Annotated in this window: 27 protein-coding genes (1 of these 27 running past the window's edge); 20 read left to right on the top strand and 7 right to left on the bottom strand. The window is 72.4% G+C overall.

Translation table 11 applies throughout. From position 1 onward, the window contains the following. The 6 genes from ACFYMM_RS37030 to ACFYMM_RS37005 all read left to right on the top strand — a co-directional run. On the top strand, positions 1-8,792 hold the 3' portion of the coding sequence (locus tag ACFYMM_RS37030; protein WP_388395249.1) for an amino acid adenylation domain-containing protein. 1,204 nt of this gene lie to the left of the window's left edge; the window shows 8,792 of its 9,996 coding nt (coding positions 1,205-9,996); its start codon lies off the left edge, out of view; it ends in the stop codon at positions 8,790-8,792. Continuing rightward, the gene (locus ACFYMM_RS37025; protein WP_388395246.1) at positions 8,789-13,753 is read left to right on the top strand and encodes an amino acid adenylation domain-containing protein; all 4,965 of its coding nucleotides are present in this window, start codon (positions 8,789-8,791) and stop codon (positions 13,751-13,753) included. The genes ACFYMM_RS37030 and ACFYMM_RS37025 overlap by 4 nt, the downstream gene beginning before the upstream one ends. 2 nt (positions 13,754-13,755) lie before the next feature. Next, positions 13,756-15,066, top strand: a complete 1,311-nt coding sequence (locus ACFYMM_RS37020) for a lysine N(6)-hydroxylase/L-ornithine N(5)-oxygenase family protein (protein ID WP_388395244.1) — start codon at positions 13,756-13,758, stop codon at positions 15,064-15,066. A gap of 30 nt (positions 15,067-15,096) precedes the next feature. Then, a complete protein-coding gene (locus ACFYMM_RS37015) occupies positions 15,097-15,840 on the top strand; it encodes a thioesterase II family protein (protein WP_388395243.1) in 744 nt (247 codons plus the stop codon). 100 nt (positions 15,841-15,940) lie between these two features. Next, a complete protein-coding gene (locus ACFYMM_RS37010; RefSeq protein WP_388395242.1) occupies positions 15,941-16,876 on the top strand; it encodes an ATP-binding cassette domain-containing protein in 936 nt (311 codons plus the stop codon). Further along, positions 16,873-17,640 (top strand): ABC transporter permease, encoded by a 768-nt coding sequence (locus tag ACFYMM_RS37005; RefSeq protein WP_388395240.1) that lies wholly within the window; start codon positions 16,873-16,875, stop codon positions 17,638-17,640. Before ACFYMM_RS37010 ends, ACFYMM_RS37005 begins: the two co-directional genes overlap by 4 nt. Here ACFYMM_RS37005 and ACFYMM_RS37000 read toward each other — a convergent pair. Further along, positions 17,624-20,767: a BTAD domain-containing putative transcriptional regulator gene (locus ACFYMM_RS37000; RefSeq protein ID WP_388395238.1), complete on the bottom strand. Its 3,144-nt coding sequence runs from the start codon at positions 20,765-20,767 to the stop codon at positions 17,624-17,626. The genes ACFYMM_RS37005 and ACFYMM_RS37000 overlap by 17 nt on opposite strands. A 332-nt stretch (positions 20,768-21,099) precedes the next feature. Here ACFYMM_RS37000 and ACFYMM_RS36995 point away from each other — a divergent pair, with 332 nt between their 5' ends. From ACFYMM_RS36995 to ACFYMM_RS36960, 8 genes are all read left to right on the top strand, one after another. Continuing rightward, positions 21,100-21,411, top strand: coding sequence for a phosphopantetheine-binding protein (locus ACFYMM_RS36995; RefSeq protein ID WP_388395236.1), 312 nt, complete (start codon positions 21,100-21,102; stop codon positions 21,409-21,411). Beyond that, positions 21,408-22,658, top strand: a complete 1,251-nt coding sequence (locus ACFYMM_RS36990) for a cytochrome P450 (RefSeq protein ID WP_388395234.1) — start codon at positions 21,408-21,410, stop codon at positions 22,656-22,658. The genes ACFYMM_RS36995 and ACFYMM_RS36990 overlap by 4 nt, the downstream gene beginning before the upstream one ends. Then, a complete protein-coding gene (locus ACFYMM_RS36985) occupies positions 22,655-23,389 on the top strand; it encodes a thioesterase II family protein (RefSeq protein ID WP_388395232.1) in 735 nt (244 codons plus the stop codon). The genes ACFYMM_RS36990 and ACFYMM_RS36985 overlap by 4 nt, the downstream gene beginning before the upstream one ends. A 55-nt stretch (positions 23,390-23,444) precedes the next feature. Next, complete coding sequence (locus tag ACFYMM_RS36980; RefSeq protein ID WP_388395230.1) at positions 23,445-26,564, top strand: type I polyketide synthase; 3,120 nt, start codon at positions 23,445-23,447, stop codon at positions 26,562-26,564. Positions 26,565-26,600: 36 nt separating this feature from the next. Next, complete coding sequence (locus tag ACFYMM_RS36975; RefSeq protein WP_388395305.1) at positions 26,601-32,174, top strand: SDR family NAD(P)-dependent oxidoreductase; 5,574 nt, start codon at positions 26,601-26,603, stop codon at positions 32,172-32,174. Between the two features lie 9 nt (positions 32,175-32,183). Beyond that, positions 32,184-38,768: a type I polyketide synthase gene (locus ACFYMM_RS36970; RefSeq protein WP_388395228.1), complete on the top strand. Its 6,585-nt coding sequence runs from the start codon at positions 32,184-32,186 to the stop codon at positions 38,766-38,768. 5 nt (positions 38,769-38,773) lie between these two features. After that, the gene (locus tag ACFYMM_RS36965; protein ID WP_388395303.1) at positions 38,774-41,905 is read left to right on the top strand and encodes a type I polyketide synthase; all 3,132 of its coding nucleotides are present in this window, start codon (positions 38,774-38,776) and stop codon (positions 41,903-41,905) included. A 188-nt stretch (positions 41,906-42,093) separates the two neighbouring features. Beyond that, entirely contained in the window at positions 42,094-45,336 is a 3,243-nt protein-coding gene (locus ACFYMM_RS36960) for an amino acid adenylation domain-containing protein (RefSeq protein WP_388395225.1), read from the top strand. A gap of 91 nt (positions 45,337-45,427) precedes the next feature. Here the strand turns inward: ACFYMM_RS36960 and ACFYMM_RS36955 are convergent, their stop codons facing one another. Beyond that, positions 45,428-46,183, bottom strand: coding sequence for a thioesterase II family protein (locus tag ACFYMM_RS36955; RefSeq protein ID WP_388395222.1), 756 nt, complete (start codon positions 46,181-46,183; stop codon positions 45,428-45,430). 325 nt (positions 46,184-46,508) lie between these two features. On the opposite strand from ACFYMM_RS36955, the gene ACFYMM_RS36950 reads away from it, so the two are divergent. Continuing rightward, a complete protein-coding gene (locus ACFYMM_RS36950; RefSeq protein WP_388395219.1) occupies positions 46,509-47,711 on the top strand; it encodes a cytochrome P450 in 1,203 nt (400 codons plus the stop codon). A gap of 124 nt (positions 47,712-47,835) precedes the next feature. On the opposite strand, the gene ACFYMM_RS36945 is transcribed toward ACFYMM_RS36950, so the two are convergent. Then, the gene (locus ACFYMM_RS36945) at positions 47,836-48,498 is read right to left on the bottom strand and encodes a DUF4097 family beta strand repeat-containing protein (protein WP_388395217.1); all 663 of its coding nucleotides are present in this window, start codon (positions 48,496-48,498) and stop codon (positions 47,836-47,838) included. Positions 48,499-48,759: 261 nt separating this feature from the next. Between ACFYMM_RS36945 and ACFYMM_RS36940 the strand changes: the two genes are divergently transcribed. Beyond that, positions 48,760-49,491 carry a helix-turn-helix domain-containing protein gene (locus ACFYMM_RS36940; protein ID WP_388395214.1) on the top strand — a complete coding sequence of 244 codons (732 nt, stop codon included), beginning with the start codon at positions 48,760-48,762 and terminating at the stop codon, positions 49,489-49,491. Between the two features lie 110 nt (positions 49,492-49,601). On the opposite strand, the gene ACFYMM_RS36935 is transcribed toward ACFYMM_RS36940, so the two are convergent. The 4 genes from ACFYMM_RS36935 to ACFYMM_RS36920 all read right to left on the bottom strand — a co-directional run bounded on the left by ACFYMM_RS36935 (position 49,602) and on the right by ACFYMM_RS36920 (position 53,512). Beyond that, on the bottom strand, positions 49,602-49,841 hold the full coding sequence (locus ACFYMM_RS36935) for a ferredoxin (protein WP_388395212.1): 240 nt from the start codon (positions 49,839-49,841) through the stop codon (positions 49,602-49,604). Between the two features lie 4 nt (positions 49,842-49,845). Beyond that, positions 49,846-51,057: a cytochrome P450 gene (locus tag ACFYMM_RS36930; protein ID WP_388395209.1), complete on the bottom strand. Its 1,212-nt coding sequence runs from the start codon at positions 51,055-51,057 to the stop codon at positions 49,846-49,848. A gap of 125 nt (positions 51,058-51,182) precedes the next feature. After that, positions 51,183-52,640: an FAD-dependent monooxygenase gene (locus ACFYMM_RS36925; protein ID WP_388395301.1), complete on the bottom strand. Its 1,458-nt coding sequence runs from the start codon at positions 52,638-52,640 to the stop codon at positions 51,183-51,185. Between the two features lie 110 nt (positions 52,641-52,750). Further along, on the bottom strand, positions 52,751-53,512 hold the full coding sequence (locus tag ACFYMM_RS36920) for a thioesterase II family protein (RefSeq protein WP_388395206.1): 762 nt from the start codon (positions 53,510-53,512) through the stop codon (positions 52,751-52,753). Between the two features lie 222 nt (positions 53,513-53,734). Between ACFYMM_RS36920 and ACFYMM_RS36915 the strand changes: the two genes are divergently transcribed. From ACFYMM_RS36915 to ACFYMM_RS36900, 4 genes are all read left to right on the top strand, one after another. Further along, positions 53,735-53,953, top strand: coding sequence for a hypothetical protein (locus tag ACFYMM_RS36915; RefSeq protein ID WP_388395204.1), 219 nt, complete (start codon positions 53,735-53,737; stop codon positions 53,951-53,953). A gap of 564 nt (positions 53,954-54,517) precedes the next feature. Next, positions 54,518-55,726 (top strand): methionine adenosyltransferase, encoded by a 1,209-nt coding sequence (metK, locus tag ACFYMM_RS36910; protein ID WP_388395202.1) that lies wholly within the window; start codon positions 54,518-54,520, stop codon positions 55,724-55,726. A gap of 30 nt (positions 55,727-55,756) precedes the next feature. Then, the gene (locus ACFYMM_RS36905; protein WP_388395199.1) at positions 55,757-56,740 is read left to right on the top strand and encodes a carbohydrate kinase family protein; all 984 of its coding nucleotides are present in this window, start codon (positions 55,757-55,759) and stop codon (positions 56,738-56,740) included. Then, positions 56,728-57,671 (top strand): homocysteine S-methyltransferase family protein (locus ACFYMM_RS36900; RefSeq protein ID WP_388395197.1); only part of this gene is annotated, 944 nt, incomplete at its 3' end. The genes ACFYMM_RS36905 and ACFYMM_RS36900, both read left to right, overlap by 13 nt.

Here is a 57,671-nt window from a genome sequence, read left to right as displayed (position 1 = left end):
CGGAACTCTTCGACCACGCCACGGCCGTCGAGATCGTCGACCGGTTCGTGCGCATCCTGGAGCAGGTGGTCGCCGATCCCGGTGTGCGCCTCGCCGATGTCGGCGTGCTCGCTACGGACGAGCGGAAGTGGCTGCTGGGCACGGCGAACGACACCGTCGAGCCGACGCTGGAGCCGGGCCTGGTGGAGACGGTGGCCCGGCACGCTCAGGTGACCCCGGACGTCCTCGCCGTCATCGGCGAGGACGAGTCGCTGACCTACCGGGAGCTGGAGACGCGGGCCAACCGGCTGGCGCACTGGCTCGTCGACCGCGGTGTGCGGCTGGAGTCCGTGGTCGCCGTCTGCCTGCCCCGGTCCGTGGACCTGGTGGTCGCCCTGCTGGCCGTGCAGAAGGCCGGCGGGACGTACGTGCCCATCGATCTCGACCACCCGCGCTCCCGGATCGACTACATCCTCCAGGACGCGGCCCCGGTGCTGGTCCTCGACGCCGAGACGCTGGCCGGTGCGGAGCTGTCCGCGTACCCGGAGTCGGCGCCGACGCCGGCCGTGTCGCCGGAGAACACCGCGTACGTCATCTACACCTCGGGTTCGACGGGCAGGCCGAAGGGCGTCGCGGTCCCGCACGGGGCGCTGGCGAACTTCCTGGCCACGATGGGCCGCAGGGTGCCGCTGTCGCCCGCCGACCGGTGGCTCGCGGTGACCACGGTCTCGTTCGACATCGCGGGACTGGAGCTGTACCTGCCGCTGATCTCCGGCGCGGCCGTCGTCCTCGCCGGCAAGGACACCGTCACCGATCCGTCGGCCGTGGTGGCCGCGATACGCCGCCACCAGGTCACCGTCGCGCAGGCCACGCCCGCGTTCTGGCAGATGCTGCTCATGCACGAGCCGGCCGCCGCCGACGGCCTGCGCGTCCTGGTCGGCGGCGAGGCGCTGCCCGCCCGCCTCGCCGAGACGCTGGCCGGCCGGGCCGACGCGGTGGTCAACATGTACGGCCCGACCGAGACGACCATCTGGTCGACCATGGCGCCCGTCAAGGTGGGCGAGAGCGTCGCGATCGGGGCGCCGATCGGCAACACCCAGGTGTACGTCCTCGACTCGCGGCTGCGCCCGGTCCCGCGCGGGGTGCAGGGCGAGCTGTACATCGCCGGCGACGGACTGGCCCGGGGTTACTTCGGCCGGTCCGGGCTGACCTCGGAGCGCTTCGTGGCCTGCCCGTTCGGCCCCGCCGGCGCGCGGATGTACCGCACCGGCGACCTGGTCCGCTGGGGCCGCGACGGCCGGCTGGAGTACGTCGGCCGCACCGACTTCCAGGTCAAGGTCCGCGGCTTCCGCATCGAACTGGGTGAGATCGAGAACGTACTGGCCTCCCACTCCGGTGTGGCACAGGCCGTCGTCGTGGTGCGCGAGGACGAACAGGACGACAAGCGCATCGTCGGCTACGTGGTGCCCGAGCCGGATGCCGCCGTCACCGACGCCGACGCCCAGGTCGACGAGTGGCGCCAGGTCTACGACGACAGCTACATCGAGTCCGAGGACGAGGCCCTCGGCGAGGACTTCGAGCTGTGGAAGTCCTCGTACGACGGCGAGCCCATCCCGCTCGAACAGATGCAGGAGTGGCGCGACGCGGCGGTGGCACAGGTGCTGGAGTCCTCGCCCCGGAGGGTGCTGGAGATCGGTGTCGGCTCGGGTCTGCTGATGGCGAAGATCGTCGGCGAGGTCGAGGAGTTCTGGGGCACCGACCTGTCCGCCCCGGTCGTCGACCGGGTCCGCGCCCAGGCCGAGCAGGCCGGGTACGGCGACCGGGTCCACCTCAGCGCCCAGCCGGCCGACGACATCACCGGACTGCCCAGGGCCGCCTTCGACACCGTCCTGCTGAACTCGGTCATCCAGTACTTCCCCAGCGCCGACTACCTCGACCGGGTGCTGAGCCAGGCCCTGGAACTCGTCGCACCCGGCGGCCGGCTCATCGTCGGCGACGTCCGCAACGCCGCCACCGTGCGGATGCTGCTCACCGCGATGCAGCGAGCGGCCCACCCCCACGCGTCGTACGACGAACTGCGCACCCTGGTGGAGAAGGCACTGCTCGCCGAGCGCGAACTGGTCGTCGCCCCCGAGTGGTTCACCGACTGGGCGGCGGACCGTCCCGTCGCCGTCGACATCCGGATCAAGGCGGCGCGGGCCCACAACGAGCTGAGCCGGCACCGCTACGAGGTCGTCCTGCACAAGGAACCGGCCGACGTCCTCGACCTGTCCGCGGTGCCCACCGTGCCGTGGAGCGGACAGGTGTCCGACCTCCTCGAACTGGGCCGTCACGTGGACCAGGCGGGCCCCACCCGGGTGACCGGGATGCCGAACGCCCGGCTGGTCGAGGAGGCAGCCCTGGCCGTCACGACCGGCGTCCTCGACCCGGCGCCGCCGGCCGCCAGGCCGGCCGACCCCGAGGAACTGCGCCGGCTGGCGCTTGAGCACGGCTGGGAAGCGGTCATCACCTGGTCCGGTGAGGACGCCCGCAGCTTCGAACTGGTCCTGCTGCCTCGGCACCTGGCCGGGCGCCGGATCGTCACCGGCGGGTTCGTCCCCAGCGGTTCGGGCGGCCGGATCCGGGCGAACAACCCCGGTCTCGCCAAGGCCATCGGTCCGCTGCTCGCCGCGCTGCCCGAGTACCTGCGCGGGCGGCTGCCGGACTACATGGTGCCCACCGCGATCGTGCCGCTGTCCGAGATCCCGCTGACCCCGAACGGGAAGCTGAACCGGCGGGTGCTGCCCCCGCCGGACTACGCGCAGGTGTCGACCGGCCGGGCCCCGCGCAACCAGCGCGAGCAGATGTTCTGCGAGCTGTTCGCCGAGGTGCTCGGCCTGGCGAGTGTCGGCATCGACGACGACTACTTCGCCCTGGGCGGCGACAGCATCCGTTCCATCCAGGTCGTCGCCCGGGCCAAGACCCGCGGTGAAGAGGTCAGCGTCCGGGAGATCTTCGAGCACCGCACGGTCGCGCGGCTCGCCGAGCTGCTGGACGAGCGGGACGAGGAGACCTCGGCCCTGGCCGAGCTGCCCGGTGGCGGCACCGGCTGGGCCCCGCTGTCCCCGACGGCGGCGCACCTTCTCGCGCTCGGCGGCGACCTCGACCGGGCCTGCACCTCCAGGGTGCTCACGCTGCCCGCCGGCACCGACCGTGCGGAGCTGGTCGCGGCGGTGCGGGCGGTGCTGGACCAGCACGACGTGCTGCGGGCCCGGCTCGACCGGGCGGCGCCCGGCCTGTGGATCGAGCCGGCCGACAGCGTGGACGCCGAGGCGCTGCTGCGCGAGGCCCGTCGCGCCGAGGCCGGTGACGACCCCGTGCGCGGCGAACTCGACGCCGCCGCGGGCCGCCTGGACCCGCACACGGGTGTCATGGCGCAGTTCGTGTGGCTCACCTCGGACTCGGACGCCGACCGGCTATTGATCGTCGTGCACCGCCTGGTCATGGACCGCGTGTCGTGGCGGATCCTGCTCCCGGACCTGGTCCGCGCCTGGCAGCAGGTGCGGGACGGCAAGGCCCCAGTGCCGGCCCGGGTGGGCACCTCGTTCCGCCGGTGGGCGCACGCCCTGGCCGACGAGGCGGCCGCCCCGGACCGCAGGGCCGAACTGCCCCTGTGGCAGCGGGTCCTGCGCGACGCCGAGCCCGGACTCGGCGCACCGGAGCCGGAGCGGACGGGCGATGCCGCCCCCGCGGACACGGTGCGGGTCCAGGTGCCGGCCGACGTTACCCGGACCCTGCTGAACGTGCTGCCCGCGGCGTTCCGCGCCGATGCCGACGACGCCCTGCTCACCGGGCTGGCGCTGGCGCTGGCCCGCCGGCGCGAGGTGCGCGGCCTGCCGGCGTCCCCGGCGCTGGTCCGGCTGGAGGGACGGGACCGGCACGAGCACATGGTGCCCGGCGCCGACCTGTCGCGCACGATCGGCTCCCTCACCGCGGTCTTCCCGGCCCGGCTGGACCTGGCCGGCATCGACCTGGCGGACGCGTTCGGCGGCGGTGCGGCCGCCGGACGGGCCCTCAAGGCCGTCAAGGAGCAGCTGCGGTCGGTGCCCGACAACGGCATCGGCTACGGCCTGCTGCGCCACCTCAACCCGGAGACCGCCGCCGAGTTCGCCGCCGACCGGGAACCTCGGATCGGGTTCACCTACCACGGCGAGTCCCTCGGCGCGGACCTCCCCGAGGACCTGAGCGGCCTGGGATGGGAGCTGGACGCGGCGCACCGGGAACCGCTCGCCGGGCCGGACCGGCAGCTGCCGGTCCGGGCCGGGCTGGAGATCGACGCGACGACCACCGTCACCCCGGACGGCGACGAGCTGGCCGCCGGCTTCCGCTTCCCGGCCGGCGTCCTGTCCCGCGACGAGGTGGGCGAACTGGCCGAGCTGTGGGTCCAGGCGCTGACCGGCCTGGCCCGGCACGCCGAGACCCCCGGCGCCGGCGGGCTCACCCCGTCCGACGCGCCGCTGGTCGCGGTGCGCCAGGACGAGATCGACGGCTGGCAGTCCCGGTTCGGGCGGCTGGCCGAGGTGTGGCCGGTGACCCCGGCGCAGTCCGGGCTGCTGTTCCACGCGATGCTGGCCGGCACGGAGTTCGACGTCTACCACATGCAGTTGGTGTTCCACCTCGCCGGCGAGACCGACCCGCAGCGGATGCGTCGGGCCGGGCAGGCGCTGCTGGGTCGCTACACCAACCTGCGCGCGGCGTTCGTCAACTCGGCGGACGGCGACGTGGTGTCGGTGGTGCCGGAGGCGGTGGAACTGCCCTGGCAGCACCTGGACCTGACCGCGCTCGACGAGGCGGAGCGGGTCGAGACGTTCGAGCGGTTCCTCGTCGAGGACCGGGCCACCCACTTCGACGTGGGCACGCCGCCCCTGATCCGGCTCGCGCTGGTCGAGCTGGAGCCGGACCGCGCCGAGCTGGTGCTGACCGCCCATCACGTCCTGTTCGACGGCTGGTCCACGCCGCTGCTGATGCGGGATCTGCTGCTGCTGTACGCGTCCGACGGCGACGCGTCCGGCATGCCCCCGGCCCGGGACTTCGGCGAGTTCCTGACCTGGCGCTCCCGGCACGACCACGAGGAGTCCGCCCGTGCCTGGGCGGCCGAGCTGGAGGGGGTGGAGGAACCCACCCTGCTCGTGCCGCGCGCCACCACCCGGCACGACTCCGGTGGCGTCGGGAACCTCGACGTGGCGATCGGGGACATGAGCGGGCTGCTGCGGCGGGCCGCGGAACTCGGCGTCACGGTGAACACCCTGGTGCAGGGCGCCTGGGGCGTGATGCTCGCGAACCTCACCGGACGGTCCGACATCGTGTTCGGCGCCACCGTGGCCGGTCGTCCGGCCGCCTTCATCGACGCCGACGACATGGTCGGCCTGTTCATCAACACCATTCCCGTCCGGGTGCGGTGCGACTGGCGGAGCACGTTCGCCGAACTGCTCGCCGAGCTGCAGAACCGGCAGGTCGCGCTGCTGGACCACCACCACCACAGCCTGGTGGAGATCCAGCAGGCCACCGGGCTGAGCACCCTGTTCGACACGCTGGTGCTGTTCGAGTCCTTCCCGGTCGACCGGGAAGCCATCGTCGAGGCCAACTCCGAGGCCGGGGTCGCCATCACCGGGCTGCGGCCGTTCGCCGGCTCGCACTACCCGATCACGCTGGCCGCCGCCTCCGAACCGGAGGTGCAGTTCGCCCTCCAGTACCAGCAGGACCTGCTGGACGAGGACGCGGCCGCCGACATCGTCGGCCGGTTCGTGCGCATCCTGGAGCAGGTGGTCGCCGATCCCGGTGTGCGGGTCGGAGACCTCGACGTGCTCGGCGCGGACGAGCAGGAGTGGCTGCTGGGCACGGCGAACGACACCGTCGAGCCGACGCTGGAGCCGGGCCTGGTGGAGACGGTGACCCGGCAGGCCGAGGCCACCCCGGACGCCCTCGCCGTCATCGGCGAGGACGAGTCGCTGACCTACCGGGAGCTGGAGACACGGGCCAACCGGCTGGCGCACTGGCTGGCCGACCGCGGTGTGCGGCCGGAATCGCTGGTCGCGGTCCGCCTGCCCCGGTCCGTGGACCTGGTGGTCGCCCTGCTGGCGGTGCAGAAGGCCGGCGCCGCCTACATCCCGATCGACCCGGACCACCCCCGTTCGCGGATCGACTACATCCTTCGGGACGCGGCTCCGGTGCTGGTGCTGGACGCCGAGACGCTGGCCGGTGCGGACCGTTCCGGGTACCCGGAGTCGGCGCCGACGCCGGCCGTGTCGCCGGAGAACACCGCGTACGTCATCTACACCTCGGGATCCACCGGGAACCCGAAGGGCGTCGCGGTGCCGCGCGGGGCGCTGGCGAACTTCCTGGCCACGATGGGCCGCAGGGTGCCGCTGTCGCCCGCCGACCGGTGGCTCGCGGTGACCACGGTCTCGTTCGACATCGCGGGACTGGAGCTGTACCTGCCGCTGATCTCCGGCGCGGCCGTCGTCCTCGCCGGCAAGGACACCGTCGCCCAGCCGTCGGCCGTCATGGCGGTGCTGCGCCGCCACCAGGTGACCGTCGTCCAGGCCACCCCGGCGTTCTGGCAGATGCTGCTCATGGACGAACCCGACGGCGCCAAGGGGCTGCGGATCCTGGTCGGCGGCGAGGCCCTGCCCGCGCAGCTGGCCGACGCCCTGGCCGGGCAGGCCGCCGAAGTCCTCAACATGTACGGCCCGACCGAGACGACGATCTGGTCCACGACCGCGGCTGTCGAGCCCGGAGCCGGCCTGCCGGCGATCGGGTCGCCGATCGGCAACACCCAGGTGTACGTCCTCGACTCGCGGCTGCGCCCGGTCCCGCGCGGGGTGCAGGGCGAGCTGTACATCGCCGGCGACGGACTGGCCCGGGGCTACCAGGGGCGGCCCGAGCTGACCTCCGGACGGTTCGTGGCCTGCCCGTTCGGTCCGGCCGGTGCGCGGATGTACCGCACCGGCGACCTGGTCCGCTGGAGCAGGGAGGGCCGGCTGGAGTACGTCGGCCGGACCGACTTCCAGGTCAAGGTCCGCGGTTTCCGCATCGAGCTGGGCGAGATCGAGCACGTGCTGGCCTCGCACTCCGGTGTGGCACAGGCCGTGGTCGTGGTGCGCGAGGACCAGCAGGACGACAAGCGCATCGTCGGCTACGTGGTGCCCGAGCCGGACGCCGCGCTGGCCGAAGCCGACGCCCAGGTCGACGAGTGGCAGCAGGTCTACGACGACAGCTACACGGAGTCCAAGGACCAGGCCTGGGGTGAGGACTTCCAGCTGTGGAGGTCGACGTACGACGGTGTGCCCATCCCGCTGGAGCAGATGCGGGAGTGGCGCGACACGGCGGTGGCGCTGGCGCTGGAGTCCTCGCCCCGGAGGGTGCTGGAGATCGGTGTCGGCTCGGGTCTGCTGATGGCGAAGATCGTCGGCGAGGTCGAGGAGTTCTGGGGCACCGACCTGTCCGCGCCGGTCGTCGACCGGGTCCGCGCCCAGGCCGAGCAGGCCGGCTTCGGCGACCGGGTCCACCTCAGCGCGCAGCCGGCCGACGACATCTCCGGGCTGCCCAGGGCCGCCTTCGACGTCGTGCTGATCAACTCGGTCATCCAGTACTTCCCCGGCGTCGACTACCTGGACCGGGTGCTGAGCCAGGCCCTGGAACTCGTCGCGCCCGGCGGCCGGCTCGTCGTCGGCGACGTCCGCAACGCGACGACGCTGCGGGTGCTGCTGACCGCCGTACAGCGCATCGCCCAGCCGGGCGCGTCGCCCGACGAACTGCGCACCCTGGTGGAGAAGGCGCTGCTCGCCGAGCGCGAACTGGTCGTCGCCCCCGAGTGGTTCACCGAATGGGCGGCGGACCGGCCCGTCGGCGTCGACGTCCGGCTGAAGACCGGGACCGCGCACAACGAGCTGACCCGGCACCGCTACGAGGTCGTCCTGCACAAGGAACCGGCCGACGTACTCGACCTGGCCGCCGTGCCGGGGCTGCCGTGGGGCCGGGAGGTCTCGGACCTCGCCGACCTGCGCCGCCGCCTCGACCGCGCCGGCGACAGCCCGGTACGGGTGACCGGGATACCCAACGCCCGGCTGGTCGACGAGGTCACCGCCGCCACCACGGCCGGCGTGCTGAGTTCGGCCGCCCCGTCCGGCAGGCCCGTCGACCCGGAGGAACTGCTGCTCTGGGCACGCCGCCAGGGCCGCGAGGCGGTCCTCACCCTGTCGGGCGAGGTCGTCCACGCCTTCGACGCGGTGCTGCTGCCCGAGCGGCGGACCGTCACCGGCGCGTTCGTGCCCAGTGGCACGGCCGGGCGGACCCGGGCCAACAACCCCGGCCTGTCGCGGACGATCGGCCCGCTGCTCGCCGCGCTGCCCGAGTACCTGCGCGGGCGGCTGCCCGAGTACATGGTGCCGGCCACGGTGGTCCCGCTCTCGGAGATCCCGCTGACCCCGAACGGCAAGCTGAACCGGCGGGTGCTGCCGCCGCCGGACTACGCGCAGGTGTCGACCGGCCGGCCCCCGCGCAACCCGCGCGAGGAGACCTTCTGCGCGCTGTTCGCGGAGGTGCTCGGCCTCCAACGGGTCGGCATCGACGACGACTTCTTCGCCTTCGGCGGGCATTCGCTGCTGGCGACCCGGCTGATCAGCCGAGCCCGCGCGGAGCTGGGCATCGAGATACCTGTCAGAAAGATCTTCGACTTGCCGACACCGGCCGCGCTCGCGGCGTGGTCGGAGGAATCGGCCGCTCCACGCCGTCCTGGTCTGCGCAAGATGATCGTAGAGGAGCAAGAAGCATGATCCCGCTGTCATTTGCGCAACGTCGTATGTGGCTCCTGCAGCAGCTGGAGGAGGCCGCCGAGACCTACAACATGTCGGCGGCGTTCCGGCTGACCGGAACCCTGGACATCGGCGCCCTCCAGGCGGCGCTCGGCGACGTCATCGAGCGTCACGAGATCCTGCGCACCGTCTACCTGACGGACGCCGAGGGCGCGCCGTACCAGAAGATCCTGAAGGCGGCGGACGCGGCACCCGAGGTGCCGGTGATCGACGTGGCGCCCGACGAGGTGTCCGGCGCGATCGACGAGGCCATCTCGCACGGGTTCGACCTGGCCGCCGAGATACCGCTGCGGGCGACCATCTTCCGCTGCTCGCCCCAGGAACACGTGCTGGCCCTGGTCATCCACCACATCGCCATGGACGGCAGTTCGGGCGCGCCGCTGGCCCGGGACCTGGCCGACGCCTACACCGCCCGCCTGGGCGGCCGGGCGCCGCGCTGGGAGCCGCTGCCCGTCCAGTACAAGGACTACACGCTGTGGCAGCGCGAGGTGCTCGGGGAGCCGACGGACCCGGGCAGCCTCGCCGCCGGGCAGGTCGAGTACTGGCGCTCGGAGCTGGCCGGGGTGCCGCAGCCGCTGAGCCTGCCACTGGACCGCCCGCGGCCGGCGGAGGCTGACCCGCACGGCGACACGGTCGACCTCGTCGTGGAACCGCGGGTGGCGGCCAAGCTGGAAAAGCTGGCCACCTCGCGCGGGATGACCATGTCGATGGTCCTGCAGGCCGCGCTCGCGGTGCTGCTGCGCAAACTCGGCGGCGGGGACGACGTGACGATCGGCAGCCCGATCGCCGGCCGGACCGACGAGGCGCTCAACGACCTGGTCGGCTTCTTCGTCAACACCCTGGTGCTGCGGGTCGACCTGGCCGGCGACCCGTCGTTCACCGACCTGCTCGCGCAGGTCCGCAACAAGGCGCTGGCGGCCTACGAGCACCAGGACGTGCCGTTCGAGCTGCTGGTCGAGGCGCTCAACCCCGAACGCTCCACGGCCTACCAGCCGCTGTTCCAGGTGATGTTCGCCTGGCAGAACTACGAGAAGCGGGACCTCGAACTCCCCGGCCTGGACGTGAAGTTCGAGCAGGCCATCACCGAGACCGTGAAGTTCGACCTGTTCTTCAGCATCGCCACCGACGACACCGGTGCGCTGCGCGGCGACATCCAGTACTCGACCCAGCTGTTCGACCGGGACACCGCCGAGGCCATCGCCGCCCGGTTCGTACGGGTCCTGGAGCAGCTGGTCGCCGACCCGGGCGCCTGCGTCGGGGACGTCGACGTGGTGGGTGCCGGGGAGCGCGACTGGCTGCTGGGCGATCTGAACGACACCGCCGAGCCGGTCAAGGACGCGGAGGTCGTGCGGGCGGTCGCCCGGCACGCCGAGACCACCCCGGCGGCCCTCGCCGTGGTGTGCGGCGACGAGTCGCTGACCTACGCGGAGCTGGAGGCGCGGTCGAACCGGCTGGCGCACTGGCTCGTCGACCGTGGCGTGCGCGCGGAGTCACTGGTCGCCGTGCGCCTGCCCCGGACCGTCGACCTGGTGGTCGCGCTGCTGGCGGTGCAGAAGGCCGGCGGCGCCTACGTCCCGATCGACCCGGACCACCCGCGTTCACGGATCGACTACATCCTCGAGCACTCGGATCCGGTGCTGGTCCTCGACGCCGAGACGCTGGCCGGTGCGGAGCTGTCCGCGTACCCGGACTCGGCGCCGGCCGTGGCCGTCCAGGCCGAGAACACCGCGTACGTCATCTACACCTCCGGGTCGACCGGGAAGCCGAAGGGAGTGGCGGTCCCGCGCGGGGCGCTGGCGAACTTCCTGGCCACCATGGGCCGGCGGTTCCCGCTGTCGCCCGCCGACCGGCTGCTCGCGGTGACGACGGTCTCGTTCGACATCGCGGGGCTGGAGCTGTACCTGCCGCTGATCGCCGGCGCGTGCGTGATCCTGGCGGGCAAGGACGTCGTGGCCGAGCCGTCGGCCGTGGTCGAGGTGCTGCGCCGCCACGAGGTCACCGCGGTGCAGGCCACGCCCGCGTTCTGGCAGATGCTGGTGATGCAGGAGCCGAACGCCGCCAGGGGTCTGCGGATCCTGGTCGGCGGGGAGGCGCTGCCGGCGCGGCTCGCCGAGACGCTGGCCGACCAGGCCGTCGAGGTGTCCAACATGTACGGGCCGACCGAGACGACCATCTGGTCGACCATGGCGCCCGTCAAGGTGGGCGAGGGCGTGCCGCCGATCGGGGCGCCGATCGGCAACACCCAGGTGTACGTCCTCGACTCGCGGCTGCGCCCGGCGCCGCGTGGGGTGCAGGGCGAGCTGTACATCGCCGGCGAGGGCCTGGCCCGGGGCTACCAGGGCCGGTCGGGACTGACCTCGGAGCGGTTCGTGGCCTGCCCGTTCGGTCCGGCCGGTGCGCGGATGTACCGCACCGGCGACCTGGTCCGCTGGGGCCGCGACGGCGGGCTGGAGTACGTCGGCCGGACCGACTTCCAGGTCAAGGTCCGCGGTTTCCGCATCGAGCTGGGCGAGATCGAGCACGTGCTGGCCTCCCACTCCGGTGTGGCACAGGCCGTGGTCGTGGTGCGCGAGGACCAGCAGGACAAGCGCATCGTCGGCTACGTGGTACCGGAGCCGCGCGCCGCGGCGGCCGACGCGGGCGCCCAGGTGGACGAGTGGCGCCAGGTCTACGACGACAGCTACATCGAGTCCGAGTCCGAGGCCCTCGGCGAGGACTTCGAGCTGTGGAAGTCGACCTACGACGGTCAGCCGATCCCGCTGGAGCAGATGCGGGAGTGGCAGGACGCGGCGGTGGCACAGGTGCTGGAGTCCTCGCCCCGGAGGGTGCTGGAGATCGGTGTCGGCTCGGGTCTGCTGATGGCGAAGATCGTCGGCGAGGTCGAGGAGTTCTGGGGCACCGACCTGTCCGCCCCGGTCGTCGACCGGGTCCGAGCCCAGGCCGAGCAGGCCGGGTACGGCGACCGGGTCCGCCTCAGCGCGCAGCCGGCCGACGACATCACCGGGCTGCCCAGGGCCGCCTTCGACACCGTCCTGCTGAACTCGGTCATCCAGTACTTCCCGGACGTCGACTACCTGGACCGGGTGCTGAGCCAGGCCCTGGAACTCGTCGCGCCCGGCGGCCGGCTCGTCGTCGGCGACGTCCGCAACGCGACGACGCTGCGGCTGCTGCTGACCGCCGTACAGCGCACAGCGCAGCCGGGCGCGTCGCCCGACGAACTGCGCACCCTGGTGGAGAAGGCGCTGCTGGCCGAGCGCGAACTGGTCGTCGCCCCCGAGTGGTTCGCCGACTGGGCGCGCGAGCACACCGGCGGTGCGGTGGACATCCGGCTCAAGTCCGGGAGCGCGCACAACGAGCTGACCCGGCACCGCTACGAGGTCGTCCTGTACAAGGAGCCGGCCGACGTACTCGACCTGGCCGGCGTGCCGGCGGTCGCATGGGGCCGTGAGGTGTCCGACCTGGCCGGCCTCCAGCGCCACGTCGAGCGGGCGGGCGGCCCGGTGCGGGTGACCGGGATCTCCAACGCCCGGCTGGCCGAGGAGGCCGCGGCGGCCGTCGCCGCGGACCTGCTTCCCCAGGCGTCCCTGGCCGGCAGGCCGGTCGACCCGCAGGAGGTGCTCCAGTGGGCGGCCGAGCACGGCCGGGAGGCGGTCCTCACCCTGTCGGGCGAGGTCGTCCACGCCTTCGACGCGGTGCTGCTGCCCGAGCGGCGGACCGTCACCGGCGCGTTCGTGCCCAGCGGCGTGGCCGGGCGGACCCGGGTCAACAACCCCGGCCTGTCGCGGACGATCGGCCCGCTGCTGGCCGAGCTGACCGAGTACCTGCGCGGGCGGCTGCCGGACTACATGGTGCCCAACGCGGTGGTTCCGCTCTCCGAGATCCCGCTGACCCCGAACGGCAAGCTCAACCGGCGGGCGCTGCCGTCGGACCACGCGAGCACCACGGGCAGCCGGGAACCGCGCAACCCGCACGAGCAGGCGCTGTGCGCCATCTTCGCCGAGCTGCTCGGCCTGCCGGCCGTCGGCATCGACGACGACTTCTTCGCGCTCGGCGGCCACTCGCTGCTGGCCACCAGGCTCAGCGCCCGCATCCGCGCCCACTTCGACATCGACGTGCCGCTCCGGACGATCATCCAGTACCCCACCGTGGGCCAGCTGGCCGCGCTGATGCTCGCCAACAGCATCCCCGAGGAGCACGCCGACCCGTTCGCGGTCGTGCTGCCGCTGAACAGCGAGACGGGCAAGCCGCCGCTCTGGTTCTTCCACACGGGGGGCGGGCTGAGTTGGGCGTACTTCAGCTTCCTGCCGTTCCTGGAGGACTGGGCGGTCTACGCCCTGCAGGCGCGGGGATGCGGCGGCTCGGGAGAGCTGCCGGGGTCCATGGAGGAGATGGTCGACGACTACATCGACGAGATGCTCAAGACGCAGCCGGAGGGGCCCTTCTACCTGATCGGCTGGTCCTACGGCGGCACCCTCGGGCACGCCGTCGCGGCGGGCCTCGAACAGCGCGGGCGCGAGGTCGCCTTCCTGGCGATCCTCGACTCCGAGCCGGCGAACGAGTTCAAGATCCTGGCCGGCCGGAGCCGGTCGGACTACCGGGTGGAGCTGGAGGAGTTCTTCAGCCAGTACATGAACACCGGCAACCAGGAGCAGTTCCTCGACTCCATGGCGCGGGTGCTGGCCAACAACATGACCCTCATGTCGCAGTACGAGTCGCCGGTCTTCGGCGGCGACGTGCTGTATTTCAACGCGGAGCTGAAGCCCGAGGGGTCGTGGTCGCACCTGTGGCGGCCGTACGTCCGCGGTGCCATCGAGGTCCACGACATCCGCGCCACCCACTACGACATGTATATGCCGGAGCCGGCCGCCGAAGTCTTCGAGGTCATCAACCGCAAGCTGGCGAAGTACCTGAAGGAGGTGTAGGCATGGCTGCTCCCGAACCATCCGTCTACGACGTGGTGGGCATAGGTTTCGGGCCCTCGAACCTGTCCCTGGCCATCGCGCTGGAGGAGCTGGGCGCCGCCGAGGCCGCCCCGCTGACCGCGCGGTTCTTCGAGCGTCAGCCGGCGTTCGGCTGGCACCGCAACATGCTGCTGCCGACGGCGAAGATGCAGGTCTCCTTCCTGAAGGACCTGGTGACCTTCCGCAATCCCACCTCGCGGTACAGCTTCGTGTCGTTCCTGCACGCGGTCGACCGGCTGCCGCAGTTCGTCAACAACTCCGACTTCTTCCCGACGCGCGCGGAGTTCCACCAGTACCTGGAGTGGGTGGCGGCGAACTTCGCCGACCAGGTGTCCTACGGCAGCACGGTCACCGCGATCACACCGCTGCGCGGCTCGGACCCGGCCGGCCCGATCGACCGGTTCCGGATCGAGGTGTCCTGCCAGGCCACCGGGACGACGTCCGTGGAGGCACGCAACGTCGTCCTGGCGACCGGTCTGGCGCCGAAGATGCCGCAGGACTTCGTCCGGGACGAGCACGTGTGGCACAGCTCGGAGTTCCTGGAGAAGTTCCGGCGCCGCGACAGCGCGGAACTGGGCAGCGTGGTGGTGGTCGGGGCCGGGCAGAGCGCCGCGGAGATCGCCCGCCACTGCTACGACTACGCCCCGAACGCCACGGTCACCGCCGTGATCCCGTCGTACGGCTACAGCATCGCCGACAACACGCCGTTCGCGAACCGCGTGTTCGACCCGAACGCGGTCGACGACTACTACTTCGCCGAGGAGTTCGCGAAGGACAAGGTCTGGCAGTACCACAAGAACACCAACTACTCGGTCGTCGACGACGAGGTGATCCGCAGCCTCTACCAGCGTCAGTACGACGACGAGGTGCGGGGCACCGAGCGGCTCCGGTTCGCCGAGCTGTCGCGGGTCACCGACGTCAAGCGCAGCGGTGAGGACACCCGGATCACGATCCACTCGCTGGCGGACGACCAGTCCTACGACCTGGACGTCGACGTCGTCGTGTGTGCCACCGGGTACGAGGCGATGGCCGTCGAGGGGGTGCTCGGCGACCTCGACGGGTACTGCGCCCGCGACGACCAGGGCCGCCACCGCGTCGAGCGTGACTACCGGCTGGTCACGACCGAGGACCTGAGTGCCGGGATCTACCTGCAGGGCGGCACCGAGCACACGCACGGGCTGTCGTCCTCCCTGCTGTCGAACATGGCGACCCGCAGCGGAGAGATCGTGCGGTCGATATCCCGAAGCCGGTTCAACGAACCATCGAATGGATGATTGGGGTTGGTCGGGGTGAAGCAACCCGGCATGTCCGCGGGAGACCAGGACGGGACCACGCTGCTGTGCGTGCCGTTCGCGGGAGCGGGTCCTTCGTTCTTCCACCCGTGGCGGGAGCTGTCCGCCGGCCGGTGGCGCGTGACCTCGGTCGAGCTGCCCGGCAGGGAGCGGCGGATCCTGGAGACGCCGTACCGCAATGTCGTCGAGGCTGCCAGGAACTCGGTCGACGAGGTCGTAGCGGACCTCGGCGAGGGGGCGCGGACCGTGCTGTTCGGGCACAGCCTGGGCGCGGTGCTCGCCTATGAGCTGGTGCATCTGCTGAGCGCGCGTGGCGTAAACGTCGAGCGGCTGGTCGTCAGTGGCTCGCCGGGGCCGTGGACCCAGCGGGAGCGGCGGGCGGCGGGACTCCCGGACGAGGAGTTCCTCGCCCGGGTCGAGGAGTTCGCGGGGTTCCGGCACGAGGCTCTCGACCACCCGGAGATGCGCGAGCTGATCCTGCCCGCGCTGCAGGCCGACTGCGAGATGCACGAGAGCTACGTGCCGAGCACCGACGATCCGGTGTCGGTGCCGATCCTCTCGCTGCGGGGGGACCGCGACGGCCTGGTCACCGGGGAGGAGGCCCGGCAGTGGCAGCAGGCGACCACGGCCGGGTTCAGCTACACGGAGTTCCCGGGAGATCACATGTATCTGGTCGACAGCGGCCGCGAGGTGCTGGACGTGATCGAGGCGCACGCCACCCGCGGCACTGGTCCTCAGCCGTCGTATGCGCGCTGAATGGCCCCCTGACCAGGGGCGACGAGAAAGAGAAGCCGTGTCAGCGCCCGTGACAGGGCGGTGTCAGGCCGTTGTCCGGCCCGGTAGGAATGGTGGAGGCATGAAGAGTTCGGTGATTGCAGTCTCGGGGCTGCGGAAGACATACGGCGACAAGATCGTGCTCGACGGCATCGACTTCGATGTCGCCGCGGGATCGGTCTTCTCGATGCTCGGCCCGAACGGGGCGGGCAAGACGACGACGGTCAACGTCCTGACGACGTTGCAGAAGGCCGACGCCGGGACGGTGCAGGTCGCCGGGCACGACGTGCTGACCGACACCAAGAACGTGCGCAAGGTCATCGGTGTGACCGGTCAGTTCGCCGCAGTGGACGAGCTGCTCACCGGCCAGGAGAACCTGCAGCTGATGGCGGACCTGAAGCGGGTGCGCGATCCCCAGGTGGTCACCCGGCTGCTGGAGCGGTTCGACCTGGTCGACGCCGCCCAGAAGATGGCGGGGACCTACTCCGGCGGTATGCGCCGCAAGCTGGACCTGGCGATGACGCTGGTCGGCAACCCGCAGATCATCTTCCTGGACGAGCCGACGACGGGGCTGGACCCGCGCAGCCGGCGCACGATGTGGGGGATCGTCCGCGAGCTGGTGGCGGACGGCACCACCATCTTCCTCACCACCCAGTACCTCGAGGAAGCCGACCAGCTCGCCGACCAGATCGCCGTGCTCGACCAGGGCCGCATCGTCGCCCACGGCACGCCCGAGGAGCTCAAGCGCCAGGTCCCCGGCACCCACGTCCGGCTCCGGTTCGCCGACCACTTCGAACTCGACGCGGCGGCGCGGATCCTGGCCGGCTCCAGCCGGGACGCGCAGGAACTGATCCTGCGGGTGCCCAGCGACGGTGGGTCGCGGTCGCTGCGGGCCCTGCTGGACCGGCTCGACGAACACATGATCAACGCCGAGGAGTTCTCCGTGCACACGCCGGACCTCGACGACGTCTTCTTTGCCCTGACCGGTCACGCCAGCACGGAGGCGATCGCCAAATGAGCACCATCACGACATCCCTCGGCGACTCGGCCATCATGCTGCGTCGCAACTTCAAGCACCAGGGCCGCAACCCCTCCGCGGTGTTCCAGGCGGTCCTGCTGCCCATCGTCATCATGTGCATGTTCGTCCTGGTGTTCGGTGGCGCCTTCAACGTCGGTGGCGGCAGCTACATCAACTACGCGGTGCCCGGCCTGATCGTCATGTCCATCACCTACGGCCTGGCGCCGACCGCGGTGGCCGTCAACGGCGACATGACCAAGGGAATCATCAACCGCTTCAAGGTCATGGACGTCTCCCGCGGCGCCGTGCTGACCGGCCACGTCGTCGCCACGACGGTGCGCTGCATGCTCGCCTGCGCGGCCATCGTCGGCGTCGGCTTCGCGATGGGCTTCCGCACCCACGCGAGCTTCGCCGACTGGCTCGGCGCGATCGGTGTGATGCTGCTGATCGGCTTCGCGGCCAGCTGGCTCACGGTCGCCATGGGCCTGTCCGCGAAGACCCCCGAATCGGCGGGCATGGGCTCCGTGCCGCTGAACATCCTGCCCTTCCTGAGCAGCGCCTTCGTGCCCGCCGACTCGATGGGCACCGGCGTCAAGCAGTTCGCCGAGTACCAGCCCTTCACCCCGATGACCGAGACTCTGCGCGGACTGATGACCGGTCACACGCCCTCGACCGGACACGTGGTCGGCGCCTTCGCCTGGAGCATCGGGCTCAGCGTCCTCGGATACGTGTGGGCGGTGTCCTCCTTCAAGAAGCGAGCGTGACCGCGACCAACTCGGACCAGTCCGCTCCGGCCCCCTCCCGCTCCGCCTCGGCGAACCCCGTGTCGCCGAGGCGGAGCCGCGCCGTCTCCTCGATCCGGGCCGCGTCCGGGTGCGAGCGGTCCCGCAGCCCGCGCACCGCCGTACTCGCCGCGAGCAGCCGCGCGGCCTGCTCGTACTCCTCACGGCGCGCCGCCAGGTCCGCGACTCCGACGAGCGTCTGCGCGATCAGCGGCGCGTGCCCCGCCTCGGCCGCCGCCGCACAGGCCGCCGCCCGGAACCCGCGGGCCTCGTCGAGATCCTCGGCGAGATAGCCCAGCAGGTCGTGCGTCACCGCGCGGACGCTCGCCTGCTCCGCCTCCTCGCCCAGCATGGCCGTCGCCGCCGCGAGGTGCCCGCGCGCCTCCTCGAAGTCGCCGTTCCACCGGGCCAGTTCCGCCTTCGAGAGGGCCAGCTCGGCCAGCGCGTCCGGCCAGGCGACCCGCTCGGCGTACCGCTGCGCCTCGGCGATCGCGGCCGTGCCGGCGTCCCGGTCGCCCAGCAGCCAGTACAGCTGGGCCTGCTTCGACCGCATCCGGATGACGTCCTCGGCGGCCCCCAGCTCGGTGACGACCCCGATCGCCTGCTCGTAGTGCTCGCACGCGCCGGCGAACTCGCCGCGCACCGCTATCCGGTCCGCCAGCTCGGTCTGGGCGAACGAGATCCCGAACCGCTCGCCGAGCGCCCGGAACTCGGCGAGAGCCAGCTCCAGGTACGTGTCCGCGTCCCGCCCCTCCTGGCCGAGCACGATCCGCATCTTGCCCAGGTGCAACCGGGCCAGCGCGCGCACCCAGGGATCCTCGCTGTCCAGCAGCGGCGCGAACGCGGACAGGATCGACCCGGGCTCGCGCAGCATGCGTTCCAGCGGGCCGACCAGCTCCAGCGCCGGATGACGGTGGTGACTGCGCCGGCTGAACCGGTAGGCCTTGTGGATCCACTCGGCGGCCTGGCGCTCGTCGCCCCGCCCGGAGGTCACGAACATCACGACCAGGCCGTACACCGTGGCCCGGATGTCGTCGGACACCTCGCAGGGCCGCTCGGTGGCCGCAGTGATCAGCTCCATGCCCTCGGCCCGGTGTCCACCGAGCCACCAGTACCAGCCCGCGCCCGCCGCGAGCCGCATCGCCGCCTGGTCGTCGCCGGCCGCGAGCGCGCCACGCATCGCGGAGCCGATGTTGTCGTGCTCGGCCTCCAGCGTGGCCAGCCACTGGAGCTGGTCGGCGCGGCGAAGGCGCGGCTCGGCGGTCTCGGTCAGCTCGGTGAAGCAGGCCAGGTGCGCCCGGCGCGCCAGGTCCGATTCCCCCGCCTCCGCCAGCCGCAGCCCGGCGTACTCCTTGATCGTGCCGATCATCCGGTAGCGCGGGGCGGCGTCGTCCGACGTGCGCAGCAGCGACTTCTCGGCCAGCGAGGTGAGCAGTTCGAGCACCTGCTCCCGCTCGACGCCGTCGCCGGCGCAGACCCGCTCGGCGGCCTCCAGGCTCGCCCCGCCCGAGAACACCGAGAGCCTGCGCAGCACCATCCGCTCGGCGTCGGTGAGCAGCTCCCAGCTCCAGTCGACCACCGCGCGCAGCGTCTTGTGCCGGGGCAGCGCGGTACGGGAGCCGCTCGTCAGCAGGTGGAACCGGTCGTCGAGCCGGTGGGCGAGCTGGTCCATGGACATCGTCCGCAGCCGGGCCGCGGCCAGTTCGATCGCCAGCGGCATCCCGTCCAGCGCCCGGCACACGCGCACCATCGTCGACAACGTGGGGGCGTCTACCACCAGGTCCCGGCGCACCGCCCCGGCCCGGTCGCGCAGCAACTGGACGGCCGGCGAGGACTCCATCTCGGCGGGGCCGGCGTAGGCGGCCGGCAGGGCCAGCGGCTCGACCGGCCACAGCGCCTCACCGGTGATGCCGAGCGGCTCCCTGCTCGTCGCCAGGATCCGCAGCCGCCGACACTCCCCGAGCAGGCGGTGGGCGAACGCCGCCGCCGACTCGATCACGTGCTCGCAGTTGTCCAGGATCAGCAGCGCCTCGCGCCCGCGTATCGCCGCGACGAGCCGGTCCACCGGCTCCGCGTTCGGTGTCCCGCCCAGCAGCGTGTCCCGCAGACCCAACCCGGCGAGCGTCGACAGCGCCACGTCGTCGTCGGGACCGATGCCCGCCAGCTCCACCAGCCAGGCCCCGTCCGGCAGACCGTCGAGCAGCGTGCGCGCGGTCTCCGTGGCCAGCCTGGTCTTGCCGGAGCCGCCCGGCCCGATCAGGGTGGTGAGCCGGTGACCGGCTATGAGTTCACGGATGGTGGCGACGTCGTCGGCCTTGCCGACGAAGCTGCTCAGCTCGGCGCGCAGGTTGGTCCTGCGGGCCTCCTCGCGCTGCCCAAGCTCGCCCCGCAGCAGCGCGACATGCAGATCGGACAGCTCCGGCGACGGGTCGACGCCCAGCGCTTCGGCCAGGGCCTCCCTGGTGCGCTGGAACACCTGGAGCGCCTCGCTGCCGCGACCGGCCGCGACGAGGGCGCGCATCAGCACGGCGGCGAGCCGCTCGCGCAGCGGATGCGCGGCCACCAGGTCGGTCAGTTCGGTGACCAGCTCCGCGCCGTTGCCGAGGCCGACCTCCGCGTCGAGCCGGTCCTCCATGGCGGTCAGGTGCAACCCTTCGAGCCGGGCGAGGGCCGCGTCGAACGCCGCACTGTTCTGCAGGCCGACGTCCTGCATGGCCGGACCGCGCCACAACCCGACGGCCTCGCGCAGCAGTTGCACCCGGCGCGGATCGTCCGCGGCGCGGACCTGGCCGGCGGACAGGAGGCGTTCGAAGCGCACGGCGTCCACGTCGTCCGGCTGCACCCTCAGCCGGTAGCCGTCCGTCTGTCCCTCGACCACCCCGTCCGGCAGCACCTTGCGCAGCCGGGAAGCCAGGCGCTGCAGGGCGTTCGTCGCGTCGGCGGGCGGTAGCTCACCCCAGATCCAGTCGATCAGCGTCGCTTTCGGGACCACCTTGCCCGGCTTGAGCGCGAGGGCGATCAGCAGCCCGCGCAGCCGCGCGCCCGGCACGTCGGCAAGTGCGCCGCCGATCGTGCGAACTTCGAACGGACCAAGCATTCCGATCTGCACCCACAGATCTTGTCATGCGTGGTCGGGAGGCATCCAGCGGCTGATGCGCCGTGGGCCGCCACCGGCCAGAACGCGGTCCCGCTCGGGGAATTCTGGAATTCCACTTCAGTGCCGATGGAGCCGCCTGCCGGACATAACCGCGGTGCCTGCGAAGGCATTAGCATCCCGACTCATCGGTCCATTCTCAATCCCGCCCGACCTGCGAGCACCGCGCATCGCCAACACGAGGTGAGCGGACGAGAATCACAGGACACTCGTTTCGGCCGTTCAAAGGATCTGTCTCGCCGGCGGGACAGCTGACACCCCGGTTCGGCGGAGGAAGGAAGCTGGCAATGGCATCGTTGCCGCAGGTTCACCAGCGAGGTGGACAGGATGAGGCGTCAGAAGGACAAGCCGCGCCCTCGAGTGCGCCGGTGTCGCTCGTTCAGGAAATCTCGGCTCTGTGGGCCGAGTGCCTCGGCGGTCGCGAGGTCGGGGCGGAAGACGACTTCTTCACGCTCGGCGGTAATTCGCTGGTCGGAATCAACATCATCGAACGGGTATTGCAGGATTACGGTGTCAAGCTTTCCGTGCGCGACTTCTATCTCGCCGGGACCCCGACGCGGGTGGCCGAACTGATAGAGCAGGGGAGGGCCGGGACGTGAGGCTGACGCCGGGTCCCGCGCGCGACATCGACCTGGCCGGCGTCGACCTCTTCGACCTGGACCTCTACACCTCGGGCGATCCGCACCCGATCTGGGACGTGATGCGGGCGAAGGCCCCCCTGCACCACCAGGTCCTGCCGGACGGACGGGAGTTCTGGTCGGTGACCCGCCACGAGGACGTCTGCCGCGTACTCGGCGACCACAAGGAGTTCACCTCCGAGCGCGGTACGGTGCCCACCCACCTCGGGACCGACGACGCGGCGGCCGGCGTGCTGATGACGTCCACCGACCCGCCCCGGCACACCGAGGTCCGCCGCCCCCTCGGCTCCAAGCTCACCGCGCGGGCGGTCAGGTCCTGGGAGGACAAGATCCGCGCGACGGTCGTGCGCTTCCTGGAGCCCGCGCTCGACGGCGAGGTCTTCGACCTGGCCGAGCGGGCGCTGCTGCTCCCGGCGATGGTCACGGGCCCGCTGCTCGGGATCCCGGAGAAGGACTGGGCCGAACTCGTCCAGCTGACCGCGATGGTGACGGCCCCCTCGGACCCGCACTTCCTGGTGGGCAACGAAGCCGCGACCCTGGCCATCTCCCACCACGAACTGGTCACCTACGTCAGGGAGTGGGTCAGGACGCGGCGGGCGACGGGCGAGGAGGACGACAGCCTGCTGCACCACCTCATGAGCGTCCGCCCGGGCGGCGCGCCGCTGACCGACGAGGAGATCGCCCTCGACGGCTACAGCATTCTGCTGGGCGCCAACGTCACGACACCGCACACCGTCGCGGGCACGGTGCAGGCGCTCGTCGAACGGCCCGAGCAGTTCGAGAAGGCGCAGGCCGACCCGTCGCTGATCCCCAACCTGGTCGAGGAGGGGCTGCGCTGGTCGTCGGGCGCGTGCAACTTCATGCGGTACGCGGTGGACGACGTCGAGATCGGCGGGGGCACGATCCCGGCCCGTGGGGCGGTCGTCGCGTGGATCGGGTCGGCCAACCGGGACGCGTCCCAGTTCCCCGATCCGCACACCTTCGACATCACGCGCGCCAACGCCAAACGGCACGTCGCGTTCGGGTTCGGTCCGCACTTCTGCATCGGCGCACCGCTGGCCCGGCTGACCCTGCGCGTCTTCTTCGAAGAACTGCTCCAGCGGTTCGGATCGATCGAACTCGCCGGCGAACCGCAGCACCTGCGGTCGTACTTCATCGCCGGGATGACCCACCTCCCCATCGTCGCCCAGAAACGAAAGACGCCATGACATCGGGCCCCACCACCGCCATGTCACCGTGGTTCGTCCGGCCGTCCACCGACCACCCCGCCCGGATCTTCTGCTTCCCCTTCTCCGGGTCCGGGGCGTCGGCGTTCAGCGCCTGGCCGACCGCGCTCGACGGCATCGAGGTCTGCCCGGTGCAGTTCCCGGGCCGCGAGAACCGGCTCGGCCATCCCCACTACGGCACCTACGAGAACCTCGCCGCCGCCCTGGCCGAGTCCCTGGCACCGCTGCTCGACCGGCCGTTCGCGTTCTTCGCGCACTGCGCCGGCGCGATGGCGGCGTACGAAACCGTGCTCAGGCTCGCCGAACTCGGCCTGCCCACACCTGACTGCCTGTTCGTGTCGGGCCAGCCGGCACCCCACGACGCCTCCCGTGACCGGATGCTCACCATGACCGAGCCCGAACTGCGCGCCGAGGTCGAGTCGTTCATCCGCAGCCGGGGGATGGAGCCGCGCCCGGACATGGTCGACCTGGGCCTCATGGTGCTGCTGCGCGATCACGCGGCCGCCGCCGCCTACCGGCGGGCCGAGCCGGCGGCGGTGGACTGCCCCGTCGTCGTACTGCACTGGCGCGACGACCCCGACGTGAGCCTCGACGACCTTCAGGGCTGGCGCCGGTACGCGGACTCGGTCGAGTTCCGGGTGGTCGACGGCGGCCACTACGACTTCATGGACGCGCCGGACGAGCTGCGCACGTTGCTGACCCGCTGGTCGTGAGCGCGGTGCAGCCGCCCGAACCAGCCGTACACCGAGCAAACCGGAGGGAACCCGTATGAGTGGCGCAGCCACCGATATTGCTGTCGTCGGGATGTCGTGCCGCTTTCCCGGTGTGCACAACCCGGCCGAGTTCTGGCGCCTGCTGCTCGACGGGCAGTCCACCGCGGGAACGTTTCCCGAGCGGCGGGCGGCCGACGTGGACTTCCACCCCGCCTCCCACCCGGACGGCGCGACCCTGAACGCCGGTTCGTTCCTCGACTCCATCGACGGGTTCGACGCCGGTTTCTTCGCGGCGCAACCGGCCGAGGCGGCCGCCATGGACCCGGTGCAGCGGCTGGGCCTCGAACTGGCCTGGGAGGCCGTCGAGGACGCCCGCATCCCGGCGAGCGCGCTCGCGGGCCGCGAGATCGACGTCGTCGTCGGCGCCGCCCCCTCCGGGTACGAGGTGCTGCGCAAGCTGTCCGGCAGCGACCAGGACGACCACTACGCCGCGCTCGGCTCCAGCGGTGCGCTGATCGCCAACCGGATCTCCAGCCTCTTCGACGTCCGCGGCATGAGTTTCTGCGCGGACTCGGGCCAGTCCTCCTCCCTCGTGTCGCTGGCGCTCACGTGCGAACGCATACGCGCCGGCGCGGTCGACATGGCCATCGCCGGCGGCGTGCACCTGATCGCCGACCCGCAGGCGGGAGCGGCCCTGGCGAACCTGGGCGCCCTGGCGCCCGACGGCCGCTGCTTCCCCTTCGACGAGCGGGCCAACGGTTTCATGCGCGGGGAGGGCGGGGCGTTCGTCCTGCTGAAGCGGCTCGACCTCGCCGTCGCCGACGGCGACCACATCTACGCGGTGGTGCGCGGCTGGGGCGTCGGCAACGGTGGCGCGTCCTCGCGGATGCCGGACCCCAGCCCCACCGGGCAGGCGGCGGCCGTACTGTCCGCCCTTGAGCGCGCGGGCGTCGCGTTCGACGGCGTCGACTACGTCGAGGCCCACGGCACCGGCACGCGGCTCGGCGATCCGGCGGAACTGTCGGGGCTGCGCGAGGTGTTCCGGCGGACCGGCCGCAGCCGCCCGCTGGCGGTCGGCTCGGTGAAGGCGAACGTCGGGCACCTGGAGCCGGCCGCGGGCATCGTCGGCTTCGTGAAGGCCGCGCTCTGTCTGGACCGCGCCCAGCTGGTCCCCAACCCGAACTTCCGCTCCCCGAACCCCGCCGTCCTGGACTTCGCGGAGGACTTCGAGGTGCTGCGGGCCGCGCGGCCCTGGCCGGGCGAGCCGGGCCGGCCCCGGCGCGCCGGGGTGTCGTCGATCGGCATGGGCGGCACCAACGCGCACGTCATCCTCGAACAGGCCCCCGACGCGCGGACGGAACCCGCCGCCACCGACGGCGACTCGGGCTCCGCCGGTGTCTTCGGGGTGGTGCCGTGGGTGCTGTCGGCGCGCTCCGAGCAGGCCCTGCGGGAGCAGGCGGCGCGGCTGCGGGACCTGGTGGCCGCGGACGCGTCGCTGTCCGCGGCCGACGTGGCGCACTCGCTGGTGTCGACGCGGTCGTCGTTCGAGCACCGGGCGGTGGTGCTGGGCGGTGACCGTGCGCAGTCGCTGGCCGGTCTGGACGTGCTGGCGGCGGGCGGGACCTCGGCGCGGACGGTTCGCGGAGTGACCGCGGGGCCGGCGGGCCCGGTCGTCTTCGTCTTCCCGGGCCAGGGCTCCCAGTGGATCGGCATGGGCAGGCAGCTGTACGCGGAGTCGGAGGTTTTCGCGCGCTCGATCGACGAGTGCGCGCGGGCGCTCGAGCCGTGGGTGCCCTGGTCGCTGGTCGACACCGTGTGCGGCGGGCCGGGCGCGGCGGACCTGGACCGGGTGGAGGTCGTCCAGCCGGTGCTGTTCGCGGTGATGGTGTCGCTGGCGGCGGTGTGGCGTTCGCTCGGGGTGACACCGGACGTGGTGATCGGCCATTCCCAGGGCGAGATCGCCGCGGCCTGTGCCGCGGGCGTACTGACCCTGGCGGACGGGGCGAAGATCGTGGCCCTGCGCTCCCGCATGCTGGCCACGGTCGCCGGACAGGGCAGCATGGCCGGCGTCCTGCTGCCCGAGGCACGGGTGCGGGAGCTGCTGGCGCGGTGGGGGCAGCGGGTCGTCGTCGCCGCGGTCAACGGACCGAACTCGACGACGGTCTCGGGCGAGGCCACCGCGGTGCGGGAACTGGTCGCGGCCTGCGAGGCCGAGGGCGCCCGCGCGCGGCTGATCCCGTCCAGCGTGCCCGGCCACTCGCCGCTGATGGACCGGTTCGAGGACCTGCTTCCCGAGGAACTGGGCCGGATCACCCCCGTGCCCTCGCCGGTCGCGGTCTACTCGACGGTGACCGGCGGGCCGATCGACGCCGCCGAGCTGGCGACCCACTACTGGTTCCGCAACCTGCGGGAACCGGTCCGGTTCCAGGCCGCCATGCGGCGCATGGTCGAAGACCTGATGCGTGAGCGCGGCGGGGTGTTCGTGGAGGTCAGCCCGCATCCGCTGCTCGCGGTCGCGATCGAGGAGATCGCCGACGCGTCGGCGGCCTCGTCGGTGGTGGTGGGCACCCTGCGCAAGGAGGACGGGAGCGCGAGCAAGGTCCTGGCGTCGCTGGCCGAACTGCACGTGCGGGGTGTGCCGGTGGACTGGGCGGCCACGGTCGGCGCGGACCGTCCGCGCCGGATCGGCCTGCCGTCCTACGCCTTCCAGCGGCAGCGGTACTGGCTGACGGCGTCCGACGACACCGGCACCGCGAGCAAGGGCTCCGCGCGTGCGGGCGAGCCGGGCCCGCACCGGCCCGCTGCGGCGGAGGACCTGACCTCACCGTCCTCGGTCCTCGACCTGGTGTGCGCCGAGGCGGCGGCGGTGCTGAGCCTGAAGGACCCGGACGTGACGGGCGCCGATCTCGCGGCGAGGTCGACCGAGACCTTCAAGGCGCTGGGCTTCGACTCCTCGATGGCCGTGGCGTTGCGCAACCGGCTCGCCGCGGCGGCCGGAGTACGGCTCCCGGCCACCGTCGCGTTCAGCTACCCCACCGCGGACACGCTCGCCCTCCACCTGTTCTCCCTCCTCGGGCCACAGACGCCCGACGCCCCGGAATCGGCGCGGGATACGGGCCTGGACATCGGCAGTGATGACGATTTGTACGAATTGATCGACCGCGGCTACGTCTAGCCGCACCCGTTCTTCAAGTAACCGTTGGGGGAGGCCCTGGTGGAGGATGTCGACAAGCTCCGCTCCTACTTGCGACGCGCCGTCGGCGACGCGCGGGAGCTGCGCGAGCGGGTGCGCGAGCTGGAGGAGTCAGCCCGCGAGCCCATCGCGGTCGTGGGTGTGGGGTGTCGCTTCCCTGGCGGGGTGACGTCCCCCGAAGGGCTGTGGGAGGTCGTGGCCGACGGTGTGGACGCCATGAGCGACTTTCCGTCGGACCGTGGCTGGGACCTGGAGGGGCTGTACGACCCGGACCCCGAGGCGCACGGGAAGACGTACACGCGCGCGGGCGGGTTCCTGACCGGTCTCGCGGACTTCGACGCGCCGTTCTTCGGCATCAGCCCGCGCGAGGCGCTGGCGATGGATCCGCAGCAGCGACTGATGCTGGAGACGTCCTGGGAGGCGCTGGAGCGGGCCGGGGTCGACCCGGCCGGGCTGCGAGGGTCGGCGACCGGGGTGTTCACCGGCATATACACCGTGGACTACGGCCCGAGGCTGGGCGGCGGCGCGGCCGGTGAGGTCGAGGGCTACTCGCTGGTGGGGACGTACACCAGCGTGGCCTCGGGCCGGGTGGCGTACACGCTCGGTCTGCAGGGCCCGGCCGTGTCGACCGACACCGCGTGCTCGTCGTCGCTGGTCGCCGTCCACCAGGCCGTACGGTCCCTGCGTTCGGGGGAGTGCACCCTGGCGCTGGCCGGCGGGGTGTCGACGCTGCCGAGCCCGGGGCTGCTCGTGGACTTCGCCCGGCAGCGGGGGCTGTCGCCCGACGGACGGTGCAAGGCGTTCGCCGACGCGGCGGACGGTACCGGCTTCTCCGAGGGCGCGGGCGTGCTGGTCCTGGAGCGGCTCTCGGACGCGCTGCGCAACGGACGCCGGATCTGGGCGGTGATCCGCGGCTCGGCGATCAACCAGGACGGGGCGTCCAACGGGCTGACCGCGCCGAACGAGCTGGCGCAGCGCCGGGTCATCCGGGCGGCCCTGGCCGACGCCGGACTGCGGCCGGCCGACGTGGACGCGGTCGAGGCGCACGGGACCGGCACCACGCTGGGCGACCCCATGGAAGCGGAGGCCCTGCTGGCCACCTACGGTCAGGACCGGGAGCCGGGCAGCCCGCTGTGGCTGGGGTCGCTGAAGTCGAACATCGGCCACACCCAGGCGGCCGCGGGCGTCGGCGGCATGATCAAGATGATCATGGCGATGCGGCACGGGGTGCTGCCCAGGACGCTGCACGTGGACCGGCCCTCGACGCACGTCGACTGGTCGGCCGGGACGGTCGAGCTGCTGACCGAGGCCAGGCAGTGGGCCGACGCCCCGCAGCGGCCCCGGCGGGCCGGCGTGTCCGCCTTCGGGATCAGCGGCACCAACGCCCACCTGATCCTCGAGCAGGCACCCGTGGACACCACCCCCGCCCCGCCGCCCGCCGGCACCCCCGGGGCGGTGCCGTGGGTGCTGTCGGCGCGGTCGCCGGAGGCACTGCGGGAGCAGGCGCTGCGGCTGCGGGACAGCGTGGCCGAGGCCGCGGACCTGCCGGTCGCGGGCGTGGGCCGTTCGCTGGTCACCACGCGGTCGCTGTTCGAGCACCGCCAGGTGGTGATCGGCGCTGACCGCGACGAACTGCTCGCCGCCCTGGCCGCCGTGGCCGACGGTGACGCGAGCGGCCTCGCCGGTGTGGTCTCCGGAGTCCCCAAGCCGCCGGGCAAGACGGTGTTCGTGTTCCCGGGCCAGGGCTCGCAGTGGGCCGGAATGGGACGGGAACTGCTTGAGTCCTCCCCGGTGTTCGCGGCGCGGATGCGCGAGTGCGCCGACGCGCTGTCGCCGTATGTGGACTGGTCGCTCTTCGACGTGCTCGGGGACGCCGAGGCGCTGGAGCGGGTGGACGTCGTCCAGCCCGTGCTGTGGGCCGTGATGGTGTCGCTGGCCGAGGTGTGGCGCTCCTACGGGGTGCGGCCGGCGGCCGTCGTGGGCCACTCGCAGGGGGAGATCGCCGCCGCGTGCGTCGCCGGAGCCCTCTCGGTCCAGGACGCGGCGAAGGTGGTCGCGCTCCGGTCCAAGGCCATCCTGGGGCTGTCGGGGCGCGGGGCCATGGCGTCGGTCTCGCTGCCGATGGAGGACGTCACCGCCCGGCTGACGGACGGGCTGTCGGTCGCGGCGGTCAACGGCCCCGCCTCCGTGGTGGTGTCGGGCGACGCGGCCGAGGTGGACGCGCTGCTGGCCGCCTGTGAGGCGGACGGGGTACGGGCCCGCCGGGTGCCGGTGGACTACGCCTCGCACTCCCCGCATGTCGAGGCCGTCCGCGAGGAACTGGGCCGGCTGCTGGCGGGACTGGAGCCGCGTACCGCCGAGGTGCCGTTCTTCTCCACGGTGACGGCCGACTGGCTGGACACGACGGTGCTGGACGCCGGGTACTGGTACACGAACCTGCGCCGGACGGTCCGCTTCGAGGAGGCGACCCGGGCGCTGGCCGAGCAGGGCTTCCGGTTCTTCGTCGAGGCGTCGGCCCACCCCGTGCTGACGTTCGGTGTCGAACAGACCCTGGACAGCGCGGGCGCCGAGGCCGCCGTCGTGGGCACGCTGCGCCGCGGCGAGGGCGGCCTGGCACGGTTCCACCGGTCGGCGGCCGAGGCCTTCGTGGCGGGCGCCGAGGTGGCGTGGGAGGCGGCCTTCCCGGACTGGGACGGACGCTGGGTCGAGTTGCCCACCTACGCCTTCCAGCGGCAGCGCTACTGGCTGGACACGCCCCAGGAGACGACCACCCGGAGCACGTCGGACCACCCGCTGCTCGACGCCGTGATCGAGCTGCCCCAGGACCAGGACCAGAAGCACCGCGGCGTGGCGGCCGGCGGACGGCTGTCGCCGGAGCGCCACCCCTGGCTCGCCGACCAGATGGTCCACGGCGCCGTCCTGGTGCCCGCGACCGTGCTGCTGGACCTGGCGGTGTGGGCGGCCGACAAGGCCGGATGCGACGAAGTCGACGAACTCACCCTGGAGACACCGCTCGTGCTGTCCCGGACGGCCGATCGTGAGATCCGTGTGGTGATCGACGGCGACCGTGTCCTCAGCGTGCACTCACGGGCCGAGGGCGACGGCGAGTGGACGCGCAACGCCGTCGGCGTCGTCGGATCCGGCGCCGCGGACACCCGTGCGGAGGAAGGCCTCACCGAGTGGCCCCCCGCCGGCGCGGTCGACGTGCCCTTCGAGGACGAGTACACCAGGCTGTCCGCCCTCGGGTTCGGCAACGGACCCCTGCTGCGCGGTCTGAAGAAGGTGTGGCGCCGGGGCGACGACCTGTTCGCCGAGGTGGAACTGCCCGCGCCCGACGCAGCGGGCGGGGGCCGGTTCCGGATCCACCCGGCGCTGCTGCACGCCGCGCTGCTCCCGGCCGGACTGGGGCGGTTCGTCGACGACGCGCGGCCCGGCGGCCGGCTGCCGTACCGCTGCACGGGCCTGAGGGTGAACCGCGCCGAGCCGACCGCACTGCGCGTGCGTCTCGCGCCCGCGGGCGAGGACGCGCTGTCCGTGACCGTCGCGGACCACGAGGGAGCCCCCGTCGGCGCCGTCGCCTCGCTGACGCTCCGGCCGGCCGACGTCGAGAAGCTGACCGAGCTGAGCTTCGACCACCACGACGCGCTGTTCCGGGTGGACTGGGCGCCCCTCGCCGTCCCGTCCGGCGGGGACGCGGTCCGGTACGCGGTGCTGGGAGCACCCGACGCGTACACCGAGCCGCTGCGGCAGGGCGCCGCCGCCGTCTTCGCCGACCTCGGCGAACTCGCCGCGAGCGACGGGGAGATACCCCCGGTCGTCATCGCCGGCATCGACCCGGCGGACCCGCAGGGCGCTGCCACACCCGCCGCCGTCGAGCGGAACCTCCACCAGGTGCTGCGGTGGACGCGGGACTGGCTCGCCGACGACCGGTTCTCCCACTCACGCCTGGTCATCGTGACGCGGGCGGCGGTCCACGACGAGCAGGTCACCGACACCGACCCGGCGGCGGCCGCGGTCTGGGGATTCGTCCGCACCGCGCAGACCGAGAACCCGGGCCGGTTCACGCTCGTGGACACCGACGGCCGACCCGCTTCGTGGGCCCGTGTCCCGGCGGCGGCCGACACCGGAGAACCCCAGCTCAGGATCCGGGCCGGCCTCGTCACCACTCCGCGACTGGCCCACGCCGCCGGCGCCGCCGCCGGTCGCGGCAGCCTCGGCACGGCCCGGGGCGCCCCCGCGCTCGGCAACGGGACGGTACTGATCACGGGAGGCACCAGCGGCCTGGGCGCGATGCTGGCCCGGCACCTGGTGGAGGGGCACGGCGTGCGCCGGCTGCTGCTGACCAGCAGACGCGGCCAGGACGCCCCGGCCGCGGCCGCGCTGCGCGAGGAGCTGACCGGGGCCGGCGCCGACGTCGAGATCGCCGCCTGCGACGTCACGAGCCGTGACTCCGTCGCCGCCCTGATCGCCGCGGTGCCGTCCGAACACCCGCTGACCGCGGTGATCCACTGCGCGGGCACGCTGGACGACGGTGTCGTCGAGGCGCTGACCGAGGACCGCCTGGACGCGGTCCTCGCGCCCAAGGTGCGCGGCGCCTGGCACCTGCACGAGCTGACCCGGCAGCTGGACCTGTCCGCGTTCGTGCTGTTCTCCTCCGTCGCGAGCGTGCTCGGGACGGCGGGGCAGGCCAACTACGCGGCGGCCAACGCCTTCCTCAACGGCCTCGCCGAGTCCCGCCGGGCCGCGGGACTGCCGGCCGCCTCGCTGTGCTGGGGCCTGTGGGCCGAACGCAGCGAGATGATCGCCCACATCGGCGACGCGGACCTCGTCCGCCTGCGCCGACAGGGCGTGCAGCCGCTGTCGACGCGGGAGGGACTCGCCCTCTTCGACGCGGCGCTCGCGCTGGACCAGCCGGTACTGGTGCCCGCACGGCTGACCCTCCCCGCGCCCGGCACGCCGGACGCCCACCACCTGGGCTCGCCGCTGCTGCGCGCCCTGCCCGGAACGCCCGCCGGACCCGCCGGACCGGTGAGCCCGGGAAGTCCGGAGGCCACTGACGGCGGGCTCGCCCAGCAGCTGAGGTCACTGCCGCCGGCCGACGCGGAGGCGCTGCTGCTCGACACCGTCCGGACGCACACCGCGATCGTTCTCGGCCACGCCGACACCCAGAGGATCGGTCCCGCCGCGACCTTCAAGAAACTGGGCATCGATTCGTTCACGGCGCTCGAACTGCGCAACCGGCTGGGCGCGGTGACGGGACTGAAGCTGCCCGCCACGCTCGTCTTCGACCACCCGAACCCGGGCGCCGTCGCCCGGTTCCTGACCGAGAGCATCAGCCCCGGCCCCGGCGCCGACCCGCAGTCCCCGGCCGATCACCTGGTCAAGGAGATCGAGCAACTGGGCGCCCGGCTGGAGGACGCGTTCCTCGAACTCGCCGCGGAGGACAAGGCGAGCATCTCCACTCTCCTCGGCGAACTGCAGGGCCGAGTCCGTTCGATGGCGAACGCCGGACCATCGGCCGGCCTCGTCGACCAGATCAGTTCGGCCTCGGCGGGAGAGCTCCTCTCGCTGCTGGACAAAGAGCTCGGCTAGGGAAGAGCGATGACAAACGACAACAACGCCGAAGTTCTCGACTACCTCAAGCGGACATCGATCGAGCTGATCGAAACACGCAAGCGCCTCAAGGAACTGACGGACGCAGCCGCCGAGCCCATCGCCGTCGTGGGTGTCGCCTGCCGTTTCCCGGGAGGCGTGACGTCCCCGGAGGAGCTGTGGGAGCTGGTGCGGGCGGGCGCGGACGTCGTGTCGGACTTCCCCGACGACCGCCACTGGGACCTGGAGAACCTGTACGACCCGGACCAGGACCGGCCCGGCACCAGTTCCACGCGCTCGGGCGGATTCCTGTACGACGCGGGCGACTTCGACGCCGACTTCTTCGGGATCAGCCCGCGTGAGGCGCTCGCCGCCGACCCGCAGCAGCGGCTGCTCCTGGAGACCTCGTGGGAGTCCCTGGAACGGGCCGGCATCGATCCGCAGACCCTGCGCGGCAGCGACACCGGCGTGTTCGCCGGCCTCGCGTACTTCGGCTACGGCAACCACTTCTCCACCCCCGAGGTCATCTCGGGCTACGCGCAGACCGGTTCCCTGCTGAGCGTGGCCTCGGGCCGCGTCGCGTACACGCTGGGGCTCGAGGGCCCGACGGTGTCGACCGACACCGCCTGCTCCTCGTCGCTGGTGACGGTGCACCAGGCGGTGCAGTCGCTGCGGCAGGGCGAATGCGGCCTCGCGCTGGCCGGCGGCGTCACCGTCATGGCGATGCCGCAGGTGTTCCGGGAGTTCTCCCGGCAGCGGGGACTGGCGGCGGACGGCCGGTGCAAGGCGTTCGCGGACGCGGCGGACGGCACCGGCTTCTCCGAGGGCATCGGCATGCTGGTCCTGGAGCGGCTCTCGGACGCGCGGCGCAACGGACGCCGGATCTGGGCGGTGATCCGCGGCTCGGCGATCAACCAGGACGGGGCGTCCAACGGACTGACCGCGCCGAACGGGCCGGCCCAGCAGCGGGTGATCCGGGCAGCCCTGGCCAACGCCCAGGTGCAGGCGGGCGACGTGGACGTGGTGGAGGCGCACGGGACCGGCACCACGCTGGGCGACCCCATCGAGGCACAGGCGCTGCTGGCCACCTACGGACAGGACCGGGACCCCGGCAGCCCGCTGTGGCTCGGGTCGCTGAAGTCGAACATCGGCCACACCCAGGCGGCCGGGGGCGTCGGCGGAATCATCAAGATGATCATGGCGATGCGCCATGAGGTGCTGCCCAGGACGCTGCACGTGGACCGGCCCTCGACGCACGTCGACTGGTCGGCCGGAGCGGTGGAGCTGCTGACCGAGGCCAGGGAGTGGACCAGCGCCGGCGGCCGGCCCCGGCGGGCGGGCGTCTCCAGCTTCGGGGCCAGCGGCACCAACGCCCACCTGATCCTGGAGCAGGCCCCCGAGCAGGAGACGGCGACCGACCCGGCCGAGCCGGGACCGGCCGGGGCCGGCGCACCGGTGCCGTGGGTCGTGTCGGCCCGCTCCGAGCAGGCGCTGCGGGCGCAGGCGCGCAAGCTGCGCGACTTCGTCGCCGCCGACCCCGGCGCGGACGTCGCCGACATCGGCGCCTCGCTCGTGTCGAGCCGCTCGCGGTTCGAGCACCGCGCCGTGGTCCTGGGCCGCGGCCGGGACGAACTGCTGGGCGCACTTTCCGCGCTCGGCGACGGCGCGGAGTCCCCCGTCGTGGTGCGCGGCACCGCCGGCGAACCCGGCGGCTCCGTCTTCATGTTCCCGGGCCAGGGGGCGAAGTGGGCCGGCGTGGCACGCGAGCTGTACGACACCTTCCCCGTCTTCGCGCAGAGCCTCGACGAGGTCTGCGCACACTTCGACGCGCACCTCCCGTTCTCCCTGAAGGCCGTGCTCCTCGCCGACGAGCCCGAGGGGGCCGAGCGCACGGACGTCATGCAGCCGGCGCTGTTCGCGCTGCAGGTCGCCCTGTACCGGCTGCTGACCCGGTACTGCCCGCGTCCCGGCCACCTGATCGGCCACTCCGTCGGCGAGATCGCCGCCGCCCATGTCTCCGGCGTCCTCGACCTGGAGACCGCGACCAGGCTGGTGGCAGCTCGCGGACGGGTCATGCAGACGGTCACCGAACCCGGCGCCATGCTGGCCGTACGCGCCTCGGAAACCGAGGTGAGCGCCCTGCTCGGCGCGTACGACCGCGTCGGTGTCGCCGCCGTCAACGGCCCGGAGTCGGTCGTGGTCTCGGGCCTGCGCGACCAGGTCCACGCGATCCGGGACCGGCTCGTCGCCGACGGCAGGTCGGCGAAGCTGCTCCCGGTCGACCACGCCTTCCACTCCCCCCTCATGGACCCGATCCTGGACGAGTTCGCGGGATCGCTAACGCGGTTCCCGGCGGGCGAGATGTCGATCCCGATCGTCTCGACCAGGCTGGGCCGCGAGGTCACGCTCCAGGAGCTGACGTCCGCCGAGTACTGGGTCAACCACGTCCGCGAACCCGTGCGCTTCCACGACGCGGTGGAGTGCGCCCGTGCGGCCGGTGCGGACGTCTTCCTCGAAGTCGGTCCGGGAGCGACCCTCGCCGGCCTCACCAAGGACGCCTTCGCCGGTGCGGGCGTGCACGACGCGCTGGTCCTGTCGTCGTCGCGGCGCGACCGCCCGGCGGCGCACGCGCTGGTCGCCGCACTGGCCGAACTGCACGTCCGGGGCGGATCGGTGGACTGGGACGCCCTGTTCGGGACGCGCCGCACGGTGGACCTTCCGACGTACGCGTTCCAGCGGCAGCGGTACTGGCTGGACTTCCTGGCCGCGATGGAGTCGGCGGACGTCACCTCCGCCGGTCTGTCCGCCCCCGGACACCCGCTCCTCGGCGCCGTGGTCGACCATCCCGGCACCGACGAGGTGGTGTTCACCGACCTGTGGTCCCTGCGGACCCACGACTGGCTGGCCGACCACGCCGTGTTCGGCTCGGTCGTCGTACCGGCGACGGCCTATCTGGACCTGGCGCTGTCGGTGGGCGGGCACGTCGGGTGCGGCACGGTCGAGGAACTCTCCCTGGAAGTCCCCCTCATCCTTCCCGACACGGGCGACGTGCAGGTACGGATCGTCGTCGGCGCGGGGGACGAGGCCGGACGCCGCTCCCTGGACGTGTACTCGCGTCCGGCCGAGGACGGCGCGACGGTCGGCGGCTGGACCCGGCACGCGATGGGGAACCTGTCACCGGGCGCACCGCGCACGGCCGAGGGGGCCGCCGCCCCGCGCGCGCTCGCCGTCTGGCCGCCGTCCGGCGCCGCCCGGCTCGACTTCGACGGCCTCTACGACTCCCTCGCGGACGGCGGTTTCGACTACGGCCCGGCCTTCCGCGGGCTGCGTGAGGTCTGGCGGCACGGCGAGGACCTCTTCGCCCTGGCCACCCTGCCCGAGGGCGCCGAAGGCGCCGCCCACGACGGGTTCGCCCTGCACCCGGCACTGATCGACACCGTGCTGCACGCGGTGGTGGTCGGCGGTGTCCTCGAGGTGACGGGCGAGCAGGGCTGGATGCCCTTCTCCTGGTCCGGGGTGCACCTGGCCGGGGAGTGCGGAACGACCGTGCGGGTACGGCTCACCCCGGCCGGCGAAGGCGTCGTCTCCGTGACGGTCGCCGACGAACACGGCCACCAGATAGCGTCCGTCGAGGCGCTGACGTTCCGGCCGGCCAACGCCGAGCAGGTGCGCTCGGCACGCGGCGGGCAGGAGCGGTCGCTGTACGAACTGCGGTGGCGGCCGGCCAAGGAGAGCGGGCGGGAAACCCCTCACGGGCGGTGGGGCGTCCTCGGCGCGCGGAACGGACTGGCCTCCCGGCTCCTGCGGACCGGCGACGAGAGCGTCGTGTTCTACGAGTCCCTCGACGAGGTCCTCCCGGGCGAGGCACCCGGGCACATCGTGCTGTGCCCGGACGACTTCGCCCTTGCCGCACCCGATCTGCTCACCGGTGTCGGCGAGACCGACAAGCGCGTACTGGACCGGGTGCAGGCGTTCCTCGCCGCGGAACACCTCGACCGTTCCACGCTGGTGGTGCTCACCCGTCGGGCCCTGGACACCGGTGCCGGCGAGGGCGTCGAAAGCCTCCCCGGCGCCTCCGTGTGGGGCCTGGTGCGCTCCGCCCAGACAGAGCACCCGGGCCGGTTCCGGCTGGTGGACATCGACGACGCGGAAACGTCCTGGACCCGCCTCGCGGACGCGCTCGCCCTCGACGAGGACCAGCTGGCGCTGCGCGACGGCGCCCTTCTCGTCCCCCGCCTGACGGCGGCCGAACCGGCCGACCACCGCATCGAGCCGCCGGCAGCGGGTGCCCACCGTCTCGGCATCCCGACCAAGGGCACGCTGGAGAACCTGACCTGGGTCCCCTGCCCCGAGGTGGAGGCACCCCTGACGAGCGGCCAGGTCCGCATCGCCGTCCAGGCCGCGGGCCTCAACTTCCGGGACGTCACCATCGCGCTGGGGCTGGTCGACCGGACGGCCATCGACGCCGGACTGGGCAGCGAGGGCGCCGGAGTCGTGCTGGAGGTGGCGGACGACGTGACCCGCCTGGCGCCCGGCGACCGGGTGACCGGCATCTTCACCGGCGCCTTCGGCCGCACGGCCGTCGCCGATCACCGCATGCTCGTGCCCGTCCCGGACGGCTGGAGCTACGCCGAGGCCGCGTCCGTGCCGTGCACCTTCCTCACCGCCTACCACGGGCTCTTCCGCGTGGCGAACCTGAAGAAGGGGCAGCGGATCCTCATCCACGCCGCCGCGGGCGGCGTCGGCATGGCCGCCGTCCAGCTCGCCCAGCACGTCGGCGCCGAGATCTACGCCACCGCGAGCCCGGCCAAGTGGCCCGTCCTGCGCGGCCTGGGGCTGGACGAGACGCACCTGGCGTCCTCGCGCGACCTGGAGTTCGCCGAGAAGTTCCGCCACTCCTCCGGCGGCCACGGCGTGGACGTCGTACTGAACTCCCTCGCGCACCAGTTCGTCGACGCCTCGCTGACCCTGCTGCCCGGCGGCGGACACTTCGTCGAGATGGGCAAGACGGACATCCGCGACCCCCGCCAGGTGGCGGCCGCCCACCCCGGCGTCGACTACGAGGCCTTCGACCTCTACGAGGCGGGCCCGGACGCGATCCACGAGATGTTCCGGGCCGTCATGGAGCTGTTCGCCGACGGGCGGATACGGCTGAACCCGATCTCCCTGCACGACGTCCGCGACGCGCGCCGCACCTTCCGCGAGATGAGCCAGGGCCGCCACGTCGGCAAGCTGGTCCTCGAGGTGGGCGACGGCCTCGGCGGCGGCACCGTGCTGGTCACCGGCGGGACCGGGGGAGTGGGTTCGCTCGTCGCCCGGCACCTGGTCGCCGAACACGGCGTACGCAGCCTGCTGCTGGCCAGCCGTCGCGGAGCGGCCGCCGACGGGGTGCCCGAGCTGGTCGCGGACCTGGAGGGCGCGGGAGCGGCCGTACGGGTCGTGCAGTGCGATGTCGCGGATAGGGCCGCCGTCGCGGACCTGCTCGCGGACCTGCCCGGCCGGTACCCGCTGACCGCGGTCGTGCACGCGGCGGGTGTGCTCGCGGACGGCACCGTCGAGTCGCTGACCGCCGAGAGCATCGACCATGTGCTGCGCGCGAAGGTCGGCGGCGCGGTCAACCTGCACGAGCTGACCCGGGAACACACCCTGTCGGCGTTCATCCAGTTCTCCGCCCTCGCGGGCACGCTCGGCAACGCGGGACAGGCCAACTACGCCGCGGCGAACGCCTTCCTCGACGGACTGGCGGCGCGGCGCAGGGCCTCGGGTCTGGCCGGCACCTCGCTGTGCTGGGGCTGGTGGGAACAGAGCAGCGGCATGACCGGGCAGCTGGACCAGGCCGACCTGTCCCGGCTGAGGCGGATGGGCATCGCGGCGATGCCGACCCCCGAGGCACTGGCCCTGTTCGACTCGGCGTGCGCGAGCGGCAAGCCGGTCCTGGTGCCGGCCCGGGTGGACCTCGCCGCACTGCGCAACAAGAGCGCCGACGAGCTGCCGCCGCTCCTGCGCGACCTCGTCGAGGGCGGTCGTCCACGCCGCCGGGCGAGCACGGCCAAGGACTCCGGCCCGGCCGGGCTGGCCGAAAGACTGGCCGTCCTGCCGGCCGACGAGGCACGCACAGCCGTCCTGGACTGGGTCCGCGAGCAGGCCGCCGTCGTGCTCGGACATCCGTCCAGCGCGGGCGTCGACGTCGACCAGGCGTTCACCCAGCTCGGATTCGACTCGCTGACCGCGGTCGAGATCTGCAACCGCCTGGCCGCCTCGACCGGACTGCGCCTGCCGTCCACCCTCGTCTTCAGCTACCCGACACCGCGCGAGCTGGCCGAGCACCTCTTCGGCCTACTGCGTCCGGCATCGGAGCAGGCCTTTGCCGAGGACGCCGACGGCGCCGAGGACGCCCGGATCCGGGAGGTGCTGCGCACCGTCTCGATCGACAGCCTGCGCGGCGCGGGCCTCCTGGAGCTGGTCCTGGCCTGCGCCGGCCAGGACCCGGACAGCGGCGGCGGACAGCGGGCGGAACCGGACACCGGCGCGGACGAACTGTCGGAGCTGGACCTGGAAGCACTGGTCGACCTGGCTTTGGAGGAGAAGAGGTGAGCGACATGACCAACTCCGCCGATCGCACGGCGGACGGCGCGGACCGGGTCCAGCGGGCGCTTCGTACCCTGCTGGAGGAGCGTGACCGCCTCCGGCAGGAGAACGACGCCCTGAAGGCCGGCCGTGGCGAGCCGATCGCCGTGGTGGCCATGGCGTGCCGCTACCCGGGGGGCGTGTCGTCGCCCGAGGACCTGTGGGACGTGGTCCGTGGCGGCCTGGACGTCGTGGACGACTTCCCCACGGACCGTGGGTGGCGGGACGTGTACGACCCGGATCCCGACGCGGTCGGCACCTCGTACACGCGTCAGGGAGGCTTCCTGAGCGACGTGGCGGGCTTCGACGCGGACTTCTTCGGCATCAGCCCGCGCGAGGCGCTGGCGGTCGATCCCCACCACCGTCTGCTCCTGGAGACGTCGTGGGAGGCCTTCGAGCGGGCCGGCATCGTCCCCGCCGACGTACGCGGAGCCGACGTCGGCGTCTTCTCGGGGGTCAGCTCGTCCGAATACGGGTGGCGTTTCCTGGAGGCCGGCCAGAAGGAGCTGGAGGGCTACCTGCTGTACGGCAGCTCGTTGAGCGTCTCGACCGGCCGGGTGGCGTACGAGCTGGGGCTGACCGGCCCGGCGGTGTCCGTGGACACGGCGTGCTCGTCGTCGCTGGTGGCCCTGCACTTGGCGGTGCAGTCGCTGCGCGCGGGTGAGTGCTCGCTCGCACTGGCGGGCGGGGCACTGGTGATGTCGACGCCCGCGCCGTTCGTGGAGTTCGCCCGGCAGGGCGCCCTGTCGGCCGACGGCCGCTGCAAGGCCTTCGCGGACCGGGCCGACGGGACCGGCTGGGCCGAGGGGGTGGGCGTGCTGCTGCTGGAGCGGCTGTCCGACGCCCGCCGCAACGGCCACCCGGTCCTCGCCGTCGTCCGGGGCTCCGCGGTGAACCAGGACGGGGCCAGCAACGGGCTGACCGCTCCCAACGGCCGAGCCCAGGAGCAGGTGATCCGGCGGGCGCTGGCGAACGCGGGGGTCGCGGCCCACGAGGTGGACCTGGTCGAGGCGCACGGCACCGGAACCACCCTGGGCGATCCCATCGAGGCGGGCGCCCTGCTGGCCACCTACGGGAAGGACCGGGCCGAGGGCAGACCGCTGTGGCTGGGGTCCCTGAAGTCGAACATGGGGCACGCCCAGGCCGCCGCCGGGGTCGGCGGGTTCATCAAGGCCGTGATGGCCATGCGGCACGGCTACCTCCCCAAGACCCTGCACGTGGACGCGCCCTCGCGGCACGTCGACTGGTCCTCGGGCGGCGTCGAACTGCTGGTGGAGGGCCGTGAGTGGACCCGCCCGGACGGCCCCCGGCGGGTCGGCGTGTCGTCGTTCGGGGTCAGCGGCACCAACGCGCACGTGATCCTCGAAGAAGCCCCACAGGAGCAGGAGCCGGAGCGGGCGCAGGGGCGTGGCACGGACGCCGGCGTCGTCGGCGGCCTGGTGCCGTGGGTGGTGTCCGCCAAGAGCGCGAAGGCCCTGGAGCAGCAGGCGGCCCGACTGCGCGACTTCGCCGCCGCCGGCGCGGGCCCGGACATCGCCGACGCGGGCTGGTCGCTCGTGTCGAGCCGGTCGCGGTTCGAGCACCGCGCGGTGGTCCTGGGCCGCGACCGGGACGAACTCGTGCGCGGCCTGACGGCGCTGAGCACCAATGCGGAGTCCGCCGGGGTGGTCCGCGGCACGGCCGGGAACCTCGGTGGCGTCGCCTTCATGTTCCCGGGCCAGGGCTCCCAGTGGGTCGGCATGGGCCGGGAGCTGTACGACGCCTTCCCGGTCTTCGCGCAAAGCCTCGACGCGTGCGCGGCCGCACTGGCCGAGTGGGTCGACTGGTCGCTGCTCGACGTGGTGCGCGGTGTGCCGGGGGCACCGACCCTGGACCGGGTGGACGTCGTACAGCCGGCGCTGTTCTCGGTGATGGTGTCCATGGCCGCCCTGTGGCGGTCCTGGGGCGTGGAACCGGCCGCGGTGGTGGGCCACAGCCAGGGCGAGATAGCCGCCGGCTACGTGTGCGGCGCGCTGTCCCTGCGGGACGCCACCAAGATCGTGGCACTGCGCAGCAAGGCCCTGGTCGATCTGATCGGTCACGGCGGAATGGCGTCGGTCGCCGAGTCAGCTGAGGTGGTGGAGGAGCGACTGGCTCCGTGGAGCGGCCGGGTGAGCGTCGCCGTCGTCAACGGACCCAGCTCCGTGGTGGTGTCCGGGGAACCGGACGCGCTCGACGAATTCGTCGAGAAGATGAAGGCCGACGGTGCCCAGGCGCGGCGGATATCGGTCGAGTACGCCTCCCATTCCCACCAGGTGACCCGGGTGCGCGACCAGGTGATCGACGCCCTGTCCGACGTACGGCCGAAGACGTCGACGCTGCCCTTCTACTCGACCCTGTACGGCGAGGTCATCGACACCGCCCGGCTGAACGCCGACTACTGGTACGAGAACCTGCGCGAGAAGGTCCGCTTCGAATCCTCCGTCCGGCGCCTGGCGGGGGACGGCTTCCGGGTGTTCGTCGAGATGAGCCCGCACCCGGTGCTGACCGTCCCGGTGCAGGAGATCGTCGAGGACCTGGACGACGCGCTGGTGCTGTCGTCGTCGCGGCGGGGCCCGGGCGAGGTGGCGGCCGTACTCGGCTCGCTGGCCGCGTTCCACGTCCGGGGCGGGTCCGTGGACTGGGACGCCCTGTTCGGGACACGCCGGCGGGTGGACCTTCCGACGTACGCGTTCCAGCGGCAGCGGTACTGGCTGAGCTCCTCGCACACGGCGGCAGCCGCGGCGCAGGTGCCCCAGACGGAGCCGCCGGGCGACGACGACCACCTCGTCCCCCTAGCCGACCGGCTTTCCGCCCTCCCGGCCGACGACGCCCGCGCACTCGTCCTCGACCACGTCGTCGAAAGGGTCGCCGTCGTGCTCGGCCACGCCTCGACGGACACCGTCGACCCCGACGGCGAGTTCATGAGGATCGGGTTCGACTCGATGCTGTCGGCGGAGCTGAGCAGACGACTGACCGCGTCGACCGGACTCAAGCTGAGGGCCAACGCGGTGCTGCGCCACCCGACACCGAGACTCCTGGGCGAGCACATCGCGTCCTCGCTGGCCAAGCCCGGACCGCGGTGACCCCACCGCGTTCCGGGCGTACGCCCGCACCGTGCGAACGTCCCGCCGGCGGGACACCGCAAGCCCGGCAGCGGCTTGTCCCGCCGGGCACCAAGTTGTCTTGAACGGCTGACTCACTGCCCTGACCGTGGGGGTGACCTGCGTGATCCCGCGACTGTCTGGCCTGTTTTGCTGAGGGGTTGATCTGTGTGCGTACGTTCGGTGCGTCGTCTGCGCATGAAGGGATGTGGCGGGCGCAGCAAATGGCTCCTGACACGCCGAACCATGCGCTGACCATGTGGGACGTGGACGGTGAGCTGGACGCGGCCGTCATGGAGTCCGTGTTCCTGCACGTGATGGGCGAGGCGGAGGTGCTGCGCGTCAACTTCGTCGACGACGGCGACGGACTGCGCCTGGTGCCCCGCGAACTGGGGGACTGGCGGCCGTTCTTCCTGGATCTCAGTGCCGAGGCCGATCCCGAGCAGGCGGCGCGCGAGGCCCTGGCCGACCTGGTGCGGCAGCCGTTCGACCTGGCGCGGGACCCGCTGTTCCGGCTCGGCGTGGTCAGGCTCGCCGAGACCCGCTCCCTCCTGGTGATCGCCTACCACCACCTCGTCTCCGACGGGTTCGGCGCGGGCGGCCTGCTCTCGAAGCGCCTCGCCGAGGTCTACACGGCACTGGCACGCGGGCAGCGGGTACCGGAGCTGCCGCACCCGTGGGACCTCGAGTCGTTCGCCACCGAGGCGACGGAGTACCTCGCCTCCCAGAAGTTCACCGAGGACACGGAGTTCTGGCGCGACTACCTGACCGAGGCGCCCGCGCCCGCACAGGTACCGCGCGTCGCCCTGTCCGACGCGGCACGGTCCGCGCTCGACGAACCGATGAACAACGCCGACCGCTGGTCGGAGGTGGCCGAGACCATCGGCATGGCGAGCCGCACGCTCACCGTCCCGCGCGCCGAGGCGGACCTGTGGACCGGCACCGCGCGGACCGCGGGCGTGTGGATGTCGCAGATGCTGACCGCCGCCGCGGCGGTGTTCCTGCGCCACCGCTGCGACCGCCCGGAATTCCTCCTCTCGCTGGCCGTCGGCAACCGGGTCGGGGTGGCGAGCCGGACGCCCGGCCTCGCGGTGAACGTGGTGCCGGTACGGGTGAGGGTTCCGCTCGGGGCGACCTTCGCCGAGATCACCGACGCGATCGTCGACGAGACGTACGAGATCTTCGACCACACCGCCTGCCACTACTCGGACATCCAGCGGGCGAGCGGGACCGTCATGAGCGGCCGCGGCAGTTACGGCGCCGTCATCAACGTCGTCGAGTTCGCCGAGCAGCTCCACTTCGCCGACAGCCCGGCCCGCTACTCCGGCGCGACGACCGGCACCTTCGAGGAACTGTCGATCGGCGTCTACACCGACGGGAGCCCCGACAGCGACCTCTACATCCGCCTCGACGCCCCCATGAGCCTGTACGACCGCGCGGAGCTGCGCCTCGTCGGCGAGGAGCTGATCGCCTTCGTCCGTGCCGTGGTGGCCGACGGCGGGCAGCCGGTCGGCGCGCTGGACGTGCTGAGCGGCGCCGAACGGGACCGGGTGCTGACCGCGCCCCACGACACACAGGCCCCCCTCCCGGAGGCGACGGTCACGCAGCTGTTCGCCCGGCAGGTCGAGCGGGATCCCGATGCCGTCGCGCTGGTGTCCGGCGACTCGGCGGTCTCCTACCGGGAGCTGGACGAGCGGTCGAGCCGCCTGGCCGGAGCGCTGCGACGGCGGCACGTCGGACCCGAGACGGTCGTGGCCGTGGCGCTGCCCCGCTCGGTGGACCTGGCCGTCGCCCTGCTCGGGGTGGTGAAGGCGGGCGGGGCCTACCTGCCGATCGACCCGACGCTCCCGGCTGAACGGATAGCGGCGCGGGTCGGCGCCTCTTCGGCGGCCGCCCTGCTCACCGACGCGGCGACGGCCGACACGCTCACGGCCGGCCTGGATGTGCCGACGATGGTGCTCGACGACCTCCGGTCGACGACCGCCGACCACGACGAGGCCCCTCGGGCGGTCCCGTCGCACCAGGACGGTCTGCTGGCCGTGGTGCACGGCTCCCACGCTTCCCACGGCTCCGAAACGGCCGACGGGACCGGCGAGGCCGCCGCGGTCGCCGTCACGAACCGGAACCTGGTGCGGCTCGTCACCGACCGCAACTGGCAGGAGGGCGGCCGCGGCAGCGTGCTGTGGCACGCCCCGCACACCTTCGACGCGCTCGCCCTCGACGTGTGGGTGGCCCTGCTGAACGGCGGCCGCGTGGTCGTGGCTCCCCCGGGGGAACTCGACGTCGACGCCCTGGAAGAGGCGCGCAGGACGCACGGCATCTCCACGGTGCGGCTGCCCGTGGGCCTGTTCTCGGCGATCGCGGCCCACCGCCCCGAGTCCCTCGCCGGGCTGCGCGAGGTGTGGACCGGCGGTGACCGAGTGTCCCTGGCCGCGCTGCGCCGCGTCCGTGAGGCCTGCCCCGGGCTGACGATCGTCACCGGTCACGGTCCCACGGAGACGACCGCGCCCGCCGCGTGCCACCGCCTGGCCGCGAACGAACCGGTGCCCGACGCGGCCACGGTCGGCCGTCCGGCGGACCACACCGCCCTGTACGTGCTGGGACCGGGGCTGGCACCGGTCCCGGCAGGAGTGACCGGAGAGCTGTACGTGGCCGGGCCCGGCGTGGCGCGCGGTTATCGCGGGCGGTCCGGGCAGACCGCCGAGCGGTTCGTGCCCTGCCCGTTCGGTCCGGCGGGCGGACGCATGTACCGCACCGGCGACCGGGTGCGGTGGGGTGCAGGGGGTCGGCTCGAATTCGTCGGCCGGGCCGGTGCCCAGGCGGATGTGCGGGGTGTCCGGGTGGAGCCGGCCGAGGTCGAGGACGTGCTGGCGGAGTACCCCGGGCTGGCGCAGTTCGTGGTGACGGTCAGGCAGGACGGCTCCGGGCAGCGGCGGCTGGTGGCCTATGTGGTCCCGGCGGGCGGCGGGGCCGTTTCGGAGGACGAGCTGCGCCGGTTCGCCGCCGGGCGGCTGCCGGAAGTCCTGGTGCCGTCGGTGTTCACGGTGCTGGAGCGTCTGCCGGTGACGGCCGGCGGACGGGTGGACCTGGCGTCGCTGCCGGAGCCCGAGTTCGACGACGGACAGTACCGGGCGCCGCGCAACCACACCGAGCGGGTGCTGGCCGCCGCGTTCGCCGACGTGCTCGAACTGGACCGGGTGGGCATCGACCAGGACTTCTTCGACCTCGGCGGCAACTCGCTGCGGGCGATCAGGCTGGTCGGCCTGGTCCGGGCCGAGCTGAACCACGAGGTGTCGATCCGCACGCTGTTCGCGGCCCGCACCATCAGCGGTCTGTCGGACATGTGGGCGGACCTCGCCCGGTCGAGCAGGCCCACCCTGCGCAGGAGGACCAGGGAGGGCGCGGTCCTCTGAGCGGACAGGACGACGCCAGGGCGGGAACCGGGAGGAGCCGGTTCCCGCCCTGGCGGTGTGCCGGGGTACGGGCCTCGGGGGAGGCGCGGGGTCAGGCCGGGAGCAGTTGCCCGGTGATGGTCCGCAGGATGTCCTCGTGGTGGTCGACGAGGTAGAAGTGTCCGCCGCTGTAGGTGTGCAGGGCGAAGGACCCGGTGGTGTGGCCGGCCCAGGCGAGCGCGTCGTCCTCGGTGACCACGGGGTCGTCGCGGCCGGTGAGCGCGTGCACGGGGCAGCTCAGGGGCCGGCCGGCGTGGTACCGGTAGGTCTCGGCGGCCTTGTAGTCGTTGCGGACGATGGGCAGGGCCAGACGCAGCAGGTCCTCCTCCTTGAGGATCTCCTCGTCGGTGCCGCCCAGTGACCGCATCCGGGCTATCAGTTCGGCGTCCGTGCCGAGGTGGACCGCACTGGCCGGCTGGCGCGAGGGCGCCGGTCGGGCCGAGACGAAGAGCGCGGCGGGCACCGTTCCGGCGGCCTCGAAGCGGCGGGCCAGTTCGAAGGCGACGGTCGCGCCCAGGCTGTGGCCGAACAGGGCGACGGGTCCGCGGGCCTGGCGCAGCAGCACCGGGAACAGCTCGTCGGCCAGCTCGTCGACCGAGTCCAGCAGGGGTTCCCTGAGCCGCTCGTGCCGTCCGGGGTACTGGATCGCCAGCACCTCGCACCGGCCGTCCAGACCCCGCGCCACCGGGAGGAAGAAGGCCGCGCTGCCGCCGGCGTGCGGAAGGCAGACGAGCTGCGCCGGGCCGGGATCCGCGCGCTGGTACCGCCGTATCCACAGAGCGTCGGAATTCACCGTGGCCGTGGTCATGGGAGCGTGCCGTCCTTCCGCTGGATGACGTGTGGTCAGGCTCCCTCGGCCTGCTCGCGTCCGGCTGGAGTGCGGTGGCCCGATGCCGCGCTCCCGTGTACCGGACGGCCCCGATGATCCAGGCTTGCCCTGATCCATCCCGATAGCCGGTGATACCGGACGCCGGTCCCGTCGTGCCGGAGCGGGCCCTGTCCTGTGGCCAGGACAGAGGTCCCCACCCGTCGCGGGGCCGGTGTGTCAAGGCCTGTCACCGCAACGCGCCCCGCGGTGCCGTCCCGGCAGGCAAGGCATTGTGATGGCCCGTCACCTCGTCCAGTGTGGCGCTATGGACACCACGGAACGCTCGGACATCGCCACCCTGCCGGTCGAACGGCCCGGTGGCTGTCCGTTTGACCCTCCTGCCGAGCTTCGCGAACGTCCCGCACTGAGCAGGCTCGCTTATCCCGACGGGCACATCGGCTGGCTCACCACCAGCCGTGACGTGACGCGTGCGGTACTCGCCGATCCGCGGTTCAGTATCCGCTACGACCTGCTGCACCTGCCCTACGAGACCGGCACGGTCGGCCCCTACCCGCCCGCCGAGCCCGGTGACTTCACGGGGATGGACGCGCCGGAGCACAACCGCTACCGGCGGCTGCTGGCCGGTGAGTTCACCGTGCGCCGCATACGCAAGCTCACCGAACGGATCGAACAGGTCACCGCCGCCCAGCTCGACGAGATGGAGCGGGTCGGCCCCCCGACCGACCTGGTGCAGGCCTTCTCACTGCCGGTGCCCACCGCGATGATCTGCGAAATGCTCGGTGTCCCCCTTGAGGACCAGGAAGAGTTCCTGCGCGAGGCGATCGTGATCACGGCCAGCAGGCCCGGTGAGACCATCTCGGCCGAGGACTGGGCGAAGGCGGTCACCGACCTCCAGGCCTACGTCGGCCGGCTCGTCCTGAACAAGCGCGCCAACCCCACCGACGACATGCTCAGCGGCCTGACCAAGAGCGACCTCACCGACCAGGAACTGGCCAACATCGGCGTCATGCTGCTCGGTGCCGGCCTGGAGACCACGTCGAGCATGCTCTCGCTCGGCACCTGGACCCTGCTCAACAACCCCGAGCAACTCGCCGCGCTGCGCGCCGATCCGGGCAAGACCGAGACCGCCGTCGAGGAACTGCTGCGCTACCTGACCATCGTGCCGGTCATCATCCGCACGGCACTGGAGGACGTGGAGCTGGACGGCACGCTCATCCGCAAGGGCGAGACCATCACGCTGCACCTGGCGCAGGCCAACCGTGATCCCAAGTACTTCTCGAGTCCGGACGCCCTGGACATCGCGCGCGACTCGGTCAGTCAGATCGCCTTCAGTCACGGCATCCACCAGTGCATCGGGCAACAGCTCGCCAGGGTCGAGCTGCGGGTGGCGCTTCCGGCGCTGCTCAACCGCTTCCCGAACCTGCGGCTCGCGGTTCCGGAGGAGGAGATCGTGCTGAGCGGCACCGCCTCCATGGCCGGGGTCAAGAGCATGCCCGTCACCTGGTGAACCGGGCCACCCGGGCGTCCACGACCGCGAACGCCTCCTCGCGGAACGGGTGCGGTACCGCTGCGAGCGGTACCGCACCGCGCGTCTTCCCGGCCTGACGGTTCAGGCCCCTCGGGGCCGCGGATCACAGGCTGCGGGCGGTGATGTCGCCGTTGGAGGTGGTGGCGTGGATGGCGAGGTCGGCCGTGCCGTTGTTCTTCAGGGCGTTGCTGATACGGCCGTGGGTGGTACCGGCGTCCAGGGCGGCCGAGACGCCCGCCGCAGCGCCGACCGAGATGTCACCGGACTGGGTGCGGAGCACGACCTTGCCGCCCGTGGCCTCGTTGATCAGGATGTCGCCCCGCGCGGTGCTGATCTCGGCGGAGCCGCCCAGCCGGCCGACCTCCACGTCACCGTCGACCGCGGTCAGGCGCACGTTCGCGGCCTCGTCCAGCTTGATCTGGCGGTACGCGCCCTCGAAGGCGACGTCGCCGAGGCGGCCGACGGTCCTCAGTTCGGCGCTGGCCGCCTTCGCCTCGACGCGGGAACCGGCGGGCAGCTTGACCGTCACCTCGATGGATCCGGTGGGGCCGAGGTACTGGTTCTTCGCCGCGTTCCGGATCCGCAGGACCCCGTCGGCGTACTCGACCGTGGTCTGCTCCGCCGCCTTCACGTCGCGGCCCTTCTTGGCGTTCGCGGGCAGGATCTCGACCGCGGTGTCCGCCCGGTCGGCGGCGATGAACTGGACGCGTCCCGCGGGGATCTCCAGGACGGCGGAGATCGGGGCCGGGGTGTTGAACTTCTGCATCGTGCTCTCCTCAGACTCTGCGATTCGTTGTTCCGAACACTGGAAACGCTACGTTGCTTTCTGGATGTCTGCAACAACAGTTTTGCTTCGGATGGGCATCTTTGCAGGTAGATGCAGCATAATCATTGCAACGCTCTCGCGTTTAATGCAACAGTCGCATGGTCGGTCGTTGCAATGTGGTGATGGTGAACGCTATGGTGGACCCGTCAGGGAACACCGAGCGGCACCATGGGGCACCCGTGGGGCATGAAGGGGGTCGTGATGCCGGGAGGCAGACTCACCCAGCAGGAGCGCCAGCAGATCGCGGTGGGGCTGGCCGACGGCCTGGCGTACGCCGAGATCGCCCGCCGCCTCGACCGTCCGACCTCCACCATCACGCGTGAGGTGATGCGCAACGGCGGCCCCGCCGGCTATCGCGCCGACCTGGCCCAGCGCGCCACCCAGCAGCGCACCCACCGGCGCAAGCAGGCCGCTCCCGTGGGCTCGCAGGCCCTCCCGCAGGCCTACGGCCGCGACGCCGAGGCCGTGCGCGACTACCAGGAGGCCCTCACCACCGTCTTCATGACCTCGGGCCTGCCCAAGATGATGGCCCGGGTGCTGGGCTGCCTCTACACCACCGACACCGGCAGCCTCACCGCCTCCGAACTCGCCCAGCGCCTCAAGGTCAGCCCGGCGTCCATCTCCAAGGCGATCACGTTCCTCGAGGGCCTGGACCTCGTCCGCCGGGAGCAGGGCGAGCGCCGGCGTGAGCGGTACGTCGTCGACGACGACCTCTGGTACCAGTCGATGATCCGCAGCGCCCGGGCCAACGACCAGTTCATCGAGACCGCGCGGCAGGGCGTGGGCATCCTCGGCCGCGGCACTCCGGCCGCCAACCGCCTGGAGAACGCCGCCCGTTTCCTCGACTTCGTCAGCGAAGGTCTCATCCGCGCCGCCGAGCAGGGCCGCGAGGTCCTCTACACCAGGACCGAGACGGCTGAGACGGGGTCCTAGGGGGCCTTCAGCACCAGCGCTGCCGCCGCCACGCCGGCGCAGCGCTCGGGCCCCGTCCGGGACGGCCGTGAAGCCGCCCCCGGCGGGGCCCGAAGGTGTGCGTGCGAGGTCTATCCGGCGGAACCGGTGCCGCCCACGGCTTGCGTGTCCGAGGCCGGCCGGGGCTCGGTGATGACCCTCACGGCCCCGGAGGGGCAGGAGTCCGCGGCGCGGCGGACCGGTTCGTCGACGGCGTCCACCGTCCGAAGCGGTTCCACTCGCCCGTCCTCGTCCTGGTCGAAGTACTCGGGCGCGATGAGGGCGCACATGCCGGCACCGACGCAGCGGCTTGGGTCGACGACGAGTTTCACGGTGCTACTCCACCTCCCACGCGACCGGCAGGTTCCAGACGCCGTAGATGTTCTCCCGGGTGCGCATGGGGATCTCCTCGGCCGGCGCGGCCAGCCGCAGCGACGGGAAGCGCTCCAGCAGGGCGGGAATGGTCACCCGCATCTCGACGCGGGCGAGCTGCTGCCCCAGGCACTGGTGCACGCCGTGGGAGAAGGCCAGATGACCGGAGGGCTTGCGGCGCAGGTCGAGCCGGTCCGGGTCGGGGTACTTCTTGGGGTCCCGGTTGCCGACCGCGATGGAGAACACCAGGGTCTCCCCGGCCTTGATGGTCTCGCCGCCCAGCTCGACGTCCTCCAGCGCGGTCCGGAACGTCATGTCCGCCACGCTCAGATAACGGAGCAGTTCCTCGACCGCGTCGTCGATCAGGGTCAGGTCGTCGCGCAGTGCGGCGAGCTGCTCCGGGTTGTTGAACAGCACGAGCATCCCGGTCGCGATCATGTTGGACGTCGTGTCCATCCCGGCGCCCAGCAGGAACGCGCAGAAACCCGCGATCTCGTCGAGGGTCAGCTCGGTGGCGGCCAGGTCGCTCAGCATGTCGTCCGTCGGGTTCGCCCGCTTCTCCACGACCAGGCTGTGCAGATAGTCGTGGACCGCCGTGTGGGCCGCGCCCCGCTCCTCGAGGCTGACGTCCCAGCTCATCACGGTCCGGGCCTGCTTGAGGAATTCCTCGCGGCGGTCCTCCGGCACGGCGAGCAGTTCGCAGATCGTCAGCGAAGGAATGGCCTCCGCGAACACCTTCACCAGGTCCACCGGCGGAGCCAGTTTCTCCATGGCGTCCAGGTGCTCGATCGTCATCTTCTGGATGCGCTCGGTCAGCAGCCGCATGCGCCGCACGGTGAACAGTCCGGTCACCGCCTGGCGGATCCGGGTGTGGTGCGGAGGGTCGATCCCGGAGGGGTCACCGACCGTCGCCGGCGGCAGGCTGCCCCCCTCCTCGACGAACGGGAAGGGAAGGTGCCACAGCTCATAGCGAGCGCTGAACCGCTTGTGATCGGCCAGCACTTTCCGCATCAGCTGGTATTCGGTGACTATCCAGGCATAGTGACCGTCCGGCAGTTTCACCCGGTGAACCGGCGCGGACTCCTGCAGTTCCCGCCATGCCGGGGACGGCTCGATGGGGCTTTCCTGAGTGCGAGTCGAGGGCTGCAGCATCAGCTCGATCAGCTGCTCGGTCATTCGTACACCCTCCATGGCAACGGGTTTATGGGCGACATCAACGGAGGACCTTCCCCTCTGACAATGATGCGAATTCAGAACGTATTTCAGTACCGAGGTGAACAGCCTGAATCTGGCTGGAGCCCCTATGGCCGGTGGGCCGGTCCGAACCAGGTGGCGAGGGCGGTCCGCAGCGCGGACGTGTCGGGCGCGTCGGAGGCGGCCGCCGCCCAGGCGACATGGCCGTCGGGGCGGATGAGGAGGGCGGCGGGAGCGGGGATCTCGCCGACGGCCGGGACGGCCCAGCGGTCGTCCTCGCTGCGTGCCTCGACGAGGTCGACGCGACCGGCCCAGGCCTGCGCCACCGCGGCCACCTCGGCGCTGCCCCGCAGACTGAGCAGGACGGGGCGGCCGGCGTGCAGCAGTTCGTGGACGCGGGTGGCGCCGTCGGCCGTCTTCAGGTCGGCGTCGGTGACCCGGCGGCCCGTCAGCGGATGGTCGCCGTCGACGGGATAGCGGATGTCCAGGGCGGTGAGCTTGCCGCACAGATGCCGGTTGACGTCGTCGAACACCAGAAGCTCGCCGAACACCTCGCGCAGGGCGTCCGTCTGGGGGCCCGGGCGGGCCAGGGCCGACTGGGCGCGGGTGTTGTGCAGCACGCGCTCCCCGACGGGATGACGTTCGGCGTGGTAGCTGTCCAGCAGGCTCTCCGGGGCCTGGCCGCGCACCACCGAGGCCAGCTTCCAGCCGAGGTTGACCGCGTCCTGCACCCCCATGTTCAGCCCCTGCCCGCCGGCCGGGAAGTGGATGTGCGCGGCGTCGCCCGCGAGCAGCACCCGGCCCTCCCGGTACCGGTCGGCCTGCCGCGCGGCATCGTTGAACCGGGAGACCCACCGCGGGCTGTGCATGCCGAAGTCGGTGCCCGCGAGCCGCACCAGCGACTCCCGCAGCTGCTCGAACGTGGTGGGTTCGTCGCGGTCCACGACGCGGTCGTACTCGGAGGTGATCACCCGGTACCAGCCCGGCTCGAAGGCGATCGCCGAGTAGTCGCCGCCCGCGCAGCGCCGCACCCAGATGTAGTCCTCGGGCAGATCGGGGAGTTCGACGTCGCCGATCAGCGCGGTCATCGTCGCCTCGGTGCCGGGGAAGCCGATGCCCGCCAGCTTGCGCACGGTGCTGCGTCCGCCGTCGCAGCCCACGAGGTAACGGGCACGCAGCGTCGCGGGCGCCCCCTCCCCGGTAAGCAGCTCGACCGTCACGCCGGTCTCGTCCTGCCGGACTCCGCTCACCTCGGACGACCTGCGCACCCGCACACCGAGTTCGGCGGCCCATTCCTCCAGCAGCCGTTCGATGTCGGACTGCAGGATCATCAGCGGGTAGGCGTGCCGGGACTCGGACTCGTCGAATTCCAGGTAGAGGCCGGAGAAATGGCCCACCGCCTGCGGTTGGCCGACCGCCAGGAAGCGGTCCAGGACTCCGCGCTGGTCCAGCACCTCCAGGGTGCGGGAGTGCATTCCGCCGGCCCGCGACTCGCCGGTGCGCTCCGCGAGCCGCTCGAGCACCACCACGTCGACGCCCGACAGCCGTAGCTCGCAGGCGAGCATCAAGCCCGTCGGCCCGGCGCCCGCGATCACCACGTCCGCGTCGATACCGGTGTTTCCCACGTCGTTTCCCCTCGTCCCGTCGTGCCTCTGACTGCGTTGGACCACCCCGGTCAGGGAGCGGCGGTGCCGGCGAGCAGCCCCTCGGTGACGGTCGCGGCGACCTGGCCGATGTGGTCGACGAGGTAGAAGTGGCCGCCGGGGAAGACCTTCAGGTCGAAGTCCCCGGCGGTGTGCTCCCGCCAGGTGCGAGCCTCCGGGACGGTCACCATCGGGTCCCGGTCGCCGACCAGGACGGTGACCGGAGCGGTGAGCGGCTCTCCGCCGCCCCAGCGGTAGGTGCCGAAGACCTGGTAGTCGGCTCGCAGCGCCGGCAGGACCATCTCCTGGATCTCGGGATCGTCGAGCATGCTCTGGTCCGTGCCGCCCAGCTTGCGCACGTCGGCCAGCACCTCGGCGTCGTCGAAGAGGTCGTAGCGGATGCCGGACCGGATGCCGGGGCCGCCCCGGCCGGAGAGGAACAGCCGCCGGGGGCCGGGCAGTTCGCCCTGGGCGAGCAGCCGGGCCGTCTCGAAGGCGACCAGGGCGCCCATGCTGTGGCCGAACAGCGCGTACGGCCGTCCGGGGTCCGCGGCCAGTTCCCGGACCAGCTTCTCGGCCACCGCCTCCACGAGCGGCGCCAGGGACGTGAACGGCGCCTCCTGGTACCGATCCTGACGCCCCGGGTACTGGACGGCGACCACGTCGAAGTCCGCGGCCAGGGCTCGCGCCAGCTGCATGTACGCCGTCGCCGAACCCCCCGCGTGCGGGAAGCACACGAGCCGCGGCCCGTCCCCCGCGGCCGTGGTGAAGCGCCGGAACCACGTGCTGTCCACCGTTGGTGTGTCCCTTCGTCTCGGGAGCGAGGGCCCGTGCCAGTCCGCACCGCAGCTCACGCCCGAGCATCACGTCACACCCTCGACAGGTGCTCGCAGGGCGGTGGAGAGCCCGCGCGGAGCGTCGTCCGGCACTCCAACCGGCTTCGAGTGGCCTGGCGGAGGCTGACCGCTGCTCCATCACGCCGGATGGTTCATCACGACGGCCGGAAGGGGAAACCCATGACCGCCCTGGACGACAAGCCGGTCTGGCGGCAGCGGAACACGGTCGCCGAACGCGATGCGAAGCGCGACGCAAGGCGCAATGCGCTGCGCGATACCGCACGCCCTGCGCTGCGCGATGCCGCACGCCATGCCCTGCGCGACGCCATGCTCCGAGGGCCCGGCGGCCGGCGCACCGGGGCGCGCTCCTCCGGCGAGCACGGGAACCGGCCCCGGTGACCGCGGACGCGGCCCATCCGACGCCGGTGCCGCACCAGGCGACGTCCGCCCCGGCGCGACGCCCGGCACGCCCTCTCGCCGACTCGGGTGCGGGTGTGCTCCGGCCGGGGGACCCCCGGAGCACACACCGGACACCGCCCGCCGCGGCACTGGTCGGCACGGCGGCCGACCCGGCCCCGGGGCAGTCGGCCGTCGTCACCGCCGGGCACCGCCGCCGCCCGCGACATCGAGCGGTCCTCCAGCCGCCCTCGACGGATGACAGCCAGCCTGGTGCCGCCGCCGACCCGCCAGGGATCGACAGCACCTGTACGGCATCGGTCGCGGCGCCCACGTCCCGCCCCCGTCGGCGACCGGACGCGGCCCAGGGCCGGCAGCTGCCCGGGCCGCCGTGCACGTGCGGCCCCGGCCGGGCCCCCGGCTCCTGTCCGCCCGCCCGGCCACCGTCGCCGGTACGGCAGCCGTCCCCGGCTTCGCACGGACCTCGCAGCCGCCGCCCGGCGAGCCTGCCGACCGCCCCGACACGGGCGGCACGTTGGACCACGACTGCTCACGCCTAGGAGAGACATGGCAACCCGGCTGTTCACTTCCGAGTCCGTCACCGAGGGCCACCCCGACAAGATCGCTGACCAGATCAGTGACGCCGTCCTGGACGCCCTCCTGCGCGAGGACCCGGCTTCCCGGGTGGCGGTGGAGACCCTGATCACCACGGGCCAGGTCCACGTCGCCGGGGAGGTGACCACCTCCGCCTACGCGGACATCCCCGGAATCGTCCGCAAGACCGTCCTGGACATCGGCTACGACTCCTCGGCGAAGGGCTTCGACGGCGCCTCCTGCGGGGTGTCGGTGTCCATCGGCGCCCAGTCCCCCGACATCGCCCAGGGCGTGGACACCGCCTACGAGCAGCGGCTCGGCGACACCGATGACGCCCTTGACGCGCAGGGCGCCGGCGACCAGGGCCTGATGTTCGGATACGCCACCCGCGAGACCCCCACCCTGATGCCCCTGCCCATCGAGCTGGCGCACCGGCTGTCACGCCGGCTGGCCGAGGTCCGCAAGGACGGTGTGGTGCCCTACCTGCGCCCCGACGGGAAGACGCAGGTCACCATCGAGTACGAGGACGACCGCCCGGTGCGCCTGGACACGGTGGTGCTCTCCTCCCAGCACGCGTCCGGCATCGACCTCGACCACCTGCTCACCCCGGACATCCGCCGGCAGGTCGTGGAGCCCGTCCTGGCCCTGCTCGCCGAGGACGGCATCAAGCTGGAGACCGACGGCTACCGGCTGCTGGTCAACCCGACCGGCCGTTTCGAGATCGGCGGCCCGATGGGGGACGCCGGCCTGACCGGCCGCAAGATCATCATCGACACCTACGGCGGCATGGCCCGCCACGGCGGCGGCGCCTTCTCCGGCAAGGACCCGTCCAAGGTGGACCGCTCGGCCGCCTACGCGATGCGCTGGGTCGCCAAGAACGTGGTCGCGGCGGGCCTCGCCGAGCGCTGCGAGGTGCAGGTGGCGTACGCGATCGGCAAGGCCGAGCCGGTCGGCCTGTTCGTCGAGACCTTCGGTACGGAACACACGCCGCGCCCGGTGATCGAGCGGGCCATCAGCGAGGTGTTCGACCTGCGCCCCGCCGCCATCATCCGTGATCTGCAGCTGCTGCGGCCCATCTACTCGCGCACCGCCGCGTACGGCCACTTCGGCCGTGAGCTGCCCGAGTTCACCTGGGAGCGCACCGACCGTGCCGACCAGCTGAACGCCGCCGCCGGCCGCTGACCGGCCGGAACCAGAGGGACGGGAGTTCCCATGCGCATCGCGGTGACCGGCTCCATCGCCACCGACCACCTCATGACGTTCCCCGGCCGGATCGTGGACCAGCTGATCCCCGACCGCCTCGACCGGGTGTCGCTGTCGTTCCTGGCCGACGACCTGGAGGTGCGCCGCGGCGGGGTCGCCGCCAACATCTCCTACGGGCTCGGCGGGCTGGGGCTGAGCCCCGTGCTCCTCGGCGCGGTCGGCAGCGACTTCGGCGAGTACGAGGTGTGGCTGAAGGAGCACGGCGTCGACACCGGCGCCGTACACGTCTCCCCCCATCGGCAGACGGCCCGGTTCCTGTGCCTCACGGACCAGGACGCCAACCAGATAGCCGCGTTCTACGCCGGCGCCATGACCGAGGCCCGCGACATCGACCTCGGCCGCCTCGACCCGCTGCCCGACCTCGTCGTCGTGGCGCCCGACGACCCCGAGGCCATGCTGCGCCACACCGCGCGCTGCCGTGCGCTCGGCATCGCCTTCGCGGCCGACCCCTCGCAGCAACTGGCCAGCCTCGACCGCGACCAGACCCGCACGCTGGTGACCGGGGCGCGCTGGCTGTTCACCAACGAGTACGAGTCGACCCTGCTGCTGGAGCGCACCGGCTGGAGCCACGACGACGTCCTCGGACACGTGGGCGCCTGGGTCACCACGCTCGGCGCAGACGGCGTCCGGGTGGAGGCCGCCGACCGCCCGGCGTTCACCGTCCCCGCCGTCGCCGGCGTCCGGATCGCCGACCCGACCGGAGTCGGCGACGCCTTCCGCGCGGGCTTCCTCGCGGCCCTCGCCTGGGGCGTGGACCGGCCGCGCGCGGCCCAGCTCGGCTGCGCCATGGCCTCCCTGGCGCTCTCCGAGGTGGGTTCCCAGGCCTACGAACCCGACCCCGGCCGGCTCTCCGCGGTCATCGCCGCGTCCTACGGCACGGCGGCGGCCGAGGAGCTGGCGGGACACCTGGGAGGCGTGCCATGCCCGCGGTGAGCGCAGGAGGCGAAACCCTCCGGGACGCGCTCGCCAGCCGTGTGGTGGTCGCCGACGGAGCCATGGGCACGATGCTCCAGGACCACGACCCGACACTGGAGGACTTCCAGCAGCTTGAGGGCTGCAACGAGATCCTCAACGTCACGCGCCCCGACATCGTGCGCTCCGTCCACGAGGAGTACTTCGCGGCGGGCGTGGACTGTGTGGAGACGAACACCTTCGGTGCGAACCACACGGCCGCCGCGGAGTACGAGATCGCGGACCGGGTGCACGAGCTGTCGGAGGCGGGTGCGCGGATCGCCCGTGAGGTGGCGGACGAGTTCGCGGCCCGGGACGGCCGGAGCCGCTGGGTGCTGGGTTCGGTCGGCCCGGGCACCAAGCTGCCGACCCTGGGCCACGTCGGCTACGCGACGATCCGCGACGGCTATCAGGCCAACGCCGAGGGGCTGCTCGCCGGCGGCGCCGACGCGCTGATCGTGGAGACCACCCAGGACCTGCTGCAGACCAAGGCCTCGGTGCTCGGTGCCCGCCGGGCGATGGACGCCCTCGGCCACCAGGTGCCGTTGCTGGTCTCGATGGCGTTCGAGACCACCGGCACGATGCTGCTCGGCTCCGAGGTCGGTGCGGCGCTGACTGCGCTGGAGCCCCTCGGTATCGACATGATCGGCCTGAACTGCTCGACGGGACCGGCCGAGATGACCGAGCACCTGCGCTACCTCACCCGGCACTCGCGCATCCCGCTGCTGTGCATGCCCAACGCGGGCCTGCCCGTCCTCACCAAGGACGGCGCCCACTTCCCGCTCGGCCCGGAGGGTCTGGCGGACGCCCAGGAGAATTTCGTACGGGAGTACGGCCTTTCCCTGATCGGTGGGTGTTGCGGTACGACGCCGGAGCATCTGCGTCAGGTGGTCGAGCGGGTCCGGGGCATGGT

The organism is Streptomyces sp. NPDC006739 (assembly GCF_042869815.1).
Lineage (GTDB): Bacteria > Actinomycetota > Actinomycetes > Streptomycetales > Streptomycetaceae > Streptomyces.
This window is presented reverse-complemented; position numbering and strand designations above follow the sequence as displayed.

Coding starts and splice junctions, on each gene's coding strand:
- ACFYMM_RS37025 (WP_388395246.1), top strand. CDS start 8,789: ATGATCCCGCTGTCATTTGCGCAACGTCGTATGTGGCTCCTGCAGCAG.
- ACFYMM_RS37020 (WP_388395244.1), top strand. CDS start 13,756: ATGGCTGCTCCCGAACCATCCGTCTACGACGTGGTGGGCATAGGTTTC.
- ACFYMM_RS37015 (WP_388395243.1), top strand. CDS start 15,097: ATGTCCGCGGGAGACCAGGACGGGACCACGCTGCTGTGCGTGCCGTTC.
- ACFYMM_RS37010 (WP_388395242.1), top strand. CDS start 15,941: ATGAAGAGTTCGGTGATTGCAGTCTCGGGGCTGCGGAAGACATACGGC.
- ACFYMM_RS37005 (WP_388395240.1), top strand. CDS start 16,873: ATGAGCACCATCACGACATCCCTCGGCGACTCGGCCATCATGCTGCGT.
- ACFYMM_RS36995 (WP_388395236.1), top strand. CDS start 21,100: ATGGCATCGTTGCCGCAGGTTCACCAGCGAGGTGGACAGGATGAGGCG.
- ACFYMM_RS36985 (WP_388395232.1), top strand. CDS start 22,655: ATGACATCGGGCCCCACCACCGCCATGTCACCGTGGTTCGTCCGGCCG.
- ACFYMM_RS36980 (WP_388395230.1), top strand. CDS start 23,445: ATGAGTGGCGCAGCCACCGATATTGCTGTCGTCGGGATGTCGTGCCGC.
- ACFYMM_RS36970 (WP_388395228.1), top strand. CDS start 32,184: ATGACAAACGACAACAACGCCGAAGTTCTCGACTACCTCAAGCGGACA.
- ACFYMM_RS36965 (WP_388395303.1), top strand. CDS start 38,774: ATGACCAACTCCGCCGATCGCACGGCGGACGGCGCGGACCGGGTCCAG.
- ACFYMM_RS36955 (WP_388395222.1), bottom strand. CDS start 46,183: ATGACCACGGCCACGGTGAATTCCGACGCTCTGTGGATACGGCGGTAC.
- ACFYMM_RS36950 (WP_388395219.1), top strand. CDS start 46,509: ATGGACACCACGGAACGCTCGGACATCGCCACCCTGCCGGTCGAACGG.
- ACFYMM_RS36945 (WP_388395217.1), bottom strand. CDS start 48,498: ATGCAGAAGTTCAACACCCCGGCCCCGATCTCCGCCGTCCTGGAGATC.
- ACFYMM_RS36940 (WP_388395214.1), top strand. CDS start 48,760: ATGCCGGGAGGCAGACTCACCCAGCAGGAGCGCCAGCAGATCGCGGTG.
- ACFYMM_RS36930 (WP_388395209.1), bottom strand. CDS start 51,057: ATGACCGAGCAGCTGATCGAGCTGATGCTGCAGCCCTCGACTCGCACT.
- ACFYMM_RS36925 (WP_388395301.1), bottom strand. CDS start 52,640: ATGCTCGCCTGCGAGCTACGGCTGTCGGGCGTCGACGTGGTGGTGCTC.
- ACFYMM_RS36915 (WP_388395204.1), top strand. CDS start 53,735: ATGACCGCCCTGGACGACAAGCCGGTCTGGCGGCAGCGGAACACGGTC.
- metK (WP_388395202.1), top strand. CDS start 54,518: ATGGCAACCCGGCTGTTCACTTCCGAGTCCGTCACCGAGGGCCACCCC.
- ACFYMM_RS36905 (WP_388395199.1), top strand. CDS start 55,757: ATGCGCATCGCGGTGACCGGCTCCATCGCCACCGACCACCTCATGACG.